This is a genomic window from Leptospira bourretii, assembly GCF_004770145.1.
Taxonomy (GTDB): domain Bacteria; phylum Spirochaetota; class Leptospiria; order Leptospirales; family Leptospiraceae; genus Leptospira_A; species Leptospira_A bourretii.
Genome location: NZ_RQFW01000010.1, coordinates 62,672 through 120,342, shown reverse-complemented (window position 1 = coordinate 120,342; position 57,671 = coordinate 62,672). Strand labels below are relative to the sequence as shown.

The following is a 57,671-nucleotide window of genomic DNA, read 5'->3' as shown; positions in this document are numbered from 1 at the left end:
CCAAATTGTTATTTTGGATGGCCACTGCCGCTTGCCCTGCCACAGCCATCACCAATTCTTCGGAGTACTTATCATATTCCAAAATGGAATTGGTTTTCATTTCCTCTAAAGTGAGTTTAGTTTGAAAATTTTTCTTTCTGTTGATGAGTTGGATGACTCCCACCACTTCATCATGGTGGTCTTTCATCGGAACCACGAGCATTGATTTTGAATAATAATTACTCATTTTATCAAAATCACTATTAAACTTATACTCTTCTTTTCCGGACAATTCGTACACATTTGGAATATTGAGCTGTTTTCCGGTAAAAGCTACGTAACCTGCAATGCTCTTTTTGTTGATAGGTAAAATAAATTCATCGGAATTCAAATCTAATGCAGAAATTTTGAATCTTAGATTGCGAGGATTTCCCCTTTCATCTTTTTCCACAAGATACAAAGAACCAGAATCAGAATTGGAAATTTCCCGAGCAGAATTCAAAATATCACGAAGAAGTTTTGTAAAATCTTTTTCGTTCGCAAGACTGATCCCAATTTTTGTTAGTTTAGAAATTTCATTTGTGGAAACATTAATTCGTTTTTGAAGTTCGAATTTATCCACAACCATCTGGAGACTAGTAAAAGCGTTCGCTAGTGCCTTCACTAAAAAGATAAGGGGGGCATCATCGGGGACGTTGGTAAAAAACAAATCCTCTTCTATATTTAGGGCGATGTATCCTGTATAATCGATGGGAGCTCGCACTATGAAGTTCGACATGATGGTCGGATGGTTCTTTAAAAATTGATGGATCTCATGGTGTTTGGTTTCCAACTCATACCTTGAGATATAAAACAATACTTTGGCGATGCGACCGTTTGAGTCAGATTCAATTTGATCCAATTCATTTAAGGTCAAAACCTTGGCTTTGATTTTTTTGGAATAATCGGCAATTTTGCCTTCAAAAAAAGGATCGTCCGTGATGATGAATTTCGAATCCGAAGATTTAGTCACAGGCATACTATCGACATGAAAAAATCGACTGTCGATTGTTTTTTCGAAAAATAATCTTACTTTTGTTTGAAGAAGAGGATGATCCCGAAACTAAAACAAGCGACCAAATAAAAACTCAAAAAATAGAGAACTTGAACCCCTAACAATACATAGGGTGAATGCACCCAGAGATTCGGTTCAGCCAATAAAAAAGGGAGGAAAACTCCCAGTATGGCCGGGTAGAGAAAAGACAAAACACCCCGAATTCCCGGCTCAGACCAACGAAGGGAAGCCAAATAAGAATACAACAAACGGCCAAAAATTCCGGAGAGAAACGCTAAGGGGAGAACCACTAAAATTTCCGTTCCCAAACAAGAAGAAAATGCCAAGGTTCCCATCCAAATCCCAATCTCTGATGCAGATGAAACTTCTTCTTTTTTCCATTTCGAAACCAAGAAAAAACCTACAGAAGAAGCGATTCCATAAAAAAGAAAGTTAGATACATAGGAATAAAATTGTACATCCGCTTTCCAGGGAGACAAAACGAGAAAGGCAATTGGTAGGAAACTTAAATAAACGAAACGAGAAGAATCATAAGTTAACTCTTGTTTATCGGCCCTTTCAAGAGGCCAAAACATCTCTCTCATCCAAACAAAGGCACCAAGAGAAATCGCAAAAGGCAAAATCAATGTATTGTCTTGGGCAAGGATTGTGGTTTGAAAGAAATGAATTCCAAATAGAACTCCCACCCAAAACAAAAATAAAAAAATCGAAACAAAAAACCTTCTAAATGGTTGGAAAGAAAACCATCTTTCTTCCAATGAGGAATGACAAAGAAATAAAAGCAGATTTGTTTTTGTAATGTAGGCAAATACAGAATCTGTATTCCAAATTTCCGAACGAATTCCCCATTTTTTTATACCTTCAGTGATTAAAAATCCAAAGACAGTAATGAAAATCCAATGGAAAATTAAATCATTACGTTTTCCCTCTTCGGAAATTCTGCTAAGCGTATGGAACAAAAAGAGACCGGACAGGATACAAAAAAGAAATTCTGTTTCAAATAAATTCATTGGTTAACTTCCTCGCTGACAGTAAACGGAAGGATGGAATAAGGAGGTTCTCCATTACGATCCAAACTTTGAAAGTTATGGTGAAATCCTCTAATGGATTGGTTCCCGATGAGAATGAATTTTTCTTTTCCAGCAGGTTTTAAGAGGATACTTCTATTGAAAAAATAAAGGATCGGATTGTCTTTTAGTTCGCTTCCAATGTTTTGAAAATGAGGAAGTATTTTTGTATAAGGCTCATAGATATCAATTGAGTTAGCCGCACGAATGATGATGGTTTTTCCCTTTAGATTGGGAATTGGTCGATTTCTCAAAATCCAATTTTTGGGGTCTGGATATACAGACTGGAACTCACCCACTCCATCAGCAGAAAGAATCCGAATGTTTGGAAAAGCATAAAGCCTATCTTTTAATTCAGGTTTTACTTTCTTTAAAAATAAATCCACTTCCCCAGGTAACTCCCATAATACAACTTCCATTCCAGAAAAATGTTTGGCTACGGCAAGAGAAGTAACACCAGGATATTCGGGATGATTTAAAGCAGGACCAATATCAAAAAATACAATTTGGTTTCCTTTTTCAAATCGTTTCAGATCACCAAACAAGGTTTTGCGAAGGGCTGACATGGGTTTCGATAGAAAGGCCTTTGCATTTAGCAAATCATCTAAAAACAGATTGGTATCTTCTAACCTATTTTCATAAGTCCTTGCTCTGATTTCTTCATCCTGTCCATTGAACAAATAACGGCCAGTATACGACCTAATTGTCCTTTCTTCTAAGTCTGTAAAAGAATTAGGATTTGGTTTATCCCAAGTATAAGGATATATGGTCTTTCCGATTTCAAAACGATCTGCGGAAGGTAAGTCCACAATTTGTCCATAAGGCGAAAGTCTTACATATTGTTTGTAATAAGTTTCTGTTTGTTCTGGATTGTTGCGAAGTTTAGATAGGACTGCCAAGTTAAAAAGTGCAAACCGATGATAAGGTTTTTCTTCAATTCCATAGGTGGATTTGGCATTCACAATGGATTCCCAAACCGATTTTGCGACACTCCATTTTCCAGATTTGTAAAGAGTAGCAGCATATAAATTATAGGAATACAGAGCGATGTCATGATTGGCTAAACTTTCATTCATTATGATTTGCCTTTGGTCTTTTAACAAAGACAAAGCGGCATCATAACGACCTAAATCATAGTATACCTTCGCCAAATTAAAATCCAAATACACCTGATCAGGTCCTTCGAAAACCTCTCCTCGGATGGAGGACAATTCATAAGAAGCAAGTTCTGCTTGAGTCAGATCATAAAGAAGAAGGCCATAAAAATAGGAATTTTCAACGGAACTTGGATCTTTGAGTAATCCCAAGGTTTCATAGAGTTTTCGTGCTGACGTTAAATAATAAACTGCTTCTTCTTTTTTTCCATCAAGGACAAGTGCCTTCCCCAGTAAGGAAATGGTGTCGGCATAATCACTGTGAAATATAGATTTTAGAGATTCTCTCTCTTTTCTAGCAGCAGTTGCATATTCAATGGCTTTGCTAAATTCTTTTTTTGTAAAATAGAACTCTGCAATGTTTTTTGCAACGTAGAACTTCGTATAGGTGGAAAGATTGAAATTCCCATCTACACTGCGCCAAATTTCTTTGAATGAATCCTCCGTCTTTTTTTCTAAACTGAGTCCGATCTTTATGAACTGCAAATACTCAGAAGAAAAATCCAAAGTTTTCAAAAGAGAGTTTTTTTCCTCATAGGATGACTTAGGATCATATTCGGATAACCTAACAAACTCAGACTCTGACAAAAATTCTTCCTCGGAAGGAAATTTCCATTCAGGTGTCCGTTTGATCAAACGGTGCAAACGAATGGTTTCATCGAAAAGATGAGAAAGAGACTGATACATAAGAGAAACTAATTTTCCACGTTCTTCATAAGGGAGAAAAACTGATTTACCAGAGTAAGTGGATTTTTGTTCGACAGAACTTAAGCGGGGAGTGAATTCGATCCCCTTCTCTTTCCACTCAAAAGTCCCAAACAATAAAAAATTGGATCTTTGTTTTTTGGCGGAGGAGAGAGAGTTTTCTTTTCCGAGATAAACTCCCCCTGTAACTTTTTGGAATTCAAAATCAATGAGTTCGGAAAGGATCCTAAGGGTTTTGGGATCGGATTCTTTTCCGGTAACCTCCCAATCTCCTAAACTAAAATAGGAAACTGTTTCGGGGGAATCATAAGTCACCAGCAAGGTTTCTTTTTTGATCGCATTACGAATCGAATAGTATAACGGAGCGTAGGCGACAAACGCCAGAAGAGAAAAGGTAAGGAGGGTATTTTTTTGAAAGCGGGACAAGTTTCGTTAATTCTAAAAAGTTTGGTTTGACCTATTTTTCTTAGAATTTTGCAGAACTCAAGGAAAAAACGGGGTTTCCCCCGTTAGAGAATGGATCTTATCGTTTGAGACCAAGAACTTCCTGGATCATCTGGTCAGATGTCACAATGGTTCGTGAGTTGGCTTGGAATCCCCTTTGGGTTACGATCATATCAGTAAACTGGTCAGAAAGATCCACATTTGACATCTCAAGAAGGCCTGCGTTGATTTTTCCGCGTCCTTGGCTTCCTGCTTCCCCGATGTTTGCATCGCCTGAGTTCAAAGAGTAACTATACATTGTATCCCCTTCTTTATTGAGACCTGCTGGGTTTGTAAAGTTAGCAAGAGCAATCCTTGCAAGTGGCTGGCGCACTCCATTGGAAAAAACTCCTGTCACAGTCCCTGTATTATCAATAGAGAAAGACTCCATATATCCCATTGGGTATCCGTCTTGTTTTACAGCTTTCGTTGTAAAATCAGAAGAGAACTGAGTGATTCCACCCACAAGACCCGCTTCTCCCAAATTCAAACTGAATTTTTGAGCTGTTGGATTTCCAGGAATCCGGAAAGAAATATCCGCCTTTAGTTTTCCAGTGGTTTGGGAATCTACTCCATCAGAGACAGAGATGATTTTTCCATCTGGTGTGAAGGAAACTTCAAGTTCTTGGTTACCAGAAACTTTTGTGTTTTCCCCACCGGTTCCGCTTACATCCACGGAAACTTGGCTGGCATCTTCCAATTTGAAACGCATTTTCCATACGTTCTCTCTCATTTTGTAAAACTCAACACCCATTTGGCGAGTGTTCCCAAGTTCATCATAAACATTAATGGATGTTACATGGCCTCTTCTTTGGCGTGGATCTGGATCATTGATATAACGTTGGATGTCTTCTTCTGTTGCATCTGAAGGAACTGCAGCAACACTAGCATTGAGGTTGGATTGAAAATCTACGTTCTGAGTCGCACGAGCAGGTTCTTTGGAGTAAAGAGGAATCATGATGTCTTCCAAAGATCCAGCGGAGTTGATGTATTTATTTCCACTATCATCCAAACGAGAATTCCAACCTTGGACTTTCAAACCATTAGCAGGGTTTACATAAAATCCGTTTTTATCTACGTTAAAGGCACCGGCACGAGTGTAAAATTGTTTGTCTCCATCTTTCACAACAAAGAAACCTTCACCAGATACCGCAACGTCGGTATTCTTTCCTGTGGTTTGCAAAGCACCTTGGGTCATAATTTTATCGATAGCAGCAATGAGAGAACCAAGACCCACTTGTTTCGGGTTAGTTCCCCCGATCCTTTCGTTTGGTTCTGACGCACCTTGTAACTCTTGCGAGATCATATCTTGGAAGGTAACTCGCTCCGTTTTAAAACCGTGTGTGTTCACGTTGGAGATGTTGTTACCAATAACATCCATTCTTACTTGGTGGTTTTTCAATCCGGAAACTCCGGAGTAAAGTGATCTCATCATAACGTTATATCCTCTCTTTTTTTATCGACCTTTTTGAATTAATCCTGATAAGCTTCTTGTTTTTTTAATGTATTATTCGGAACGTTTGTCGCGTTCTGTGGACGTTGGAATTCTGGTTCAGCTTTCAGAAGGGATGGATCAGAAATCAAATTGATTTTGGCCACATCAAGCATCCTTCCATTCACACGAACGTAAGTTTTTCCTTCATTATCAAAAAGAATGGCACCAGCAAGTCCTGTGACATCTTCTCCCGTAACTAAATCTGGGCCTGAAACGATTTTACCAACTACCGAATAACTTTGTTTAGATTCCATTCTGGCAATTCCAGACGAAATGTTTTTCATCTGCTCGAGAGATGAGAACTGTGCCATTTGTGCGATGAAGTCTTTGTCTTGTACTGGGTTTGTTGGATCTTGGTGAGAGAGTTGCGTGAGAAGGAGTTTTAAAAAATCATCCTTTCCTAGTTCTTTTTGTTTCTCACGAATTTCGATTCCTTTCAGACCACTTGTTTCTTCTTTTTCTAATTGATCCAAATGTTTACGGATATTGAAGGTTCTATCCCCTTCAAAGTATTTGGTTCTAGCTGAATTTTGTGTTGATATATCTTGCATTCCGTCTGGCATGGGATCCTCTATTTTTTCTATATTGATTGGTGTTTATGCGAAAAATTCCAATGCCTTGGTTTCTTCCAAACTTGGCGGAGCAAGTAGATCTGAAGATTCTTCTAAACCTAAACTATTTTCTGCATTCCGAAACCTGGCTGCTTCCACCATGGTTTGGTAGAGTTCATTTTGTTCTTTTCGATCTGTAAGTCCACTTCCATCATCCCATAAATCAATGATGAGCGCTTGTAAGTCGAGACCAGATTCTTTTAGGTTTTCTTTGATGGTTTGGATTTCGTTTTGAAGGGACTTTTGTAGTTCTTCTGATTCGACAAGAATACGACCTTCCACTTTCTCACCATCCACAGTGACTTTTAAAGTCAACCTTCCATATTCTTTTGGATTCATTACGATTTCAGCACTGGACTTTCCATTTTGCACAATATCAAAACGAGCTTGTTTGATCAGTGCATCAATGTTTTGTTTGAGAACTGTTTCTTTTGGTTTTGCCTGTTTTTCTACCGAACGAATCTCTTCTGCTTTCTGCATTGATTTTGTTTCTAAAGAAGAAAATTGAAATCCTTGTTTTGTTCCTCTTTCCTCAGAAGAACGACCACCCTCTTCTCCCGATTTTGCGGAAGAGGAATTTTGAATATTAGAGATAAAAGAAACTTCCGTTTGTTTTTGTTTTTCCGATGAAGTGTGAGTTTTAGAATCTTGTTTTTGAAATTCTTTATCTTTGATTCCAAGAGAACGAATCATCTTATCAGAGTTTAAACTTTGATTTGATTTTTCTTGTTCCGAAGAAACATCCACAGTGTCTCCGTTTTTTGATTGTTTGTTTGATTTTAATTTTCCATCGGTTTTTCGAACAGAATGTTCATTTGGAACGGATGTTCCTTCTACTTTTATTTCTTTGCCCTTAGCAAATACCAAATCAGAAACAACGGAACCCGAATGGATGGATTCTTTTTTCAAACCTAAGGAATCTGGTTTTTCATTTCTTTTTTGATTCTCTAAAGATTTTTTCTCAGCCTTTGGGAAAAGAACCAAATTCGAATCTTTATCCAAAGACAATTGTGATTTAGTGAGTGCGGAATCATTTGATTTTGTATTTTTCTCGTTTAGAAAAAAAGTCTCTGCTAGTTTTTTTGCCTCATCAATAAAGGCATTTCCCTCTTTAGGAGAATAGGCTGTGGATTTTTCGGCTGATTTTTGTAAGGAAAGTAAAACTGTTTTTTCCTTAACTGTCATTTCATTCAATTGGTTGGCAGAAACCATAGAACGATCCCAATCGGCATGAGTTGCCACAAGCCCAAGGCTATATTCCAATGCATCGCGATCCAAATCCTCTTCTTCAGTGGATTCTTCAGATTCTTCCTGAGAAGTAGTTTCTTTGGAAATGGATTTGTCTTTTTGAGATTCCGAAATAGAATTTAATTCTTGTTTTGTGGCATCTTCCGGTTTATGAATTTCCTCTGGACCAGAGGTCTCTTCCTTTTCACGGCCAATGGTTTTGTATTCAGAACCGGGTGTTTTTTTTTCAGAAAACACTTGGAACTCTCGTTCCAAAATTTCCCCAAAACTTTCTCGCACAGCCATCTGGTGGTTTTCAAAACCAGCAGGCCTGGATGCCTTCCCTTCAACTTGTGGGAATGGAATTACGTTTTGGTTTGGGGCTTTTACGTTCATAGGGTGCCTTCTCCCTTAAGGATCGAACTTCCCCAGATTTCCTTGAGAGAATTATCTTCTTCCTTTTCCGGTTTATGTCGGTAAGGCGCAAAAGCAGGATTCTACGAAATAAATTTCGTTTGACAAATATCCGCTAAATTGGAGGATGAGTTTGATTTATTAAACAAAAGGGCGCAAAAAATGAAAATTAACACTCTTATTTCGAAAATAAAACCAGGAATTTCTGCCATATTGTGCATTTTTTTAAGTTTAGGGACTCTCTCTTCCCTCACTGCGGAATCCACTTTCCTCCATGTGTCCTTTGACCCCACAAGAGAATTATATGAAGAAATCAACAAAGCCTTCCTAAAAGAATGGAAGGCCAAAAAAGGAAACGAATTTGCCATCCAACAATCCCATGGCGGATCAGGAAAACAAGCTCGTGCTGTGATTGATGGACTAGATGCTGATGTTGTGAGTCTTGCGCTTTCCTACGATATTGACAGCATCTCCACCAAATCAGGGTTAATTGATGCAAATTGGCAAAAAAAACTCCCAAACAATAGTGTTCCTTATTACTCGACCATTGTATTTTTAGTTCGTAAATCCAATCCGAAAAAAATCAAAGATTGGGATGACATTGTAAAACCTGGAGTTTCGATCATCACTCCCAACCCAAAAACCAGTGGTGGTGCACGTTGGAATTATTTGGCAGCTTATGGATTTGCAAAACGTAAATACAAATCCGATGAAAAAGCAACTGAGTTTGTGAAAGCCCTTTTTAAAAACACATCCGTTCTTGACACGGGTGCTCGCGGCTCAACAACTACCTTTGTCCAAAGAGGAATTGGGGATGTTCTCATCACTTGGGAAAATGAAGCAAAACTTTCCCTTGATGAGGAAAAAAGATCTGGCAAAAACACTTTAGAAGTTGTGTATCCATCTGAATCCATCAAAGCGGAAACGCCTGTTGCTGTTGTTACCAAAACTGCTACCGAAAAAGGCAATTTGGAAAAAGCGACTTCCTACTTAGAATTTCTCTATACAAAAGAAGGACAGTCGATCATCGCAAAACATTTTTTCAGACCAACAGAAGCCACTGTAACAAAGGCTTCAGCGAAAGAATTTCCCAATATTAAATTATTTTCCCTATCCGATTTAGGGGAAACTTGGGATTCTGCTCAGAAAAAACATTTTGCAGATGCTGGTGTCTTTGATGCCATCTACAAAACTAAGTAAAATATGCTTATCGAAACGCGGCCGTATAAAAAAACACATTTAGGAATCAGTTTAGGACTGACCGTTTTTTATTCGTCTGCGGTTGTTGTGATCCCCCTTCTCGGACTCTTTTTCCATTCTCTCGGGATTGGAGTCTCTGGAATTTTAGAAGTATTCTCTGATGAAAGAATTCGCTCGGCACTTTTTTTAAGTTTCAGTGTAGGCTTTTTCTCTGCTCTCATCAATCTCTTTGTAGGATTTCTTTTTGCTTGGGTTTTAGTCCGTTACAACTTTCCTTTTAAAAAATTACTCGATACCTTAATTGATTTGCCCTTTACCTTACCCACTGCTGTGGCTGGGATTGCTCTTACGACCATTTATTCACAAAATGGAATCATTGGATCCTATTTTGATCAGTGGGGAATTAAAATTGCTTACACACCCATTGGAATTGTGATCGCACTTGTTTTTATTGGATTTCCTTTTGTGGTACGAACTGTACAACCTGTGATTGAAGAATTACCCAAAGAATTAGAAGAAAGTGCACGCTGTCTTGGTGCTACTCCCTTCCAAACTTTTTATAAAGTATTACTTCCTGAACTTTGGCCTTCCCTTCTTGCAGGAACAGGAATGGCATTTGCTCGGAGTATCGGAGAATACGGATCTGTTGTTTTTATTTCAGGAAACATTCCCGGAAAAACGGAAATCCTCCCCCTTCTCATTGTCACCAAACTAGAACAATACGAATACGAAAAAGCAACTTCCATTGCTCTTGTGATGTTACTCACATCTTTTGTTTTTATGTTTTTGATTAATTTACTCCAAGAAAGGGCCTCTAAAAAATTATCATGAAAAGTAAGATATTCCCTATTTTTCTTGTGATTTTGGCCTACTTTTTTGCTGGGATCATTCTGATTTTACCCATATATACTGTTTTTTCAGAAGCATTTTCGGAAGGATATACAAAGTATATCGAATCCATCACAGGTGAATATGCTCTTTATGCGATTGGCCTTACAATCAAAGTTTCTGTTGTTTCTGTGATTTTAAATACAATCTTTGGTGTGACAGCGGCATTTACGATCACAAGATTTAGTTTTCCAGGCAAAAATATTTTAGTCACCATCATTGATTCTCCCTTTGCCGTATCTCCTGTAGTATCGGGTCTCATCTTTTTATTGTTATTCGGAAGACAGGGTTATTTTGGAGATTTTCTTTCCACGCATGGAATCAAAATTGTATTTAATACTCCGGGTCTTATCCTTGCGACTGTTTTCATTACTTTCCCATTTGTGGCCCGGGAACTAGTTCCCCTTATGCAAAGCCAAGGAAGAGAAGAAGAAGAAGCAGGATTGTTACTTGGTGCCAGTTTTTTCCAACTCCTCAGACGAGTCATCCTACCCAATATCAAATGGGGTTTGTTATACGGGATCATTCTCTGTAATGCAAGAGCTATGGGTGAGTTTGGAGCGGTATCTGTCTTAAGTGGGCATATCCGTGGAAAAACAACCACTCTTCCTCTCCACATTGAAATGTTATACAATGAGTTTGATTCGGTGGGTGCCTTTTCCTGTGCCACCTTACTTGTGTTTCTCTCTCTTCTCACACTCATCTTTAAATTGATTTTGGAAAAACGAACTGCGAGTAAGAACAATGCCGATTGAAATTAGTAATGTCAATAAAACCTTTGGGTCGTTCACCGCTCTAAAAGATGTTAACCTCTCCATTCCTGATGGTGAACTTGTGGCACTTCTTGGTCCTTCAGGATCTGGAAAAACCACCTTACTTCGCATCATCGCCGGTCTGGAAGAACCATCTTCGGGAAAGGTGGAGTTTGTAGGCGAAAACCTTTCCACATCCAAAATCCAAAATGGGGAAGTGGGATTTGTTTTCCAACACTACGCCCTCTTTCGTCATATGACCATCGCCGAAAACATAGCGTTTGGTTTGGAAGTCAGGCCAAAACATTTAAGACCATCCAAAAAAGAAATCCAGGAAAAAGTTTCCAAACTCCTCACACTCATCCAACTCGAAAAATTTCATAACCGTTATCCTCACGAATTGTCGGGAGGCCAACGCCAACGAGTGGCACTGGCAAGAGCCCTTGCCATCGAACCAAAATTTTTATTACTGGATGAACCCTTTGGTGCTCTTGATGCCAAAGTCAGAAAAGAACTGAGAAACTGGCTCCGTCGTCTCCATGATGAAATCCACATAACAAGCGTTTTTGTCACACATGACCAAGAAGAAGCTTTGGAAGTAAGCGACAGGATTGTGATCTTAAACCAGGGTCAGTTGGAACAAGTAGGAAGCCCGGACGAAGTATACAACAAACCTAAGTCTCCCTTTGTGTTTCATTTCCTAGGGGATGTGAATCTTTTCCATGGACGAATCGAAGAAGGAACCACAAAAATTGGGAATTTAGCCCTCGATAGCACTGAACACCAAGATGTAAAAGAATCGGTGGCTGTAGCCTATGTTCGTCCTTACGATGTGGAAATCGTTCGGGAAGCCGACCAAGGGATTGCTGCCGAAATCCAATACATCCATTCCACCGGAAGGAATGTGCGGGTGGAGCTCAAACGAGTCGACACGGGAACTCTCATTGAATCTGTACTCGAACAGGAAACCTACCGTCTTTTGAACCTTTTGCCTGGAGAGACCGTCTATCTGAGGATTAAAAAAGCAAAAGTTTACGTAGAAGACTTCTCTATCTAATATTTTCCGCTAATATAGTTTACAAATCGTCCAATATACGAAACATTGGACGCTAGGATTGGAAAAAATGGGAAATTTGGAAGTTTTGACAGAAACCTATACCCCCCTCTCCCTGGAACAGGGCTTACGACAACTCAGTTTGGATTTTCCCGGAAAAGTTGTCTTCACCACGAGTTTCGGACTGGAAGACCAGGCGATCACTCATGCGATTCTCGCAAACCAAATCGAAATTCGAATTGCGACTTTAGATACAGGCCGCCTCTTCCAAGAAACCTATGATGTTTGGCAAAAAACAAACATCCGTTATGGGGCAAAAATTGAAGCCTTTTATCCAAACGAGAAAGAAATCCAACACTTTGTGGAAGAGAATGGCCCTAACGCCTTTTATGATTCCCAAGATTTAAGAAAGGAATGTTGTCGGATTCGTAAACTCGTTCCCCTAGATGCCATTTTGAAAGACACAGAAGTTTGGGTCACAGGACTCCGAAAAGACCAATCAGGATTTCGAACCGAAATGTCAATTTTCGAATCGGATCCCCAAAGAAATTTAATTAAATACCAACCGCTACTATTATGGTCCTTCGAAGATACTTGGAAGTATATTAGAGAACATAACGTACCATACAATATCTTACACGATAAAGGTTATCCAAGTATCGGCTGTGCTCCTTGTACACGAGCCATAGAACCTGGAGAAGACTTTCGTGCTGGAAGGTGGTGGTGGGAACAAGAATCAAAAAAAGAGTGCGGCTTACACTGGGTAGACGGCAAACTCACACCGAAAAAAGGATAATACCAATATGACCGATTTACATCGACTTTCCCATTTAGACCAACTAGAATCGGAAGCCATTTATATTTTACGAGAAGTTGCAGCACAATTCGAAAGACCGGCCCTGCTTTTTTCAGGAGGAAAGGATTCAATTTGTTTAGTGCATTTAGCACTCAAAGCCTTTCGACCTGGAAAATTTCCATTTCCCTTAGTTCACATCGACACAGGGCATAACTTTGATGAGGCGCTAAAATTTAGAGATGATTTAGCGGAACGAACTGGAGAAAAACTAATTGTTCGTTATGTACAAGATTCCATCGACCAAGGGAAAGCCGTCGAAGAAAAAGGAAAGTTCCCTAGCCGAAATGCCATCCAAGCAGTGACACTCCTTGATACTATCGCTGAATTTAAGTTCGATGCATGTATCGGTGGAGCTCGTCGGGATGAAGAAAAAGCCCGTGCCAAAGAAAGAATTTTTTCTGTGAGAGATGAATTTGGATCTTGGGATCCCAAACTCCAACGCCCTGAACTTTGGAATATTTATAATGGAAAAATCCACGTGGGTGAAAACGTTCGAGTTTTCCCGATTAGCAACTGGACAGAACTTGATGTTTGGGAATACATCCGAAAAGAAAACATTGAACTCCCTTCCCTTTATTTTTCACACCAAAGAGAAATCGTATGGCGAGAAGACCTAGTGTTTCCGGTATCAAAGTTCATCTCCTTAGACAATTCAGACAAAGTAGAAACAAGAACTGTTCGTTTCCGAACTGTGGGTGATATGACTTGCACAGCGGCCGTAGAATCAGAAGCCAATACAATTGATGATATCATTCGTGAAATTCAAATTTCGAGAACAACAGAAAGAGGATCTCGATTGGATGACAAACGTTCCGAAGCAGCGATGGAAGATAGAAAAAAAGGCGGATACTTTTAATGGATATTTTACGTTTTATTACAGCAGGAAGTGTGGATGATGGGAAATCAACTCTCATTGGACGATTGTTATACGATAGTAAATCTATTTTCCAAGACCAATTGGAAGCCATCGAAAAAGCAGGACAAGTCAATGGCCAAATCAATCTAGCGCTTCTTACCGATGGATTAAAAGCAGAAAGAGAACAAGGGATCACCATCGACGTTGCTTATAAATATTTTTCGACACCGAAAAGAAAGTTTATCATTGCCGATGCTCCGGGCCATGTCCAATACACAAGAAACATGGTGACAGGTGCTTCTAACTCTGATCTTGCCATCATTTTAATTGATGCAAGAAAAGGAGTCATTGAACAAACATACCGCCACTCTTATATTGTTTCTCTACTCCGAATTCCTTATGTTGTAGTTTGTATCAACAAAATGGACTTAGTGGATTTTTCTGAAGAAGTGTTTTTAAACATCCAAAAACAATATTTAGAATTTGCAAAAGACCTGGATTTAAAATCCATCCACTTCCTTCCTATCTCAGCACTGAACGGAGACAATGTGGTAGATCTATCGACTTCCATGCCTTGGTGGAAAGGGAACTCCCTTCTTGGATTTTTAGAAGGAATTGAAATTCATACAGAAGAAGAATCACCTGCTCCAAGATTTCCTGTGCAAAATGTAATCCGTCCTCAAACCACTGAATACCATGATTACAGAGGTTATGCGGGTCAAATCCGTAGTGGCCATTTCACTGTAGGTGATTCTATCACTGTTTTGCCTAGCGGACTCAAATCAAAAATCAAAGCCATCGATACCTTTGCCGGCTCGATCCAAACTGCCTACGCACCTATGTCAGTTTGCATTCGATTGGAAGATGAAATTGATGTGAGCCGTGGAGATATGCTCGTAGTGAGCGGTCAAGAACCGACGACTTCTCAAGATTTAGAAGCTCATATTTGTTGGATGGACCAAAAGGCAATGACACCGGGATCCAAGTATCTCCTCCGACAAACCACGAATGCAGTCAAAGCATCCATTCGCTCTTTGGAATACCGAGTGGAAACAAGCACCCATGAAAAGAAAGAACAGACAAGCCTGGCCTTAAATGAAATTGGGAAAGTGACCATCCGAACGGCAAAACCCGTGGCCTATGACCCTTATTCCAAAATCCGTGGGACGGGGAGCTTCGTTTTAGTGGATGAAGGTACCAACCAAACTGTGGCGGCCGGAATGTTATTGTAGAAATTTAGTTCAATATAACAGATTTTTTCTTGATTTAATACTGCCAGTTTCGCTAAGCTGGCAGTATTATGACTCAGTCCACCGCTACCCAAACAAAATGGATCCGTAAATCTTTTATCGGGGAGACCAAACTTCCCCTTGTCTACGAGCCCTCTGAAGAAAAGGAATTGTTAGACCTTACAAAGTGGATTCAGAAAAACCAAAAAGAATGGAGAGAGGATCTAGAGACCTATGGGGCCATTCTTTTTCGTGGTTTTCCTGTTCATGAAGCAACGGACTTCCAATCCATCCTCTTTGCGACAGAGGAAAAAAAGTTGGGTGAGTTTTATTTAGGAACATCGCCAAGAGACCAGGTCGTCAAACATGTGTTTACTGCAAGTGAACTTCCACCCCATTACCCGATTATGCAACATGCAGAAATGAGTTTTCTCGACAACCCACCGAAACTATTATTTTTTTATGCAGAAAAAGCTTCGGAAACAGGCGGTGAAACTCCTCTCACTGATCTTAGAGAAATTTATAAAGATATAAACCCAAAGATTAAAGAAAAAATAGAAAACTACGGAATTCGTTATCGAAGGCGGTATGATGGTCCATCAAAAAAAGCAAGGTTCTCTTTATGGAAGACAAAACGTTGGGACGAAATGTTTGGAACGACAAACCTAGAAGAAGTAAAAAAGATCTCAAAACAAAATAGATTTCACCTAGATTGGTTTGGAAAGGATTCCTTAACCATCACCAATGAACAATCGGGATTTCGAGTTCATCCGGAAGCAAAGACAATCGCTTGGCACAATCATTCCCAAACGTTTCACTACCAAGCAGCCGTGAGTGAAGTATGGAAAATTTTTAAAAAACAAAAAACAATTCGTTCTTTTGCTGTAGCACTTCTACTCACGCTTCTAACAACCATGAAACGAATCTCAGGATCAGAGTCGCATGATGTACATGTTACCTATGGAAATGGAGAAGAAATTTCTGCAAAAGAAATGAAATCCATCTCTGATGTTTTTTGGAAACATTTAGTCGCAATTCCTTGGCAAACAGGAGATGTCCTCATCATTGACAATTTATCAGTTTCTCATGGTAGGCTTCCCTTTACTGGTCCACGCCGAATTCTCGTAGGATGGTCTGATTAAATGGATATCAATTCAGTTCGTCTCAATTTTAACAAAGACTCAGTGTATTTAATCAATGCACTGGTTGGATTTATCATGTTTGGTATTGCTTTGGAATTAAAACTCCAAGATTTCAAACATCTTTTGCGTTATCCTAAACCAGCGTTTGTTGGTCTCTTTAGCCAATATATATTGTTACCATTAGCCACCCTTCTGATCATTTGGGTGGTGAACCCGCACCCAGGCCTTGCATTAGGAATGGTGCTTGTGGCAGCATGTCCTGGTGGGAATATGTCCAACTTTTTTACTCATTTGGCAAAAGGGAATTTAGCACTTTCTGTGAGTCTCACTACCTTTTCATCTGCTTTTGCTTTTCTCTTAACTCCAATTGGATTTTTCTTTTGGGGGAATTTACTTCCGGTCACTCGTGAATATCTCAAATCCATTTCGGTAAGTCCTTATGAGATTTTGGTTTCCATCACTGTCCTACTCGTTGTTCCTCTGATTCTCGGAATTCTCTTTCAAAAATTATTCCCCAAACTCACTCATACAGTGAAACGAGCCGTACAAAGAATCTCCATTTTATTACTCGCTTTCTTTATTGTGGGAGCACTTGTTACCAATTTGAAATTCTTTAAAGAATACATCCACCTTCTCTTTGGACTTGTATTTCTTATGAACTTGGCCGGGCTTTCTCTTGGGTATTATTTTGGGAAACTATTCAAATTGCCACTTAGCGATAGAAAAACAATCGCCATTGAAACGGGAATTCAAAACTCAAGCCTCGGCCTTGCGATCGTTTTTAGTTTCTTTGATGGCCTTGGTGGAATGGCGATGATTTGTGCTTGGTGGGGAATCTGGCACCTGTTAGCCGGTGCCGCAATTGCTACTTATTGGAATAAAACTGCTCCGAAAGGATTGGAATCTTAGTTTAAGATTCCAATTCGATTGATATAGTCTCCAAAAGATTCTTTTGTATTTCTTTCTTTTGCAAACTTTCCAAAGAGTCCATCCAATTCGGATAGAATTGCCGCCTCATCTAAATCTTCTTTGTATTTACGATTGAGTCGGTATCCTTCGGCATCTGCACCTAAGTGTAAATTGTATTTTCCATACGAGGTTCCCACAAGGCCAATTTCCGAAATATAAGGCCTTGCACATCCATTCGGACAACCTGTCATTCGGATAGACACTGGTTCTTCTGCAAGTCCATGTTTTCCAAGGATGGGTTCAATTTTATCAATCAGGCTTGGAAGGTATCGTTGTCCCTCTGCAAGTGCCAAAGAACAAGTGTTTAATGCCACACAAGCAATGGAGTTTTTACGAATTGGTGAAATTTCACTTGTTTTTCTGTGAACACCAAACTTTACAAGAATGGACTCAATGAGATCCTTATCTTTTGGAAAAATATCGGAAAGGATTAGGTTTTGGTTACAAGTAAATCGGAATGTGGCACGTCTGGTTTTAGAAACTTCCAGAAGTGCTGTTTTTAGATTATAACCATGTTCATCACAAACACGACCATTCTCGACAAAAACCGTATAATGCCAGTTACCCGCCACATCTTGTTTCCAACCAAAATCATCCGATCTTTGTGTGAACTGGTAATCTTTTGCTGGTTCGAAACTAATCCCCACTCGTTTTTCCACTTCTCGTTTGTAGAATTCAACACCCAAACGGTCCAAAGTATATTTTAAACGAGAAAGTTTTCGATCTTCTCTATTTCCAAAGTCCCTTTGCACAGTAACGATTTCATAAACAACTTTTAGGATATCTTTTTTAGGAATAAATCCAAATACAGTTCCCACTCTTGGGTATGTGTCTGGATTTCCATGAGTGGTTCCAAGTCCACCACCCACTGCTACGTTAAAACCGATTAGTTGTCCATTTTCAATGATAGCAATGAGACCAATATCATTTGTGAAAAGATCCACATCGTTGTAAGGAGGGATTGCAATCGCAATTTTAAACTTACGAGGAAGGTATACATCTTTATATAAAGGATCTTCTGGTTCTTCTTTTTCTGCTAAAAGGTTTTCATCGAGCCAAATTTCGTAATAGGCTCTTGTTTTTGGCAACAAAGATCTGCTGATTTCGCCTGCATATCCGAACACTTCTTTGTGTAAGGGGCTAGTGGCAGGATTTGATGTACAAGTTACGTTACGATTTACGTCCCCACAAGCAGCAATCGAATCTAAAAATACAGAATCAAAGGCTTTGATGGTTGGTTTGATTTTTGATTTTAATATACCATGAAGTTGGACAGTTTGGCGAGTGGTGATTTTGATGGTGCCAGTAGAGTTTTCCCCAGCCACATTGTGTAAGGCTTCCCAATGTACAGGCCCAATCATTCCACCTGGAATTCGTAAACGAATCATAAAGGAATACAAACGTTCTAATTTTTTCGCAGCACGTTCTTCTCTTCGGTCCCTGTCATCTTGTTGGTACATTCCATGAAACTTAAGTAAGAGTTGGTCATCAGAACGTAAAGAGCCTGTATGTTCATCTTTCAAACTCAAAGAAAGAGTTCCTCTTAGACCCCGACTCAGACGTTTTACTTTTTCTGCTAATGTTTCTTTTTTTTGTTCTGCCATGATTCCCTCAGTAAACGTCCTTAATGTAGCGACCAGCTTCTTCTAATTCTTTTAAGTAATCGGAAGCATCTTTTCCAGTATCAAATGTTCTTTCGGATAAAATTTCAATGAGTTTGCGATCGACATCCTTACTCATAGGATCTTTTGACCCACAAAGATAAATCACTGCACCATTTTCAATCCACTTCAAAAGTTCTGATGCATTTTCGCTCATTCGGTCCTGCACATAAACTTTTTGTTTTGTATCACGAGAAAAAGCAGTATTTAACTTATGTAATACGCCAGTGTCCATAAGTTCTAAAAGTTCTGTTTGGTAATAAAAATCAGAGACAAAATTTCTTTCTCCAAATATTAACCAATTTTTTCCGTTCCCTGAGTTTTGTTCTCTTTCAAATAAAAAACTTCGAAAGGGAGCAATCCCTGTTCCTGGTCCAATCATGATAATATCTGTATCGGGACTTGGCAATCGGAAGGAATTGTTTCTTTGGATAAAGAAAGGAACCACATCCCCTTCTTTTAATTCAGACAAATAACCAGAACAAAAACCAGTTTTGATTCCAGTAAATGTTTCGATCTCCACTTCTGCAACAGTGAGGTGAACTTCATCTTCTCCATGAGCCGAAGGACTGGAAGCGATCGAATAGTATCTGGGAACAATCGGTTCCAAAATATCTACTAAAGTTTGCAGTTCGATTTTTTTTTCAGAAGGATTTAAGGTTAATAAAACATCCAAATCCAATTTTCCGGATGGGATTTCTTTTCCGATTAGTCCTGCATATTTTTGAATGACTCTGTCGGGCAAAAAACGAACTGATACTTTTTTACGAAATAAATCGTAAGCCATCCATGTTTCGCCTTTATAAGTAACACGAGTTTCACGATCGGTTTTTAATAACGACAAAATACGATTTACTTCATCATCACGATTGTAAGCTAAAAATCCTGCACTGTCTCCAGGAAGATAGTCAATTGGTACTGCGGTTTTAATTTCAATATGTCTTGTGGATTTAGTAGCACCAATATCATTTAGAACAATATTCGTAATTACAGAACCTTCATAAACAACCTTTCCGCCAGAGGTTGGTTTTGCCGCCTGGCTTTGGGATTGTTTTGGACTTTGTGTTGTTGCGGTTTTGGAATGAGCATTCAGTTTTGCAATGAGTTCACTCATCCATGGTTTTGCTACCAAATCAAAATCCACATCACATTTGCCTAATGGTTGGATGCGTTCTGCACCTAATTTTGCAAGCATTGAGTCAACATCTTCACCCGTTTGACAAAAAAGAGGATAACTTGTATCACCTAACCCAAGCACTGCGAACTTTACTTTAGATAAGGATTCTTTAGTATCTGCCAAAATTTGAATGAAAGGTTTCGCTGCTTGTGGTGGTTCTCCATCACCGTGAGTGGATACTACGACAAATAAATATTCTTCTTCTTTTAGGTCTTTGGCTTTATACGTATCTGTACTTTTTAATTTAGCAGAGACACCTAGTTCTTTTAATTTTTTAACAAGTTCTGTTCCTAATTTCTTAGAATTTCCAGTTTCTGTACCGTAAACCACGCTGCATTGGATCGGCTGCGCTTTTAAATTTCCGTGTAAAGGGTCACCACCTGAATCAATGCTCACAGGAGGGGTGAGAGAAACATCGACACTCCCGCCGATGCTTGCCTGCGTAAGGGCAGACAAATACCCAGACATCCACACCCATTCGTCTTTTGTGGATTCCTTCAGTAACTGTAAAAATCGATTGCGTTTCTCATCGGATAGCATAAAAACCTATTTTTGATTTGGATTCCAGTAAAACATCCAAAAAGTCTGATAAATTGAATCTTTCCGCAGAGATACACCCCAAGTAAACCAAAAAAATGGAGATTTTGTAGAAATAATTAGCCAATCACTTGACTATTTCTAGCAATATCGCAAGATATAACAGATATGTCCTCCAATAAGACAGAACAGGGATTTGTTAGTTTTGTGAGCGGTGGCCCGGGCCCCGTTGACCTTTTGACCCTCCGTGGTCGTGGCCGCATCGAATCCGCTGATGTCATCCTCTACGATGCACTCCTCGATCCCGAATTCTTAGACTTATTTCCTGAAGAGGCCCAAATCCTTTATGTAGGAAAAAGGGCGAGTGAACATGTCCGCACCCAAACTGAAATCAATTCCCTACTTGTGGAATTTGCTAGCGCAGGAAAACAAGTGGTTCGCCTAAAAGGGGGTGATGCTTCCATTTTTGGCAGACTCGCAGAAGAAATTCAAAGTTTAGAAGAAGCAGAGATACCATTTGAAGTGATCCCTGGAGTAAGTTCCGTGACAACGGGTGTGGCTGAATTAGGTGTGTCACTTACCGTTCGAGGTGTCTCAAGGCAGATCATCATTTTGGATGGTCACACCATTTTAGAAGATGAACGCAGTTGGATGGGAATGGAGAATTTCCTCGGAACCATTGCCATTCTCATGGGAAGCAAAAAGACAAAGGAACTAGCAAAACGATTGATCCAAAAAGGAATCGCAGGTAAGACCCCAATTGTTCTTGCCGAGAATGTAGGAAGAGGAAATCCAATTTATAAAACATCGACTCTCGCAGAAACTGCGTTAGATGGTATTCCAAAAGAATCCAATGGTCCTGGAATTCTTTATGTGGGTGAAGCCATACGACCTTTACTCAATCGAAAACAAAAATTAAATTCCCATACACTTCAGAGATTGTTTGCAGAATGAAATTTAAAAAATATCCCATTTTTTTAAATTTAGAAAACAAAAACATCCTTATTGTTGGAGGTGGTAATGCTTGTCTTGAAAAACTATATGGCCTTGAACATACAGGTGCCAAAATTCAAGTGATCTCCATTGAGTTTAGTGATGAAGTAAGATCCTTTTTAACAAAATACCCCGAAATCAAAACAGAAGAACGACCAGTTAAAGAAGAAGACTTAAACCATAGAGATATTATTTTTTTAGGAACAAGTGATCCAGAAACTAACCAAAAGTTTAGAGCCTTAGCAAAAGAAAAAGGCACCTGGGTAAACTCTGTCGACGATCCCAAAAATTGTGATTTTTATTCTTCTTCAACTGTATCTGTTGGCCCTATTCAATTTGCAATTTCTACCGATGGAAAATTTGCAGGAGTATCCTCAACACTGCGAAAACTTTTTGAAGAAGTTCTTCCAGAAGAAGATCATGAACTAATGGAAACTCTTTTTGAAATGAGAAGGAAACTAAAGGATATCCTTCCTGACCATCAGGAAAGAAGACTTGCCTTAAAAGAAATCATTCAAAATTTAAACTCGAAATACTTTCACAAATCTTAGTTGGACTCGGGATAAATCTGAATGGTCGTAAGCGGATGTTCGTTAGACCAAACAGAATGTAAGGGAATATTCACAATCATCTTTTCACTGCTATCAAGCCTTGCTGTCCACTCCCCCGGAGTTCTTGGTTCTGAAAATTTTACTTTTTTAATTGGGAATGGAAACTGAATTTCGATCTGTATAAATTCCACCAGTGTATTAAAACGAAGTAAGTCATCTCGGAGTTTAGCTTCGTTTAAAATAGAATTAATTTCATCTCGATTGATTTCTAGTGCAGACAAAAGAGGAGAAGTTTTACTCGTATCAACAACAAGTTGGATTTCATGGATTTGTTCTTCCGTAAACTCAATCAATCGAAATCCCGGCGGAAGAATATTTGTATAATCTTTGAAACGATAAGCCCTTTCTTTGATACTAATCTCAAGTTCCCCTGTCGCCACAAGCCCCGTTCCGAAAGGCAATCCAGAAGTTTTTTTTGTGATTTTTTTCTGATACAAAACCAAGTCACCGGAACGATCAGGTTTGATCTTTATTTTAATATTCCCACCGGCGCAGGCACAAAACAATAGGCAGAATAATAAGGTTGGTGGTATCAGTTTCATATCACCAATGGAAACACTGGCACTCAGTTTACAGAACTAAAAAATGATCTATCCAAAACAGTTTCACGGAAAAGCGAAAGATATTTCGCTAGAATCCCATTTTTATAACCGTTTTTCCAAAGAAATTCGCTTAAATTGTAGTATTTATTATTCCATTACCCTCATCACTCCAGATATTCCAATGCGGGAAATTGACTTCCTAGTGATCTCACCGTACGGAGTGATTACGATTGAACTAAAAAATGGGAAGTGGAGACAAAAAAAAGGTGAATGGGAATTTTATAACGTAAGAGAGAGAGAATGGAAACCGGTTGAAGGGAAGTCATATTCAAATCCAATTGAACAAGTCCAAACCCAAAGGGATCTAATCCGCGAATTTTTTAAAAACCACAACCAACTTACCGATTTATTTCCAGTAGATTATTATGATAGTGCCATATTCTTTTTAAAAAACGAAAGAAAAGAATTTCATTTACCGAACGATATGCACCTGTATGTGTTTGGTGGAAAAGAAGTAGAGGATGACATCGATTTAAATTCTGTTTTAGAATCCATCCTCTTTCGATACAACAGAGAACCTTTACCAGAATCTGTTTTAGTGAAGGCTCACGAGATTATTAAAAAAAACCTAAACTTCTTTCAAACTTTCCGATCTCAAAAAGAAAAAGAAGAGGAAAATTTATTATTTTTTACAAAAGAACAGTTTCAACTTGTTGAAGGTATCAACAATTATTCTCATAATATAGTTTTTGGTAGCACTGGTTCTGGAAAATCAATTCTTGCTGGTGAATTGGCATTACAAAATGCACGGGCAGGGAAAAAAGTATTATTATGGCAAGGTGCAAAAGCACTTTACGAAATTTGGAAAGATGAGTTAGCCAATATTCCAGAACAAAACAATATTGAACTTATAACAAATATTAACGAAATCAATCACAACAATATCGATCTTTTGATTGCGGATGGAATTGAAGATATTTTAGATCAAAAACCAGAAACGGAAGTTTTATTATTTTTATCAAAATATTTTTGGGAGCATAAAAATTGGATCCTTTTTATATCCCGTCAATTTAAGTATATGACTTCGCCAATGTTAGATTACTGGAATTCCCTTCCTGTTCATATATGGGATATCAAACGAAACATCAGAAATTCGCCAGAAATCGTCAACTTTGCCAATGCCTTACTCAATGATTTTTCTGAATCTCCAATTCAAAACCATCTTTCAGATATCCAATTTATAAAAAATGACGAGGACCTCTCTGACCAAATTAGATGGTGCTTTGGATATGCAAAAAAAGTTTTAGAAGTAGAAAACGATGAAATCGTAGTCATCTACAAATCAGAAGAATACATTAAAGAGACCGGATTAAAACAATTTCTAAATGAAAATGGTATGCGTCACTATTCTGCAAAGGAATTTGTTGGAATGGAAGAAACCTGTGGGATTCTCATCGGTTTTGAAAATTGGAACCAAACAGAAACAAGAACAACTCTCGCAGAAACCATTTTGAAAATCAGAAGTTTAGTTTGTGTTTTTTATCCACCTAACGAAGAAGAAGTGATACAATCCATTTTAAAAAAAGGTGACTCTGGCCCATAAGCCGGATTCTGTTTTATGCGATCATTTATCTGATGCTCTCTACCCACAACCTGGCGGGACATGCTCGTAGCGGTTGATTACTTGAGATTGCACATCGGAGGGTTTACCCGCCTCTATTCTCACAAATAGAGCGGTGGGCTCTTACCCCACCATTTCACCCTTACCTACCAAAGATAGGCGGTTTACTTTCTGTTGCACTTTCCGTCCCTTGGATTCCATTTCTAGAACCCAAAAGCCCAAGTGTTACTCGGTCCGATTGTCCCCTAGTGTCCGGACTTTCCTCCCCTTTCCTCCCGGAAGAAAGAAAAAAGGCGATCGCTCGGCCAGAGTCAGTTTCATTGGAAACTCAGGTTCGATATCGTCTATGAGTATTTATTCCAATTGGCACAAATTATGCACACTAGAGTTTATAGGGAGTCAGTGAGGCACCAATTGTATGATCAAACACCAAATTGCTATACTATTCATCATTTCTTTTGGTTTGCATGCAAATCCCCTCCTGGATGAATCCGCAGAAGACATCCTCCGCAGTGCGAGGCTTTCTCGCATCCCTTCCGTCATCCTGAGTCTGGAAGAAAGAGCGATTGTCAAAATGGAAAGTAACGACTTACTTTCTGCCAGAGAAGACCTAAAAAAAGCCATTCAACTCAAACATGCGATTGGAATGAAAGAGTCAGAAGGAAACGCAAGCCTTCTCTTGCAGATTTCCAAATTGGAATCCCGGTTAGGAAATCGATGCGAGGCCAACCAATACTCTCATTTAGCAAAACGAATTGCCCTCCGTATCGGCGTAAACCTTGGAGCGGTTGCTTTTGACCGAGCAGTTATGCCCGACAACAGAAAACCTGATGGTTGTGTCGAAGTATCCTGGTTAAAAGAGTAAGTCACTTACCAAAGAAAGTAAGTATCCAAAGTAACTGACTTTCTTTAGTAACTCAATTTCGAAAGTAACCGACTTTCTAAAGAAAATCCATAACCTAAAAAATCAATCAGATCAATCCTACATTTACTACTTATTCTTTTTGGAATTTTAAAGAAGCTGAGTTTACACAGTATCGCAAACCAGTTGGCTTTGGCCCATCGGGGAAAACATGTCCAAGATGCGCACCACAGTTTTGGCAGTGGATCTCGGTTCTCACCATCCCATGGCTTTGGTCTGACTCGGTTGCCACTGCTTCCTTACGAACCGGTTCATAGTAACTAGGCCAACCACTACCAGAATCATATTTTGCATTAGAAGAAAACAATGCTTCACCACAACAAACACAAAGATATGTACCTTGTTCTTTATGTTCATAATACTCACCAGTAAACGGGCGTTCGGTGCCTTTTTCCCTAGTGACTTGGTATTGTAAGGGAGTGAGTTTTTCTTTCCAATTTTCTTCGTGCTTCATAAACCAATCCTTATTAATTGAGACTAAGTTTCAATATCATATTTTATTTTTTTAGAGACTGACAATCTTGTGACAGTTGGAACTTTGTATTTGATAGAATAAAATTATGTGGTCGAACCTGATTCTATTACATTCAAATGATCCAGTAGGCAACCCTTTAGACGATGATGGTTTAGAGGTTTGGCAAACATGCCAAAGAAATATTGCATTCGGAGATCGTCGCCTATTTCCCATTGCAGAGACCGAACGTTTTTACAAAGGTTACGAAGTTTTTCACGGATTTGAAGCTTACCGATTTTTACTCGAAGTTGTTTCCGGCTTACGATCAAAATTATTTGGAGAATCTGAAATCCAAGCACAGTTTCGCGATCGTTTCCGGGAAGAAAAAGTAACTGAGTCTACATTTGCACTTTCTCTCTTACGATTACGAGACCAAATATTAGAACACACAAAACAAATCCGTTCCAAATACCTAACGGGACTTGGAAGACAAACCTATGGAAGTATAGCTGAGTCATATTTACAAAAACACAATTCCGTTACCTTACTTGGAACTGGAAAACTTGCGACTTCCATTCTTCCTTATCTTATTTCAAAAGGCAAAGATGTCCGACTCATTGGTCGAAACCAAACAAAATTAAACGAGTTACAAAAAGAATTTCCAATTACAACTCATCACTGGGAAGATTACCAGCCGGGAGATGAAGCAATCGTCATTGCTTCAAGTTTTTTACCGTTTAACTGGGATTTCATGATAGAAAGTTCCTCTTTCATTTTAGATTTTAGAGAGACAACAATCAAAAACCATAATTATAAAAACTACATTCCTCTATCACAAATTTTAAGTGATCTCCAGGAAACGGACGAACAAATCCAATCAGTTAAAATGGATTTACAGTTTTTTCTAACGGAACTCACAAGGGAACGGGAGGAAGAACAAATACATATTATGAATGGATGGGAAGATTTACTTGTCTGATATCATCAAAATAGGAGGAAGGTCCTCCCTTCTTTCTCGAATTCAAATTCTATCTGTAACCAAAGCACTCCGACAAAAAAACAAAACGAAAGAATTCCAAACTGTTTTTAGAGAATCTGCAGGTGATAAAGATCTCAAAACTCCTCTTTGGCAATTTGCCGGACAGGGAATTTTCACAAAAGACCTTCAAGAAGATTTACTAAATCATAAAATAGATATCGTCATTCATTCTTGGAAAGATATGGATTTAAGAGAACGTAAAGATACTCTTTTAGTTCCCATCTTACCAAGAGAAGATGTTCGGGATGTTTTGTTATTCAAAAGAAACAAATGGATCTCAGCACCAACAGAAATCACAATCCTTACTTCTTCACCGCGGAGAGAACATCACATCCGTGATTTTGTTAAATCTTACTTCCCAACTCCGATTAATACATTCCAAGTCAAAATCGAATCTGTCAGAGGAAATATCCAAACAAGACTTCGAAAATATATGGAACATGAAAATGGAGGAATCCTCGTTGCAAAAGCGGCTTTAGATAGAATCCTTAGTTTCAATGATGAAGAAAATCAAATCCCTGAACTTGGTGAAGTAAAACAACTAATCAGAGAAACAATCAACCTTTCACTATTTATGGTGATGCCTTCTTCCATTTTCCCTAGTGCCCCCGCACAAGGAGCTCTTTGTGCCGAAATTAGAAAAGAAGATAAACATTTGGAAGCGATCCTAAGAGAAATTTCAAATGCCGACGCCGAATTAACTGCAAACGAAGAAAGAAAAATTTTATCTCAGTATGGTGGTGGTTGCCATCAAAAAATTGGAGTTTCTGTTTTAACGAGAGAATATGGAAAAATAACTTTTGTTAGAGGAGAAACTGAAGATGGAAAAACATTATTCACAAAAGAATTGTCAGATAGTCCCGATCTAAGTTATCACCGAAATGAGGTTTGGCCTCCGAACGCAAAGATGGCTGCAAGACAAAGGGAACGTCTAACATATGCGCTACCAAAAGATGTAGATGTTTTTGTATCCAGAGGTTATGCATTTCCACTGGATTTGTCAGTCAACCCAACAAATCAAATCCTTTGGTCTGCTGGTCTTTCAACTTGGAAAGACTTAGCTCTTAGAGGATTTTGGGTAAACGGGACCTGTGATGGATTAGGTGAAAGCGAGCCACCAAACATTGAACTTCTTTTAGGAAGAAGTCCGAAATTTGTAAAACTGACTCATGTTGACTCGGACAAACATAATAGCATTTATCCGGTTGTCCCTACCTACTTTGTTTCAGCACCGGAAATTCCTGTTCCTTTTGATATTTCCAAAATCAAAGCAGCTTACTGGCGGAGTGGTTCGGAATTTGATATCATTACAAAAAGATTCCCAGAATTATTAAATGTCATTCATTTTGTAGGTCCAGGATCAACGTTCAAAAAAATCAAACAGACAATAGGTGAAACCGCAGCATCGACTAGAGTTTTTGTATCTTTATCATTTGATTCTTGGGTAGAAAGGTATATAAAACCATGAAAAAACAAACACTTCGATTACGTTCCAGCCAGTACTTAAGAAACTTAGGTGAAACGGGGTCATTAAATGTAAACAAAATGATCCAACCTCTTTTCCTTGCGGAAGGTCTATTCGAAAAGGAACCGATCAAAGGATTACCAGGTGTTTATCGTGATACAAACCAATCCATCTTAACACAAATCGAATCCGATTTAAAAACAGGAGTATCTCAGTTTTTATTATTTATGGTGCCAAAAGATAAATCAGACACCAGTTTTCCAAAAGACTTCTATCATTCCAACATCAGTCTCATTAAAAAAACTTTTCCAAATATGTTTCTCTGGTTGGACACTTGTATCTGTTCTGTGACAACCACGGGGCATTGTTGCCACTTCCACAAATCAGGAACTATCGATCTCGATTTAACTTTAAAACGGTTATCCGATCTTGCATTGATTTATGCTGATGCAGGAGCAGATGGAATTGCACCGAGTGATATGATGGATGGTAGAGTGGGATCACATAGAAGGATTTTGGATGCAAATGGACATACGATGGTACCGATCATGAGTTACTCCACAAAATTCAAAAGTAACTTTTACGGACCATTCCGTGGAGCAGCCGATTCTTCTCCACAATTTGGAGATCGAAGCGGATACCAACTGGACGTTCGTGATCGTGATACTGCGATCCACACATCCATTCGCGATAAAGAAGAAGGTGCGGATTTACTTATGGTGAAACCAGGAATGACAGCCATTGATCTCATTGGACCAATCAAAGAAAAAACAGGTCTTCCTACAGGTGCTTATCAAGTCAGTGGCGAATATGCAAGTTTAGTATATTTAGCCAACGAAGGATTTTTAAATTTTGAAGATGGATTAAAAGAAACTTGGGATGTCTTTAGAAGAGCCGGGTCTTCTTATTTAATTACATATGGTGCAAGAATTGCACAAAGGTTGTATTCATGAATTCAGAAGAACTCTTTCTTCGTTCCAAAAATGTTGTTCCCGGTGGCGTACATAGTCCTGTTCGTTCCTTTGCCTCTGTTGGTGGTACACCTATTTTTTTCACTGAAGCAAATGGCGCCTATTTAAAGTCAGTCGAAGGAAAACAATACATAGACTATTGTTTGAGTTTTGGTCCACTACTCTTCGGACATAGACATCCAGAAATCCAAGAAGTGGTGGAAGATACAGTAAAAAAAGCATGGTCATTTGGTGCCTGCGAACCTTATTCCTTAGAACTAGCTGAGTTCATCACAAGCCGTATTCCTTGGGCAGAAAAAATTCGTTTCGTCAACTCAGGAACGGAAGCGGTGATGAGTGCTCTCCGAGTGGCAAGGGCAGCCACTGGTAGAAGTAAAATTTTAAAATTTGACGGATGTTATCATGGACACCTCGACCAATTACTTGTAAAGGCAGGTTCCGGTCTTGCCGGCCTAGGTTCCAGTGATAGCAAAGGGATTGGTCCTGAAATCATTCAAAACACCCTTGTACTACCGTTAGATGACGAAAATGCGTTAGAAAAACTGTTTCAAGAACAAGGAAAAGACATTGCCTGCCTCGCCATTGAACCGATTCCTGCAAACTATGGACTTCTTCCACAACGTACAGAATTCTTAAAAAAATGCAGAGAACTTACCAGTAAATATGGAACCTTACTTTTGTTTGATGAAGTGATCTCAGGCTTTCGAGTATCATTTCAAGGTATGGCAGGTCTTACAGGAATTGTTCCTGACTTAGTTTGTTACGGTAAAATCATCGGTGGTGGTTTTCCTGTCGGCGCATATGCAGGTAAAAAAGATCTTATGGACTTAGTCGCACCCAGTGGACCTGTTTACCAAGCAGGAACCTTATCGGCAAATCCTATTGGTATGCGGGCTGGTCTTAAAACTTTAACAAAAGCCTGGAATGAAAATCCTTACCCTGAATTAGAATCAAAAACAAAAAAACTCACTTCTGGAATCTTAAAATTATTAGAAGAGTCAGGGGAAAAAGACTGGGAAGCTGTTACATTTGGAAGCCTATTCTGGTTAAAAGGAAAAACTAAAGATCCTGTTCGAACCATATCCAACATCCCAAGCGACCATAAAACAAAGTTCGCAGTTTTTTTTCATAAACTTCTAAATGCTGGTGTGTATCTCGCGCCAAGCGGATATGAAGTTGGATTTTTGTCTACTGTCCACAGTGACGAAGTAATAGAAGAAACGTTAAATAAAACCAAACAGGCGCTACAGGAAAAAAAATGATTACTACTTCATTCAGAAATGAAAAATTTGAAAATGCTTTAAACTTAATTCCTCAAGCAGTCCCACCGATATGGTTTATGCGCCAGGCAGGTAGATACCACTCTCATTATCGTAAACTCAAAGAAACTTATAGTTTTATGGATTTATGCAAACAACCTGAACTCGCTGCAGAGGTAGCGCTTGGTCCTGTTAAAGAATTTGGTTTTGATGTTAGTATTCTTTTTTCTGATCTTCTTTTTCCTCTAGAAGCACTCGGTATGGGTTTAACGTATGACCCAGGCCCTAAACTTTCGTTTTCTCTCACTTCGGAAAATGATTTAAAACGTTTAAAATCTCCAGAAGAGGCAATCGAAGGATTAAAATTTCAAAAAGAAGCAGTCATTCGAACAAGAGAAGTTTTACCAAAAGACGTATCTCTCATTGGATTTGTAGGTGGACCCTTCACTCTAATGACATATGCAAGTATAGGCAAACATGATGGGAACCTATCTTTTATCAAAACAAACCAAAACTTTGTAGATAAATTTTATGCTACACTTCTTCCTCTCTTGAAACAAAATATCGAATTACAATTGCAAGGCGGAGCCGAAGTTGTAATGATTTTTGATACTGCTGCTGGAATGTTAGATCCTTATAACTTCAATCGTTACGTTACAGAACCGATTTCTGAGTTTGCAAAAATGTTTCCAAAACAAATTGGTTATTATGCAAAAAATTCTACAGAAGAACATGCAAAACAAATTCATGAAATCAATAACTTAGCAGGTTTTGGTGTGGATCATCGTTTTTCTATCCAAGACACTTTAAAAACTTTTGGCGGCAAAGGATTTATCCAAGGGAACTTTGACCAAGAACTTCTTTTTGCCGATCCTACCACCCTCAAACAAAAAATTAGAGAGTATCTTCTACCCATCAAAGACCTAGATTCAGAAGAAAGAAAAGGATGGGTGGCAGGCCTTGGCCATGGAGTTTTACAATTTACGCCAGAAACTTCGATTCATCTCCTCATTGACGAAACAAGAAAGGTATTTAGCGAATGAAACACCTACTCGAAAAATATGATACACCTGCACCAAGATACACGAGTTATCCGACAGTTCCTTATTGGACGGATTCTCCAACTCTAGATGAATGCATTCAATCATTGGATACATATTTATCTCCCAAAGATTCAAAATTGGCAATTTACCTCCACATTCCGTTTTGCGAAACATTATGCACTTTTTGCGGATGTAATACTTCAATCACAAAAAATCATACGGTGGAAGAACCCTATGTCACTGCGCTAAAAAATGAATTACAACTTTATACATATAGAGTTTCAAGTTTAAACGGAAAGAACCTAAGCGAACTTCATTTAGGTGGAGGAAGTCCCACTTATCTTTCCGATTACAACTTACAATCTACAATCGAATTTATATTAACTAAATTAAATCCAGCAGAAGATCCACAATATTCCATTGAAGTAGATCCAAGGAGAACAAGGATTTCCCAACTCAAACTTTTGCAAAAGTTGGGATTCCGAAGAATTAGTTTGGGTGTTCAGGATTTTGATCCAGAAGTCCAAAGATTAGTTAACAGAATCCAACCCTTTGAACTCACAGAGAACATCACTCTAGAAGCTAGAGCCCTTGGATTTGATTCTATCAACTTTGACCTAATTTATGGGTTACCAAAACAAACTCTGAGTTCCATGCAATATTCGATAGAAAAAACTTTGGAACTAAAACCCGACAGAATCGCCTTTTATTCCTATGCCCATGTTCCTTGGATAAAAGCCTCACAAAGATTATTCACAGAAAAAGATCTTCCGGAACCCACTTTAAAACGTGATCTTTATGAAATGGGAAGATCGTTATTAGAAAAAGAAGGTTACAGAGAAATCGGAATGGATCACTTTGCATTACCTCATGATAAATTGTGGAAAGCATTCAATGCAAACAAACTCCATAGAAATTTTATGGGTTATAGTGATTCAAAAACAGATGTTATGTTAGGATTAGGTTCATCTTCAATTTCTGAAACTCCAAATCTTTTTTTCCAAAACCAGAAACTAGAAATGAAGTATCGCAAATCTATTTTAGATGGAATCATCCCCATCCTTCGTGGACATAAATTAACCCAATCGGATCAAACCAGGAAACAGTTAATTCTAGATTTAATGACCTCATGGCAAGTGAAAGTTCCGAATGAAATAAAATCCCACGTGTTTCACTTTTTACAAGAAATGGAATCAGACCATTTGGTTCATTGGCAAGGAGAAACACTTACAGTGACCGAGAAAGGCAAACCATTTTTAAGAATTGTTGCTATGGCTTTTGATGAAAAATTGCAACTGAGCCAACCGACAAAACCTGTGTTCTCAAAAGCAATATGAATGAAAAAATTCATATCATAGGTGGAGGAATTACTGGACTATTCCTTGCTTACCATCATACAAAACGTGGCGACTCTGTAACCTTATATGAACAGTCCGAAAAATTAGGCGGAGTGATCGGAACAAAAACGGTAGAAGAAGGTTTAGTTGAACTTGCTGCCAATGGGGTTTTATTCACAGACCAAATCAAACTCATGTTAGATGACATTGGTCTTACTCCACTTTTCCCGAACAAAGCTGCAAAAAGAAGATACTTCTGGGTAAGGGGAAAACTTTCCAGGTTACCTATTTCAATTTTAGCAGGACTTAAACTAGTTTATACAATCGGATTCAAAAAGATAAAGTTTAACGATACGCAAAACTTCGAATCATGGGCCAGTCAAATGTTCGGAATTTCAGTGACAAAAAACATCATTGAACCAGCAATTGGAGGAGTTTACGGAACAAGACTGGATGCATTGCAAGCAGAATCAATTTTTTCCAGTTGGGATGGTTCGGGGAAAAATACGATCTTACAGGAAATCAAAAAGAAAAAAGGGAAATCTCTCGGAACTGTATCCTTTCCCCAAGGGATGGGAGATCTCGTTTCCCATTTGGTTCGATACTTAGAACCTAAAATCGAAATCAAAACCAATTACCAAATGCCGACTTTGGATGAAGTTTTAAAATGGAAAGGTAAAATTCGATTTTGTATTTCCTTAAAAAGTTTAATCTCCGTACTGGGAAATCGAATCCAAGAAAACGAACAACCAAACTTACTTTCCATTACAACCATTACTAGGTTTGGCACATCCCACCTAACAAAGAAATCTTGTTTTGGGGTTTTATTTGCAAAAAACGAAGGAATCCGTGCACTCGGTGTATTATCTAATTCTGACATTTTTCCTGGTCGAGCAAAACATGGACTCCACTCAGAAACATGGATCTATCCGGAATCGGCCAAACAATTAGAAAATGAAACTTGGGAATCCATTCTCGAAAAAGACCGAGAACATATCACAAATAAAGCTGATTCACCAAAAGCAGTTTATATTACTTCATGGAACGCTGTATTCCCCGCCTATGATAGAAAACTATATGAATTTAACCGATTTATAGATGTTCTGGAATCCGATTGGATTTCGAAAGGAATCGACATTCGTTTTTTCGGAAACTATAGAAAAGGGATAGGACTTAGATCACTATTTGAATCGACAGGTAGTGAGTGACTCTCCTCCCATTTTTTTACATAAACATTCATTGACCGAACCATCGGCTAACAATACTTTTTCTGCAAGGTATTCCATAAATGGCCGATACGTACCAAATGCAGGAATACGAATAAAAGATTTTGCCCCTGAATCCAAAGCAAGATCTTTAAACTGTTCTCCAATCTCTTCCAGGGTTTCTAAATGATCACTGACAAAACTAATCGGAAACACAGCGATAAACTTTCCTTCTTTCGCAAGAGACTCAATCATACTTAAAGAACTTGGGGTGGTCCATTCTGCAGGTCCTACCTTACTTTGATAAGAAATATGTGATCTCCCTTTGAAACCATAAGATTTTAATTCTTCTGTGATCCCTTGAACAGAAGATTCAATTTCCTGCATATATAAATCTCCTTTCCGAATCAATCGCATAGGAACACCATGAGCAGAAAAAACCAAATCCAAATTCTTCCAATCGGTAGTTAGTTTGTCTTTTGGAAAATGCAAAAATTCCGCTTCATTTAAAGTTCCAGAAAAAAAATCAAAAATAAACCTAGCTGATATTTGGTGGAATTTAGAATCGCGAGCAAACGTTGGAACATATCCCCCACTCCCAACTGGACATTCATGAAACTTTTTTTCTAAATGACTTAGCGTAGAAAGTACGGTCGAACGGGAATATTGAGGGTATAATGGAAGATAGATGGTATTTGAGTTTGGTCTTTCAAATTCTGGATCTCTAATATGAGGATACCCACAAGTCATAGCCACTTTGACTGTCCAATCGATTGTTGTTTTTTCGTTTAAGATTTTTTCCAGAACCTTGGCTTGTTTTTCTGTTTCCGAAACCAAAGGAGAACCACCGCCAAATCCCATGGATTCATATGTTCTTTTCACTTTAGGGGTTCTTTTTTTGGCAATAAAACGTGCCAGTGGCAATCGCAAAAATTCAGGTAAAGGTAAATCGAAAACAAAAGGATCAGTGAATAAATCCGTCAAAAAAACTTCAATTTCATCAGATGTCCGTGGACCACCCAAATTCACTAGAATGAGTGTTTTCTTTTGTTTATGATTCATAAGTGATGTAGTCACAATGCGGGTAACGCGAGCAGAAATAAATAGTTTTTCCTTTTTTGCCAAGTTTGGTTTTGATGAAACCTTCTTTGCAAACGGGACAAGGTTTTGCATTCGTCTGCTCTTTGGAGATGGAAATTCTCGTTGTAGAGGCTTTTATCTTTGCGGAACGATTTGGGTTGGGTTTTGCGTAAGAACCAGGAAGAGTTTCTTCATTATTTTTGGGATATCTTCTTACCGTACTCGTATATTTTTTTCTCGGTGTACGCAACAAACCAAGCAAAGTATCATAAAAATTTTGGATCAGATTGATACGTGAGGATTTATCTTCGGTGATTTGGTCTAACTTGTTTTCCAAGTCTTTGGTGAATGATTCACCAATCATCTCTTGAAAATTAAGAAAAAGATAATCATCCACTATCATTCCAAGGGATGTTGGTCCAATGGACTTATGATATTCTACGATGTATTTTCTTGTTCTTAAGGTTTCAATGATACTGCCATAAGTGGATGGCCGCCCCACTCCTGTATCCTCCATCTTTTGGACTAGTTTGCCTTGTGTGTAACGAACGGGTGGTTCCGTTTGTTTTTCCTCAATAGAGTGTGACTCATAAAAAAAACGGTCTCCTATCTTCCAATCAAACTTCTTCGAGTTTTTCTTCTGATCCCTTTTTCCAAAAGCCTTAAATCCAGAATCTGTTATGAACTCATTTTTATAAATAAAAACTTGATTGTTTTTATGAAATTCATATATAGTCTCTTCACCTAACTCTGGCTTCATCAAAGAAGTTAGAAAACGTTCCCAAATCAAGGTATACAAACTTCTTTCTTCATTTGATAAATAAGAACCAATTGTCTCTGGACTATAATCTGGACGAATGGGAATTACGGCTTCATGAGCATCTTGAGAGTATTTTTTTTGTTTTTTGGGCGTGATGGATCCTTCCAAAACCAAACCAGGAAAATGTTTTTTTAAGTAATTCACTCCTAATTCGCGTTTCAAATCGGACACACGAGTACTATCCGTACGCATATAGGTGATAAGTCCAATTCGTTCTCCAGAACCAATGGATTTTCCCTCAAAGAGAGTTTGGGCTATTTTCATTGTTTTTTTGGAATCAAAACCTAAAACACGAAAACTGGTTTCGAGTAAACTTGCTGTAGAGAATGCCGGTGGTGAATTTCGTTTGATATTTTTCTTTTTGATTTCGGACAATAGAATTTCTTTTAGTCGATTTGGTTCCGGTAAAATTTCTATATCCGTAAGGACTTTTTGGATCGATTTAGAATCCAATTTATCTTTTGTTTGGTGGTCTAAAATAACAGACTCACCAGAAACAGAACCTTGTAATTTTAATTGGTAGTAAATTTCTTTGGAAAAATTTTGAATTTCTTTTTCTCTTTCGCAGATCCAATGTAAGACGGTTGATTGCACACGTCCTGCTGATAAGGAAGAATTTTTTAATTGTCTCCATAAATCAGGTGATACCTCAAATCCAAAAATGCGATCCACAATTCTTCTCGCAATTTGTGATTCAATTTCTGCAAAATCTAAACCAGATTTTAGTTTGATCTGACGGTTAACTTCCTCTTTCGAAATCTCTTTTAAACGAAGTCGAAACATTGGTTTTTTGAGTTTCACCAATTCGTCAAAACAATGTTTGGCGATGATTTCCCCTTCTCGGTCTGGGTCACTGGCAATATAAATGACAGATGCTAGTTTAGCCTGTGTTTTGATTGCGGAAAAAATAGTTTTTTTTCCTTTTAACCATTCATATTCCGGTTCAAATGAATTTTGAAAATCGATCCCATAGGATTTGGCAGGGAGGTCTTTGATATGACCTTTGGTTGCAACAACAACCCAATCCTTGTCTAAATAGGATGCGATTGTTGTTGCTTTTGTCGGCGATTCGACTATTAAAAGTTTGGTGATAGTTAGAACCTATTAAACAAACAATCCTTCAACAGATAAGTATCTTTCTCCTGTATCATAACAGAAAGTAAGAACTTTTGAACCTGCAGGAATTTCTTTTAATTTTTTGGAAACTGCCGCAAGGCTTGCACCAGAAGAGGTTCCAATAAAAATTCCTTCTTTTTTGGCAGCAAGAACAGCCATCGTAAAGGCTTCATCTTTACCAACTGTAATGATTCCATCCAAAAGTTCTGTTTTACAGTTTTTAGGAATGAATCCAGCACCAATCCCTTGCAGAGGGTGTGGACCAGGTTTACCACCACTGAGAACAGGAGAACCTTCTGGTTCCACAGCAAATACTTTGAGTTTAGGAAATCTCTTTTTTAAATTTTCAGCACAACCAGTGATATGACCACCAGTACCCACACCGGTAATGATATAATCCAAACCATCTGGGAAATCCTTTGCAATTTCTTCTGCTGTTTTTTCTCTGTGAACTTGGATATTGGCTTCGTTTTCAAACTGTTGTGGCATCCAAGCATTTGGATTGGCAGCCACAATTTCCTGTGCCTTTGCAATCGCACCAGGCATCCCTTTTTCCCGAGGTGTTAGTTCAAACTTTGCACCATAAGCTGCCATAATTCTTCTTCGTTCCACAGACATATGTTCTGGCATTACGAGAGTGATCGCATAACCTTTAACAGCTGCTACCATAGCAAGACCGATACCAGTGTTTCCAGAGGTAGGTTCCACAATAAAAGAATCTTTTTTTAATTTTCCGGATTTCTCGGCTTCTTCGATCATAGCGAGAGCAATTCGATCTTTGATCGATCCACCAGGATTTTGTCTTTCGAGTTTCATATAAACTTCATGGTCCGTTCCAAAAAGTCGTGACAATCTTACGTGAGGTGTATTTCCGATGGCTTCTAGAATGCTATTTAACTTCATAATTTCTCCGCTCTGTCACATTTTAGGAGAAAAAGCGGATTTGTCCACAATGAAAAATAGAAAACTTAAGGAGTACGAAAGGAAACGAGAAATTGGTAATCAGATTTCATTTGTTTTAAAACCTTTGAGTGATTCTCGGTTTGGATCACCTTTTCTAAGTAAGGTGCTGAGGTTCGAAAATCCAAGCGCTTCAGTGCATCTGATGCCTTTGCTCGGACTTCCGGATCTTTGTCTGTCAGAGATTCTAAAACGGATTTATAATTTTGGTTTGGTAATCGTTCCAATCCTACCACGGCAGAGAGAATCGAAATTTTGGCATATGGGATGGATTCTTTTCCCAATGCATCTTGCAAGACAGACAATGATTCTTTTTTGCCAGAAAAATACATTGCATCGGCTGCTGAACTGCGAAGATAAAAATTAGGACTCGTGAGAGCAGATTTGATTGTCGATTCTGACTCAGGCGTCAGAGGCAAAGAACCCAAAGCCCGTAAAATTTCACCACAGGCCAAGGTGATGGGAATATCACCATCCTCGTAAAAATATGGACTGGAGGGAGATTGACCATCGGCAACACCATCTTTTAAAGTTCTACGTTTCGGTGGGATATGTTCAGGAATATTTGCAGATTCTTTTTGGTAAGTTTTGATTAAATACGATATAGCGATTTTGTCCCCTTTTTTACCGAGTGCTTGTGCTGCATAAAATTTGACAGCAGGAGCGTTTCCAGGGCTTGAAGGAAAATGGGGAGAACCTTCCATCGCAGAAATAATATCTCGAATTCCTTGGCCTGATTTAACAAAGGTAAGTTTGTCAATGGCATCACGAATTTCAAATACATCGGAAGAAGAAAGTCTGGCACGTTGGATTTCAAAAAAACGTTCGTCTGTTTCTGCCAATAAACTGACAGATACAAAGAGAAAACAAAGTAACAAAAAAACCTTTCGAATCATTCTAAACCGCCTCTAAGTAGGGACGGAAATTCTTTTCGTTTTTCGTTAATTTTCCTTCAATTTTTCTGCGACTTCCTTTAATTTTTCGGAAAGATCGCCAAGGGTAGCTTTGTCTTCTTCCAAAATAGATTGGCTGAATTTTTCCAAATCCCTTTGGATTTGTTCCTTCTTTTCGCTGGCCCGAGAGGCCATTTTTCGCAAAAGATCTTCGCGGTAGTGGCTAAAGTCTGCTTCTTTGAGTTCGCCAAGTTCCACCATGGAATTAACAATTTTTTCCAGACGTTCCGAAGTGAGGTAGTTGGCTCCAATTCCCCCAAGGATCAAACGCTCAAAGAGACCAGAAACATCTCGTCCCGTTTCCCGAATGAGAGAGGTCAACATAAAGTTAGAAAAGTCTTCATTCCTTTGTCCGAGACTCACCTTCAGAAAGGTTTGTCCCAAAATTTTAGGAGTGATGTCCTCTCCTGTCATATTGTCTTGGACTTTGATTTCTTCTCCTCCGATGATCATCTTCGCCACATCTTCTAGTGTGATGGTGGAGCTAGTTTCTGGATCATAAAGTCTTCGGTTTGCGTATCGCTTAAGGAGCTTCATCGGAGATGCTTTTTAAAATGACTTTCAAGCCTAGGGGGTCAACTAAAATACAATCGTAATGGACACTCTATTCGGTGCTGTTTTGACACAACTTCCCGACGCAGAAAAAAACCTGATCGTAACATGGTTACAAGTACAAGGGTTCGTCATAAAAGAATGTACACAGAAAACTTGGAAAGACCATCCAGACTCCATTCGCCTTTTTTCAAAACCAAGTCCCGAAATTGCAAAAGAATTATTGGATTGGAGCATCGAACCAATATTATGTGGTAGTTTTACAAAAGAAGAAAAGGAAAATTATAAAAACAACGGAGTTTCTTTGTTATGGGAAAAACCCTTCACAGAAATCCATACTTTACCATGTAAAACCTTACCTATGTCAAAATTGACTTGGGTCATTTACACCAAAGACCAAAATCTAGACAAACATCTGTCAGTATTTTTAAAAACCTTGGGCCAAACGGTTTATGCAGAAGGAAATCTAGAATTTCTTCTCAAAAGGATCCAAACAGGGCCTTGCCATTTTCTAATTTTGGATTGGGATGTGATTGATCCACACATCACAGTTCCAGGTCTTACTAAACTCAAAAGAGAAAAACAGTTTTTATCCATCGGGATCAAAGACTTTATGAAGGAACATCTTTACAGAGATCTAAAAACAGGAATCGGAAATATTTCAGAAGTTTTGGTTTCCAAATCTGATTTTTGGAATGTCCTGATCCATAGTTTTCCTTTGGCTGAAGAATCCAAAATCCAAACCAATTGGAAAGAAACAACAAAATCAGTATCGAGATTAAGTTTTACATTCCAAGAAAAAAAAATTCCGATTACCATGCAACTCACAGAAACTAACATCATCAAAAATAAAGTTTCATCCCCAGAAGTAGAGAATCTTTTAGATTTGTTTCATTGGTTTTTATAAAGAAGTTTAAAACTCTTCATTCAAAAAGTAACATATCGTCACTGGAGAGTTCACCCGCACCACGATTAGGGAAAGCTTGTTCAAAAAAAAGAGCAGCAAGTAAATCGAAGTCTTCATCTTCTTCACGATTTTCCAATTCCCAAAGTTCATTCCTACGTTTGATGAGTAGAGAAACTGTGGCATCTTCCAAAGCAAATTCTATCTTCAATCGATTCAGAGTGCGAATGAAAAAATTTAAATTATAAATTACATAGTCTCTGAAATAGGTAAGACCGGCGATGGTGGGTTCATATTTCAAAAGTGCTTCTGTTAAATAGCAGGCAGTTTTTAAATCTTCCGTAGCTCCCGTTTCTTTATAGGCCTTAAAGATATGGTGTACTGTTTCATGCATAGAAATCGTAGAGTGATAAGAATCTTCGATGAGCCTTATGGCTTCCGGATGAGATTCCATATAAGCAAATACATCCACAATTTCGCGATTGGCGGCGGCCCGTTTTCTTTCTGCATCACAAGGGTCATCTGTGATTTTTGGATCCACAAGAAGGATGAATAGGTATTTGGTTTCGAAAGCAAATCTAGATTCTTTTGGAATGTAGTATTCGATCCATATGGGTTCTTTGTAGTAATCGAGTGATTCTTGGAAACTGAGCTCAGGTGTGACCTTGAGTGATTTGAGTTTTTTTACGTCATCAGTGATGACCTTTTTTCCTTCTACCCTAGTTTTACTGCGTTTGATTTGTCGGAGTTCCGACTTATTCAAAAGCGGTTTGGGTTTGAAGGAAGAGTCCATGTTATATCATCGACAAATTAGAAAAAGCGCAAAAGAAAAGAACGGAGCCAAAATCCAATTGGGCTTAAGATTCCTGTATCTGAAAACACAACCTGCCCTTCTTCATTCAAAAAAACAGTCGTAGGATAGGCAGAAATCCTCCATTCCTTTAACATTCTGTAGTCGGCAGCATAAATGGGATGTTTTGCATCAGGAGTAAGTTTTGTCATGATGTCTTTGGTTTCTTCGGAATCTTCTGCTTCTAGAACAGAGAGGAAGATTGTGGATTTTGGTAAAAACTTCAAATTGGCTTCTAAAAGGGGGGCGTAGGCTTTGCAGATGGTGCACCAAGTCGCCCAAAAATACACTACCTTGGGATGCCCCTTCCACGAATTGGCTTCTGTGGGAGTGGTGGCAAGTATTTCGATGGGCACACCGGGATGGGTGTCCCTTCCCTTAAAGTACGCAAAACAAAGGGTGGTCGAAAAAAAGAAAACAAAGGCGGAGACCACCTTCCATCCATACGGCAACTGCTTCCAAATTTTCATAGTCTCTATTGTAAGACTGGGGTTTGGCCCGATATGTTCCCAAACATTAAAAATAAGATGAGGAGTAACCAAATAAACCCAGAAACAAGAACACTGACATCTGTGAGGATGGCTTTGGTTGGGTTATGACCCATGTTCTTTATATAAATGATATAGAGGGAACGGAAGATTGCATACACAACAATAGGAACTGTATACACCATATAAGGTGTTCCTAAACTTTTGGCAGTTTCGGGACTTACCGAATACATCACATAACTCACAAGAGTTAAGGTGGCAACCACAGCCATCATCAAATCCAGAAACTCAATGGAATACTCTTCCAAAATTTTTCTATGTTTCCCTGCGTCAGTTTTTAGGATATTGATCTCGCCCCTACGTTTGGAAAAACCCCAGAAGAGTGCTAACATAAATGTACAAAGTAACAACCAATGAGAAAACTCGACTCCAATGACAACCGCACCCGCAATGGCACGTAACACAAATCCGATGGAGATACTCATCACATCCAAAATCACAATGTGTTTCAAAACCTTACTATATAACATATTAAAGATTAAATAGAAGATTGTGAGATAAAAGAAAACAGGAGAAAGTTTATAAGCACCGATGAGGGCTACTGGTAAAATGACTCCAGTGATTGCTAATGCTATTCCTGAGTCCAATTCTCCACTAGCAAGTGGTCTATGTTTTTTCTCTGGATGAGTAGCATCTTCTTTTTGATCTAAAAAATCGTTAAAGACATATTGGCAACTTGCTACGAGGGAAAAACAAAAAAAGGCCAAACAAACCTTTGTGAATGAAGGGAGTTCAAAGATTTTTTTAGAAAAAATCAATCCGGCAAATAGGATAATATTTTTTACCCACTGAGGGACACGCATCAATTTGAGGTATAGGTAGATCATTTTTTCTTCACTTTATGGGCTTCAATGTATTTCATTTTTAATTTGATAGTTTTTACATCCGAAAGGATTGGAAAGACCAAATGAATTTGCGGATCCCTTCCGGTGGTGATCATCTCCACTAGTTCACCTGGCATTTGTTTTCCAGCAGTTTTGATATCAGAGATCTGTAAAAAATCTTGGTAATCTTCTGGTAACAAACTTTCACTTACCACAAACTTTTTATGATACAGTTCTTTGCCTTTCGAATCCAAAATTGAAAATTGGTCGAGAGAAAACCTAATCCCTCTTTGTTCCAGAGGATCAATGCGAAGGCCACCAAACATAGACATTGAATCAGGTAAGGTCCATTCATAATCTACCCAATTTCCAATGTCTTTTTTCAAAACAGGTTGCGATACCATCAATGACTCAGAAGTTTCTGGTTTATCTTTACCGATGAAACTATACAACTTGATGGATTGGTCTTTCATCTGGGGGTATTTGTATTGGTAGTAAACCAATCCAAAAATAGAAAAAGAAAGAACAACACTCATTAAAAAAAATCGAATCTGTTTGATGAATCGAAACTGATCCAAAACAGTTTGGTATCGTGTTTTAAATTCCTTTTTAGATTCATACAAAAGGTATTCATAGGTATCAACGGCTGAGGACAAAACCTCATCCATCTCCTTTTCATTAAAACGATTGACTTGGTCCAAAGATTTGATGAATCCAAACGGTTTTAGTTTTCTATCGGTTTCAGGGAGAACAAAACTACTTAGGTTTCCGCCGATCGGGATTTCCTTTTGGTTGGTTCTTTGTAATTGAAAGTTTACTAAATCGAAAGCCAAAACCTGAAACAGAAGTTTTGCATCTTCTAATTTTTCATTAGTCAAAAGAAACTCAACCGATTCCAAACGAGACTCTAGTTTGGCCAAAACTTCCTTCTGTGATTCCTTTTGTTTCTCAAACGTTTGTTCCTGGGGTCCCAAAATAGGAGCCTTCCAAGGCGAAAACAAGAGATCTCGAATACTTAATTTCACAAATACCAAGTCTTGCCCATCCTCAAAATACTAAAACTGATTTTTATGTCCATTCTAACCGACTTGGATTTTCACACCGTCATCAACTGTTCCCATTTTTGGAACTCCGGAGTGTCCGGTGGCGGCAATGAGGACAGTAAAAATGCCCACTCGACCCACATACATGACGGCTGCATAAAATAACTTTTCGATGTCACCGAGTTGGGATGTTAAGTTCAAACTAAAACCAACAGTGGAAAAAGAAGAGATGAGTTCGAAAAAAATGACATGGAGTGAGTGTTGGTTTTGATCCAAAATTCCAAGAAAAATAAAGACAAATGCCAAAGCAATGGTGGCAAGAAAGTAAACACGAATGGCAACTGCCACAGAGTTTTTGGAAACTGTCTCCCCAAACAACATCACCGGTTTGGAAGGTTGGATTACATTTTTTAAATAGGCAAGTAACAGAACAAAGGTGGTAATTTTAATACCACCGGCGGTTCCTTGGGGGCCACCACCAATAAACATAAGAACTGTAATGATGATGACTGTGGCGTCATTTAAATGACCAAGATCCATTGTCGAAAATCCAGCCGTACGGGAACAGACAGACATAAAAAATGCATTGGAGATTTTATCCACAAGCGCTAATCCATGGAAGGTATGTGGGTTTGATTTTTCTAAAAAATAAATTCCAACAAAACCAAACAAAAGTAAAGTGAAAGATCCATACACCAAAAGTTTGGATTGGATTCTTGTGGTTTCGCCCCGTAAATGTTTGTTATAGTCTTCAATCCTGTTTTCTAAAAATGCAGAGAACTGAGCCGGAAGTAACAAAAACCTAGGAACATTTCCTGTTTTTAACGCCTTCTCCATCATCAGAGTTTCTGCCATCACTTCAATACGATATACAATCCGCACAAACACAGTGAGAAGGAATTTTTCCAAAAGAATGATCACTGGAAATCCAATCCCTCCAAAAATCACAAGGCCTGAAACAATGTACAATGAAAATGGATCCAGGCGCAAAGCACTGAGATCATCTGTAATCGAAAAACCAGCGTTATTGAAGGAAGAAATAGCAGTGAACAAAGAGAAAAACCAACGAGTGTTTCCCCCTTCCACCCCATCTGGCATATGCAGATATAGTCCAATGGCTCCTAAAATTTCTAAGGAAAAAGAAATATTGATGATGGAGAGTAACATCCGATTGACTTCATTTGTGGCAAGGGATTCCGTTTCGGCTTGGGTATCGATAGCCGCTCCCACAAAGGCATTGAAACGGGCATTTCTAGAAATTCCTTGGGTGATGAGAAACCCAACAATCACGGTAAAACTAATGATCCCAAGTCCTCCCAATTGGATGAGAAAGAGCATGATCCAATGGGTAGAATGTTCTAATCCGGAAAGTGGGACGGGAGAAAGTCCCGTCACACAAATGGAAGATGCCGAAAGATAAAAACTGTCTACGTAGGAAAGTTCCCCAAGTTCGGAAATATAAAGGGCAAAGGAACCAAGGAGGATGGCGGCAAAAAACCCCAAACAAACCACTCGGGCAAAAGACAGTGTTCGAAAAAATCGATTGAAGTGCGCTAGTGGCATATACCCAGAATCTCTAATTTCTCCAGGATTTTCCCTTTGACCAAAAATCCCAAGTACTTTACAAACGCAGTCCATTTCAGATTTTGGTAGAATCAATTCAACTTTAACCTTATTTTTGAGGAAAATATGACCTCTGCGACAGAAACCAAACGCGACCCTAAATTGGAAAGAATCCGTAACATCGGAATTTCCGCGCACATTGACTCGGGTAAAACAACCCTTACTGAACGTATTTTATTTTATACGAACAAAATCCACGCCATCCACGAAGTACGTGGTAAAGACGGTGTGGGTGCGACTATGGACAGTATGGATCTCGAAAGAGAAAGAGGGATCACAATCCAATCAGCGGCAACCTACGCCACTTGGAAAGACATTACCATCAACATCATCGACACTCCGGGCCACGTTGACTTTACCATCGAAGTAGAACGTTCCCTTCGTGTACTTGACTCTGCGATTATGGTTCTTTGTGGGGTTGCAGGCGTTCAGTCTCAGTCCATTACGGTTGACCGTCAGATGAAACGTTATAGCGTTCCGCGTGTTGCTTTTATCAACAAACTTGATAGAACTGGTGCAAACCCATGGCGTGTGATCGAACAACTTCGTGAAAAACTCCATCTCAATGCACACGCTGTACAACTTCCAATCGGACTCGAAAACGACCTGAAAGGGATTGTCGACTTAGTCGAGATGAAAGCGTATTATTTCGAAGGTCCAAACGGACAAGATATCAAAATCACTGATATCCCTGACGAGTTAAAAGACCAAGCAAACGAAAAACGCGAGGCTCTTCTTGATGCAGTTTCTCTTTTCAGTGATGAACTCACAGAAGAGATGTTAGAAGGTGCACCAACAGAAGCACGAATCAGAGAAGCGATTCGTCGTGGGGTTCTTGCACTTAAATTTGTTCCTGTATTTATGGGTTCTGCCTTTAAAAACAAAGGAGTTCAAAGACTTCTTGATGGAGTTGCGGATTATCTTGCATCTCCTTACGATGTAGAGAACAAAGCAAAAGAAATCGGAAACGAAGAAAACGAATTCAACTTAGAATCAGATCCAGAAAAACCATTGGTTTGTCTTGCATTCAAACTAGAAGACGGTCGTTACGGTCAGTTAACTTATGTTCGCGTTTACCAAGGTAGACTCGAAAAAGGGATGACGATCTATAACTCATCTAACAACAAACGCCACAATATTGGTCGTCTTGTCCGTATGCACTCTAACGATATGGAAGATATTTCTAAAGCAGAAGCAGGAGATATCGTAGCTCTATTTGGTATTGATTGTGCCTCTGGGGATACTTTCACAGATGGAAAAGCAAAAGTGACTATGGAGTCCATGTTTGTTCCAAACCCGGTGATCTCTCTTACTATTGAATGTAAAGAATCAAAACAACTTCCAAACCTTGCGAAAGCTCTGAACCGATTCACGAAGGAAGATCCTACCTTCCAAACAGAAATTGATAAAGAGTCTGGACAAACCATCATCAAAGGGATGGGAGAACTCCACCTCGAAGTTTATATCGAACGTATGAAACGTGAATACGGAGTGGATCTAGTCACAGGTGCACCACAGGTTGCTTACCGTGAAACCATCACTAAGTCTGCAGAATTTGATTACACTCACAAAAAACAAACGGGTGGTCAAGGTCAGTTCTCTCGTGTGGCTGGTTACATCGAACCAATCCCACAAGAAGAAGGAAAAGACTACGAATTCGTAGATAAAATCGTGGGTGGTTCCATCCCTCGTGAATACATCGGCTCTTGTGATAAAGGTTTCCGTTCTTGTTTAGAAAGAGGATCCCTCATTGGATTCCCTATCATCGGAGTTCGTTGTGTGATCAATGACGGTGCTTACCATGATGTGGATTCATCAGATATGGCATTCCAAATTGGTGCTCGTTACGGGTTCCGCCAAGGATTTGGAAAAGCAGCTCCTATCATTCTCGAGCCAATCATGAGAGTGGAAGTAGAAGGCCCAACTGAATTCCAAGGAGCTATCCTTGCTTCGGTAAACCAAAGACGTGGTATGATCTTAAACACAACCGAAGAAAACGGCTATGCTAAAATCGAAGCGGAAGTGCCTCTTGCAGACATGTTTGGTTACTCCACAGTGCTTCGTTCCTCTACCCAAGGAAAAGCAGAGTTTGCTATGGAATTTTCCAAGTATGCTCCAGTTCCAAGAAACGTAGCGGACGAGCTTATGAAAAAATACAAGGTCAACAACAAAGAAGAAGAATAAACCCTTCTCCCTTTGGTTTGATTTTGGAAAAGGCGGGCACTCCCCGCCTTTTTTATTGCCCTCTCTCTTTTAGCTGTCGATACATTTAGAAGGGACAGCGGATGCGAAAACTTCGATACTTTCTAATTTTTTTAGGGTTCTTTCTTTTATTCCCAATTTCCGCCAAACAAAGTCCAAAACCAGAGCAGGCTTCCAATTACCGTGTGGTCAAAGGGGATTCCTGGTTTGGGATCGCTCGAAAATTCAAAGTTTCAGCTGAAACCTTAGCCAAGTTAAATGGTCGTACCACAAGTGAAAATCTCTATGAAAGAGAATTGCTGAGGATTCCTAATGGAAACGAAAAGATTTCTCTTTCCTCCCCCGAATCACTCATCAAAGAAAAACCTTCCTACCCTTTGGAAAGGAAAGAACGAGTCGTAAAAAAATATTCTGAACTCACCTATGACCCTTACAAAGGAATCCAATTTGTTAGAGGGAACTCTTCTCTTGTACGGGCGAGTTTACCCGGAAAAGTGGTCCATGTCGATTATATGGACGGGTATGAAAACTTTGTCATCCTAGAACACCAAAATGGACTCTATTCCATTTACGGAAACTTGGAACGAATTCAGGTTACTGAAGGCCAACAAGTGAAATCCAAAGACCGACTCGGAATTTTATCCAAAGACAAAGGCCTCTACTTCCAAGTGAACAAACAAAAAAAGAGTTTAAATCCCGAACGAATTTTGGAGGGAGGAATTTAATGGTGAACTCGATCCTTTTCCAATCGGCTTCTGTTCATCGGAATGGAAAATTAGAAACGAATGACCTCTTTGTTGAAGGTGAAAAAATTTCTAAAATCGATACAAATTTATCACCAAACAATGATTCTATTACAATTTCATTAAAAGGAAAAAAAGTTTATCCCGGTTTTATCAATTCCCATGACCACCTACTGGCAAGTTACCTTCCGAAAGTGGGAGGAAATGAAAAACACAAATCCTGGTTGTCCTATGACAATTTATATAAAAGTTCCGGTGTCTTTGCAGAACGACAACAAATAGATCCGGAAATTTTGTATTATCTTGGTGCTTATAAAAATCTTTTTGCCGGTGTCACTACTGTCTTTGATCATATCCCACATTACATTCAAAATCCATTTCGGGGAATTTTACCTGTTAAACTTATCTCCGATTACACTTTAGCACATTCCGTTGGAACTTATAGTTTGGGTTGGGGAGAGGGTCCAGCTCTGGAATATAGAATGGCAGAACATGCAGGCCTGCCCTTTGTCACACACTTAGCAGAAGGATTAGATGATGATTCCAAACAATCCCTTCGTCTTTTAGAAAAAATGGATGCCCTTGGCGGACATTCTGTACTCGTACATTGTTTGCCTTTTGGACCAAAAGAAGTGGAAAAAATTCTAGAAAAAGGTGCCTCCGTTGTTTGGTGTCCAACATCAAACCTTCATATCTTTGGAAAAACAACCAATATCAAACTCTTTTTGGATATGGGAGTTAACGTTTGTTTGGGGACTGATTATTCACCAAGTGGATCCGTAAATCTTTTAGAAGAATTAAAAACAGCAAAATCGATTTATTTCGGGTTGTATGGAGAAGAATTGCCCGAAACTACATTATTAAAAATGGTGACAGAAAACCCAAGGAAAGCGTTTCGATTAGGAAATCCTGATGCACTGATGCCTGGTCTATCTGCCGATTTACTCATAATAAACGATGATAAAAAAGCAACTGAGGTCAATCTGTCCGATCTTTCTTTCCAACAAATCGATTTAGTTGTGGTTGATGGATATCCAATTTATGGTTCAGAAGAATACCGATCTCTCTTTTTACATTTTGGTTTAGAAACGGAAGAATTATCCTTTGGTGGTAAAAAGAAATTGGTTGCTGGTTCTCCAAAAAAACTCTTGAAACAAGTTTCTGACAGTGTCGGTTATAAAAAGAGTTTGGCTTTTTTACCTAATTTTTGAAAATGAAGCGCAAGCGAGGCATGAGTTGTCAGGTCCCATAGTACGTAATTACAAAGGAGGTTCCATCGTCTACTTCGAGAAAGACAAGGCGGAGGATATCTTTGTACTACAAAAAGGTCGTGTTGTACTAACTTACACGAATATCAACGGTGTGGAACTGAAAGAAGATGTAAAACTCGGTGAGTTTTTCGGAGTGAAGAGTGCCATCGGTCGTTATCCTAGAGAAGAGACGGCACAAGTCATAGGAGCCGCTACAGTTCTTGTCTTCAAAGTCCCCGAATTCGAGAAATTTGTCTCAGACAAAACCCATCTCATCATCAAAATGCTCAAAGTGTTCTCAAGCCAACTCCGCCAGGTCCACCGCCAGGTTAGGGAAATCCTCGGACAAGGAGAAGCCAAGAACCCCGCTTTTGAACTGATGAACGTTGCGGAAGTTTTTTATAAAAATGGAAACTTTGAACACGCAGCCTACGCTTTCGAAAAATACTTACAACATTATCCGGACGGAATGTACGTAGACCGGGCCCGCCAACTCGTTGATTTAGCTCGTAAAAAAACTCCTTTCCCTCTCACCATACAAGAGTTAGTTTATAAACCGGAACCGGGAGCCCAAGCGGGCAAACTCCAAGAAATGTTAAAAACGATGGCAGTCCCATCCCAAAACTCTGGTTCGAGTATTGATCCCAATTCCATTCTTTCCCAATATGATAAGGCCTCGACTCTTATGAATGCAGGGAAATATGCAGAATCCATCGATCTATTCAAAACTGTATCTGAGAGGACAGATTCTGTTACCCAAGAAGAAGAACAGTTTGTCGAAAACTCCTTATTTTATATGGGTAAGTCTAGTTTCAAAGCCAAGGACTATCCCGGTGCGATAACCCATTTTTCTAGTTTTATTAAAAAATACCCCAAAGGTCTTTTACTCAAAGAAAACCTCTACCACCTAGCACTTGCAACAGAAGCTTCGGGGGAAAAAGAAAAAGCCAAACAGTTATTCCAAAAGGTAACTCAAATGCCACCTTTGGATGATAGTATCTCGGAAGATGCTAAATCCAAACTCAAAGGAGGCAAATAGTGAACGACCAAATGTTAGAAGCCATGTTTGGAAAGTTTGGAAAGGTATTCCAACCGAACGAAGTATTGTTTTGTGAATATGAACCAGGAAATGACTTTTATCTCATCAAAGAAGGAAAAGTCAAAATCACAAAAACCATTGGAACCAGTATCAAAACCTTGGATGTTTTGGAAGCTGGGGATATTTTGGGAGAGATGGCCATTTTAGAGGAACAACCTCGTTCTGCCACTGCCATTGCCGTCACAGAAGTGAAAGCCCTGAACTTCAACCGTGCGAATTTCGAAATGTTAATGACGAAAAATCCGGCGCTTGCGATGAAACTCCTTCATATTTTTTCCTTTCGAATTTATGACCAAAAACGCCGCCTCATGATTCTTCTTATGGATGATATCATCGGGAAAGTATGCGACGTCTTTGTGATGTTATACGAAAAGCAGTATAACAATGATGTTTACAACGAAATCATCCTTTCTGCCACTGTGGATGACATTGCCAATTGGTGTGCCCAACCTGTAGGCGAAGTCCAAAAGGTCCTCATGCAGTATGTAAAAACAGGCAAACTAGATCTCTATCCGGATAAAATTGTTATTCACAATATCTCCGATTTCCAAAGGATAGTGAATCAGAAACGTAAACCTACGTAAAAGCTCCCATAGCTCAGGTGGATAGAGCACTAGTTTCCTAAACTGGGGACACAGGTTCGAATCCTGTTGGGGGCAAAAGATCATGGCGGAACAACCAGGAACTCTTCTTTATTATCTGAAACGATCCGCAGAATTTCTGGAGAAAAAAGAAATTCCAAATCCCCGTGTGGACGCAGAATGGATCCTTTCCGATCTTTTGAATCTTCCTCGCATCAAATTGTATTCCCAGTTTGAAATGCCACTGGGCCAAAAAGAAATCGACACTTACCGCGAACGAATAGTCGATCGAAGCAAAAGAAAACCTGTCGCCTACATCACTGGCAAAAAAGGATTTCATAAATTTGAATACTTGGTAACAGAAGATGTCCTCATCCCAAGGCCCGAAACAGAAGAACTTGTGGATTACCTTTGGAAAAAAAAAGAAGAACTATCTTTCACTGAACCGAGTCCTTTACAAATTTGGGACCTTTGTTCGGGGAGTGGATGTATTGGCCTTAGCCTAACACAGCTTCTACCGTCAAGTGTTGTGACTCTCTCCGACCTTTCAGAAAAAGCAATTGATGTGAGCCGGCGTAATGCGGAAAAATACAACTTAAACGACAGAACCAATTTTTATGTTTCTGATTTGGATTTAGCACTCCCAAAAGATTTACAATTTGATTTGATTGTCTCCAACCCCCCTTATATTCCAGAATCAGAAAAACCAGAGATTATGCCGGATGTTCTCGACTATGAACCACATATGGCACTTTTTGTTTCTGATTTTAAAGAATTCCACAAACGATTGTTATCTGTAGTATTGAGTCGACTAAAACCAGGTGGGAAACTAATGATAGAAACCCATCCTTTGTATATCAAAGAACTAGAGGAGATGGCAAAAAGTTTGGGTTTTGTAGGGTTGAAAATCATCTTAGACAGTTCTAAAAAAGAAAGGTTTTTATTTGCTGAGATGCCGTCCAAATCCTAGGAACTTTATTTCTCATTACAAGCAAGTTGGACTGAAGATTGGATTTTGAAAAGTAGTAGATAAAGCTCTTTTTCGTCTGCCTCTGTTAGGTCCTTTCGAAAAACAAGGTCAGCCGATGAGATGATGGGAAGTCCCTTTTCCCAAACTTCTTTTCCTTTTTTGGTAAACCGTAGATTGTATTGGCGTTTGTCAGATTCCGAGATTTCTCGTTTCACCCAATTTTTTTTGACCCAACCATCCACAAGTCTCGAAATAGTAGTTTTGTCTTTTACCAACCGTTCACTCAATTCCTTTTGGTTTAAACTTTCCGATTCTGCCAAAGGAAGAAGCGACATCCATTCTTCAAACCGCATCCCGATTCTTTTATTTTCAAATTCGTCAGAGAGAAACCTACGCATCAGAAGCAAAGTTTCGCTCATATAAATCCCGAGATAACTTGCGATGTTTTTCCCTTTCACGATCCCAGTCCAAACATTTTTGATATATTAACAACTCTTTTATAGTTGCAATTTACAACTATATAGTTGTAAATTGCAACTATACTCAAACCACAAAAAAATAGAAAATATCAGAAACCTTAAGGAAATGTTATGGAATGGAAATACCAAACGATTGAAAGAGAGGGATTTGCCCTCCAAGTGGCAAAAAACAATACAGACGGCCCGCCCCTATTTTGGATTGGGAGTGCCTTGTACTACCCAAGAGTCATCCCAAGCGAGATAGCCGAAAAATACGAAATCACCGTGGTGGACCAACGAGGATTTGCCAAACGAACCAGTTCAAAACCGGAATCAAGGGAAGATTATGCTTTGGAGAAACTCTTAGATGATTTTGCCTTGGTCCAAACAGAATTAAAGATCCCAACCTGTCCTGTTGTGGGCCATTCGGGACATGGGTATATGGCACTAAGTTATGCCAGAGAATTTCCGAAACTTGTATCTCACCTTGTTATGATCTCGACTGGCCCAAGCCATGGAGCGCCGATCTTGGAAGCAGAGGTTTATTTTCAAAAAGAAGCCTCAGATCTTCGTAAGGCTGCACACCTGCAAAACCAAATTCAGTTTCAAAAAAATTTAGAAAGAACCCCGGAGGATTTTTTTATCCATTACTGTGTGAGTTTGGAAGCCAAAGGGTTTTACCAAGTTCCTTTTCCTTCTCGAAAGTTTTGGGAAGGAATCCATACCAACAAACTGGCCTTTGATTATCTATTTGGTGAAGTCTTTCGAGACATTGTTGTGGAAGATTTTTTTAAAGGACTTTCTGTTCCCACTTGGATTTGTATGGGAAAAGAAGACTATCAGGTGGCACCTTATTACACTTGGAATTCAATCTTAAAAGAATTTCCTAAGATCAAAATGACGGTGATGGAAAAATCTAGTCATTTACCTTTTTTAGAAAGGCCGAATGAATTTTTAAACGAATTTCAAAATGCAGTCCTCACCTCGTAGGTAATAAAAAAGCCCGCAACCCTTTAGGGAGCGAGCCTTCCTGAATTCAGAAATTTTAGTCTTTCGGGAATTACTTCTTTAAAGACTAAAAAGGTTTTAACCTAACATGTCTTTTACTTCGTTTCTTTCTTCTTTCAACTCGTTGTGAGTGATGTCAAATTTTTCCTTACCGAAAGCATTGATTTCAAGACCAGTGACGATCTCTACTTTTTTACCATCAGACTTGAGTGGGTATCCAAAGATAAGACCTTTGTCCACGCCATACTCACCATTAGAGTGGCAAGCAGCACTGAACCAATCACCAGCTTTAGTCGGAGTGACAATGTTATGCACTGTATCAACTACTGCATTTGCTGCAGAAGCCGCAGAAGATGCTCCGCGCGCTGCAATGATCGCTGCTCCCCGTTTTTGAACAGTAGAGATAAAATCACCTTTTAACCATTCTGTATCGGAAATCAAATCTGTTGCTGGTTTTCCTTTGATTTTTGCATTGTAAAAGTCAGGGTATTGAGTTGCCGAGTGGTTTCCCCAAATCGCAACATTGGATACGTCTTTGACAAGAACTCCCGCTTTTTGCGCAAGTTGAGTTTTTGCACGATTTTCATCAAGTCCTGTCATCGCAAACCATCTGTCAGACGGAACACCTTTTGCATTGTTCATGGCAATGAGAGCATTTGTATTACATGGGTTACCAACCACAAGAACTCTTACGTCACTTGCAGCATTCTTTTCGATTGCCTTTCCTTGTGTTGTAAAAATTCCACCGTTGATTTTAAGTAGGTCTCCCCTTTCCATTCCCGCTTTTCTTGGAACAGAACCAACAAGAAGTGCCCAGTTGATATCACGGAACGCCTCATCAATGTTAGAAGAAACTGATACTTTTTCGAGTAACGGGAAAGCACAGTCGTCCAATTCCATAATGACACCTTTAGCAGCAGGAAGGGCTTGTTCTAATTCCAACAATTGGAGTTCTACTGCAGTGTCAGGTCCAAACATTTGTCCTGAAGCGATACGAAATAATAGTGCGTATCCGATTTGTCCGGCAGCACCTGTAACAGCAACTTTTACTTTTTTGCTCATATAATTTTCCTTTAATTTTATAATTTATGATTATTGTTTTAGTTCTTTTTGGATGATCTCATCGAAGTTTTCGAAAGGAAGTGCTCCCGAAACAAAGATTCCATTGATAAAAAATGCAGGAGTTCCACTCACACCCACTTTTTGTCCATCTTGGATGTCTGCATCGATTTCTGCTTTCAAATTAGATGCATCTTTCATACAAGATTGGTATTTGTCTTTCGAAACACCAGCTTTCACTACCAACGCATCTACATTGGCTTTCCCTAAGTTTCCACTGTTTTCAAAAAACAAGTTAAACACATCCCAATACTTTCCTTCTGATACAGAACAGTTAGCAGCCATATGTGCATACATTGCATCTTGGTGGAATGGAAGAGGAAAATCACGGAAGACCCAACGAATTTGACCTTTATACTTTTCACGAAGTTTTTGGTTCACGTCTTGGCTTCTTTTACAGAATGGACATTCAAAGTCAGAAAATTCAATGACCGTAATTTTTGCATCTTTTGGTCCGATGGAAGGGTTATTTTTTTCCTCTACTGTCACTCTCACTGCGGCAGGTTCTTTGATCAAAAACTCAACAGGATATTTGGTGACAATGTCGCGGTAAACGGCGCGGCTATGTTCTTGTTCTTGTTGGCTCTTAAGGAAACCAACAATTTTGTCTTTTGTTTCGCTCAAAGACTTTCCACCTAACTGAGCTTTATTGGACATATATACATTTAAGATTTCTTCTTCTGATGGTTCTGTTGGAGTGAAACCTTGGTTTAACACTTCAGAAGGTTTGATGTTTTTATCTTTTGCAACAAGTTCGAATAATTTGTCCTGTGCAAACTCACCAAGTGTGTTTTTGATCAGGCTTTTGTATTCCGATTGGAATTTGGAATAAGCAATCGGAGAAGTTTCTTTCACATCACTCAGGTCATATTTTTTTCCGCCGATACTGACCGCATCTTGGGTAATGTATTCCCGAACAAAGGAAGGAACACTGACGATAAAGAGAAGGGCGAAAACGAAATTGGTCGCTAGGACGATTTTGGAGATGGGATTTTCCATCCACTTTTTAAAAATATTTTCCATCCCTGCCAGCTTCCCGCCCATAAAGCGGACAATCAAACGGAAAAAAGCTAAAAAAATGTTCGATTTTCGCTAAAGCCCCCAGGCAAATGTCCGAAAATCTGAGGGAGGGAAAAGACAATTTTTTCTCAAAAGAGCTGATCCTGAACACGGAGGTTTGGGAAAAATGAACACGATTAACATTCAAGGAAATTCGCACCTAACGGTTCCTCCCCCGCTCCCAACCCAAACGGGGAAACAATCAGAGGATGGAAAAGAATCCTTACCTGAAAAATTCCAAGTGGCGCGAGCAAACAAAAATGTGGAGAAAGAGCAGGAGACAAAAGTGAAACCAGAAGATTTGGTTTTGAAACCTACGCCTGCCTCTTTGGAAGAGAAACTAAACCAAATCATTTCGCCGGAAGAAGTGAAAGACTTACTTTCTTTAGTCACACGTACCCCACTACCATCTCCCAAAAATCATAAGGTAGATACAAAAAGGTAAGTTTGTTTCTTAGTATTGCCATTCTCGACAGTTTCATCCTAGTTCTTAGCGGAGTGTTGACCGTTGCCGTTTTGGGACTAGGACTTGTTGTGTACAACCAGTTTATCCACCCCGTCATTTCCAGAAAAGAATCGGACCGATTCATTCCCGTGCAAACCGGAGACAAATACGATCTTGTGGTCGACGAACTCAGCCGATTTGCCAGTTTTCATATCGGAAGTAAAACTGGAAACCTCGCCACCCGTTGTAATGCGATCTCAGAGGACCACCTCATCTTTCAGTTCAAAAAAAGTCGTGATAGCGAAGATTATACCATTACCGTTTTAAAAAATGGACCAACTTTCTACAAACCACCTCGTATGGAACATTATGGCAAAATGGAATCCAAGGAAAGTTTTGAATCTTATGAAATCATTGGCCACCCCGTAGAATTTCGTATCTCAGATAAAATTGCCAAGGAACGGATGGTAAACTTTATTGAAATTTCCCTGACCTCTTCTTTTTATTTCAACAGATCCGGAAAAGAAAGAATGAAGTTTACCTTTGAAGTGGGAAAAATCCAACCAGGGATCAATAGAAAAGTTAGGTTTCGTGGAGATGTTTACGGATTTGGAAAAGAAGAAGGAGCCGAGGAAGACTAAATTTATTTGAATTGGATTCGAACACCGAGTCCATCCGGTTTCACTCGTTTGAATGAATAAGGAATCTTTGCCTCACCCATCACCGTAGAAATTGTTTTTTCTAATTCCGCCAGTTTGGTTTTCACTGATTTTCGTTCTAAAAATACAAGTAAACTTGGTCCGGATCCAGACAAACAATATCCAATCCCAGCTTGTGTTAAGGTGTCTGCCAAAGGAAATAAGGGAGAAGTTTTAGGAATTCGGTATGGTGTGTGCATCTTATCTTCCAAACCAACAAGAAGATCACCAAACTTTCGTTTGTCTAAAAAATGCATCCAAGCACCAATCCTAGACAAATTAAAAATCACATCAGCTGTGGCATAAGATTTGGGAAGTGTTTTCCTAGATTCCTCGGTGGAAACATGGAACTCTGGTGTTAAAACAAAAATGGCAACGGAAGAAGGAAATTTTTTACGAAAGTATCTAAGTTTTTCACCAAACGTCGAATAGGCGAAAACAAATCCACCCAAATAAGCGGGTAATGTATTATCAGGATGACCCTCAAATTCAGCCAAATATTGTGTAAATACAGGTTCCATTGGAAGAGATGTAGGTTCCAATCGTTTATGAACTTCCCTGGCCAAGGATAGGCCCGCGACAATGGCGGAAGCACTAGAACCAAGTCCACCTTTTAAAGGTAATGATAGACTCATTTTACAATGATAAGGTGGAGGTGTTACATTCGGTAAAAATTTTTTAAAATAGGAAAGATAGGACTGATAAACCAAATCTTCTTTTTCTGAGAACGGCAACGGGTTACCGTTTTTTAATTCTGTTTTGGGCTCCGTAATTTCTTTTGAAAAACTAAATTC

Annotated in this window: 52 protein-coding genes, 1 tRNA gene, 1 other RNA gene and 2 pseudogenes (2 of these 56 running past the window's edge); 31 read left to right on the top strand and 25 right to left on the bottom strand. The window is 39.0% G+C overall.

Annotated features, from left to right (window positions below; genetic code table 11):
- The 6 genes and pseudogenes from EHQ47_RS05585 to EHQ47_RS05560 form a co-directional block, all read right to left on the bottom strand.
- Positions 1-997, bottom strand: partial view of an HD family phosphohydrolase gene (locus tag EHQ47_RS05585; protein ID WP_135746831.1) — the 5' portion only. 983 nt of this gene lie to the left of the window's left edge; only the first 997 of its 1,980 coding nucleotides appear in the window; it begins with the start codon at positions 995-997; its stop codon lies off the left edge, out of view.
- 50 nt (positions 998-1,047) lie between these two features.
- Positions 1,048-2,043: a hypothetical protein gene (locus tag EHQ47_RS05580; RefSeq protein WP_135776736.1), complete on the bottom strand. Its 996-nt coding sequence runs from the start codon at positions 2,041-2,043 to the stop codon at positions 1,048-1,050.
- Positions 2,040-4,385, bottom strand: coding sequence for a tetratricopeptide repeat protein (locus tag EHQ47_RS05575; protein WP_135746833.1), 2,346 nt, complete (start codon positions 4,383-4,385; stop codon positions 2,040-2,042). The genes EHQ47_RS05580 and EHQ47_RS05575 overlap by 4 nt, the downstream gene beginning before the upstream one ends.
- A gap of 97 nt (positions 4,386-4,482) precedes the next feature.
- Positions 4,483-5,877 (bottom strand): flagellar hook protein FlgE, encoded by a 1,395-nt coding sequence (gene flgE / locus EHQ47_RS05570; RefSeq protein WP_135746834.1) that lies wholly within the window; start codon positions 5,875-5,877, stop codon positions 4,483-4,485.
- Between the two features lie 68 nt (positions 5,878-5,945).
- Positions 5,946-6,488 (bottom strand): annotated as a pseudogene (locus tag EHQ47_RS05565) (flagellar hook capping FlgD N-terminal domain-containing protein); the annotation flags it as partial.
- Between the two features lie 45 nt (positions 6,489-6,533).
- Entirely contained in the window at positions 6,534-8,171 is a 1,638-nt protein-coding gene (locus tag EHQ47_RS05560; protein WP_135776735.1) for a flagellar hook-length control protein FliK, read from the bottom strand.
- A gap of 180 nt (positions 8,172-8,351) precedes the next feature.
- On the opposite strand from EHQ47_RS05560, the gene EHQ47_RS05555 reads away from it, so the two are divergent.
- The 9 genes from EHQ47_RS05555 to EHQ47_RS05515 all read left to right on the top strand — a co-directional run bounded on the left by EHQ47_RS05555 (position 8,352) and on the right by EHQ47_RS05515 (position 17,075).
- Positions 8,352-9,389 carry a sulfate ABC transporter substrate-binding protein gene (locus tag EHQ47_RS05555; protein WP_135776734.1) on the top strand — a complete coding sequence of 346 codons (1,038 nt, stop codon included), beginning with the start codon at positions 8,352-8,354 and terminating at the stop codon, positions 9,387-9,389.
- Positions 9,390-9,392: 3 nt separating this feature from the next.
- The gene (gene cysT, locus EHQ47_RS05550; protein ID WP_135776733.1) at positions 9,393-10,220 is read left to right on the top strand and encodes a sulfate ABC transporter permease subunit CysT; all 828 of its coding nucleotides are present in this window, start codon (positions 9,393-9,395) and stop codon (positions 10,218-10,220) included.
- On the top strand, positions 10,211-11,032 hold the full coding sequence (gene cysW / locus EHQ47_RS05545; protein ID WP_425269563.1) for a sulfate ABC transporter permease subunit CysW: 822 nt from the start codon (positions 10,211-10,213) through the stop codon (positions 11,030-11,032). Before cysT ends, cysW begins: the two co-directional genes overlap by 10 nt.
- Complete coding sequence (locus EHQ47_RS05540) at positions 11,022-12,086, top strand: sulfate/molybdate ABC transporter ATP-binding protein (RefSeq protein ID WP_135776731.1); 1,065 nt, start codon at positions 11,022-11,024, stop codon at positions 12,084-12,086. The genes cysW and EHQ47_RS05540 overlap by 11 nt, the downstream gene beginning before the upstream one ends.
- A gap of 67 nt (positions 12,087-12,153) precedes the next feature.
- Positions 12,154-12,879, top strand: coding sequence for a phosphoadenylyl-sulfate reductase (locus EHQ47_RS05535; RefSeq protein WP_135776730.1), 726 nt, complete (start codon positions 12,154-12,156; stop codon positions 12,877-12,879).
- A gap of 7 nt (positions 12,880-12,886) precedes the next feature.
- The gene (cysD, locus tag EHQ47_RS05530) at positions 12,887-13,795 is read left to right on the top strand and encodes a sulfate adenylyltransferase subunit CysD (protein ID WP_135692849.1); all 909 of its coding nucleotides are present in this window, start codon (positions 12,887-12,889) and stop codon (positions 13,793-13,795) included.
- Entirely contained in the window at positions 13,795-15,027 is a 1,233-nt protein-coding gene (locus tag EHQ47_RS05525) for a sulfate adenylyltransferase subunit 1 (protein WP_135776729.1), read from the top strand. Before cysD ends, EHQ47_RS05525 begins: the two co-directional genes overlap by 1 nt.
- Before the next feature lie 68 nt (positions 15,028-15,095).
- Complete coding sequence (locus tag EHQ47_RS05520; RefSeq protein ID WP_135776728.1) at positions 15,096-16,166, top strand: TauD/TfdA family dioxygenase; 1,071 nt, start codon at positions 15,096-15,098, stop codon at positions 16,164-16,166.
- Complete coding sequence (locus tag EHQ47_RS05515) at positions 16,167-17,075, top strand: bile acid:sodium symporter family protein (RefSeq protein ID WP_135776727.1); 909 nt, start codon at positions 16,167-16,169, stop codon at positions 17,073-17,075.
- Here the strand turns inward: EHQ47_RS05515 and EHQ47_RS05510 are convergent.
- Together EHQ47_RS05510 and EHQ47_RS05505 are read right to left on the bottom strand one after the other, a co-directional pair.
- Complete coding sequence (locus EHQ47_RS05510; RefSeq protein WP_135746843.1) at positions 17,072-18,739, bottom strand: NADPH-dependent assimilatory sulfite reductase hemoprotein subunit; 1,668 nt, start codon at positions 18,737-18,739, stop codon at positions 17,072-17,074. The genes EHQ47_RS05515 and EHQ47_RS05510 overlap by 4 nt on opposite strands.
- 7 nt (positions 18,740-18,746) lie before the next feature.
- Complete coding sequence (locus tag EHQ47_RS05505; protein WP_135776726.1) at positions 18,747-20,513, bottom strand: diflavin oxidoreductase; 1,767 nt, start codon at positions 20,511-20,513, stop codon at positions 18,747-18,749.
- A gap of 165 nt (positions 20,514-20,678) precedes the next feature.
- On the opposite strand from EHQ47_RS05505, the gene cobA reads away from it, so the two are divergent.
- Together cobA and EHQ47_RS05495 are read left to right on the top strand one after the other, a co-directional pair.
- Positions 20,679-21,464, top strand: coding sequence for a uroporphyrinogen-III C-methyltransferase (gene cobA / locus EHQ47_RS05500; RefSeq protein ID WP_135746845.1), 786 nt, complete (start codon positions 20,679-20,681; stop codon positions 21,462-21,464).
- Positions 21,461-22,054: a precorrin-2 dehydrogenase/sirohydrochlorin ferrochelatase family protein gene (locus EHQ47_RS05495; protein WP_135746846.1), complete on the top strand. Its 594-nt coding sequence runs from the start codon at positions 21,461-21,463 to the stop codon at positions 22,052-22,054. Before cobA ends, EHQ47_RS05495 begins: the two co-directional genes overlap by 4 nt.
- Here EHQ47_RS05495 and EHQ47_RS05490 read toward each other — a convergent pair.
- The gene (locus tag EHQ47_RS05490; protein ID WP_208727397.1) at positions 22,051-22,656 is read right to left on the bottom strand and encodes an LBF_1134 family protein; all 606 of its coding nucleotides are present in this window, start codon (positions 22,654-22,656) and stop codon (positions 22,051-22,053) included. The two genes, EHQ47_RS05495 and EHQ47_RS05490, sit on opposite strands and share 4 nt — an antisense overlap.
- A gap of 43 nt (positions 22,657-22,699) precedes the next feature.
- Here EHQ47_RS05490 and EHQ47_RS19950 point away from each other — a divergent pair.
- Positions 22,700-23,041 (top strand): annotated as a pseudogene (locus tag EHQ47_RS19950) (nuclease-related domain-containing protein); the annotation flags it as partial.
- A 1,199-nt stretch (positions 23,042-24,240) separates the two neighbouring features.
- Here EHQ47_RS19950 and rnpB read toward each other — a convergent pair.
- An RNA gene (gene rnpB / locus EHQ47_RS05480) (RNase P RNA component class A) lies at positions 24,241-24,590 on the bottom strand.
- A 105-nt stretch (positions 24,591-24,695) separates the two neighbouring features.
- Here rnpB and EHQ47_RS05475 point away from each other — a divergent pair.
- A complete protein-coding gene (locus EHQ47_RS05475) occupies positions 24,696-25,142 on the top strand; it encodes an LEPBI_I1174 family sigma 54-regulated protein (RefSeq protein ID WP_135748635.1) in 447 nt (148 codons plus the stop codon).
- Positions 25,143-25,272: 130 nt separating this feature from the next.
- Here EHQ47_RS05475 and msrB read toward each other — a convergent pair whose 3' ends face one another.
- Positions 25,273-25,653 (bottom strand): peptide-methionine (R)-S-oxide reductase MsrB, encoded by a 381-nt coding sequence (msrB, locus tag EHQ47_RS05470; RefSeq protein WP_135748634.1) that lies wholly within the window; start codon positions 25,651-25,653, stop codon positions 25,273-25,275.
- A gap of 106 nt (positions 25,654-25,759) precedes the next feature.
- Here msrB and EHQ47_RS05465 point away from each other — a divergent pair, with 106 nt between their 5' ends.
- From EHQ47_RS05465 to EHQ47_RS05435, 7 genes are read left to right on the top strand one after another with little or no spacing between them, the layout of a single operon-like run.
- Positions 25,760-26,632, top strand: coding sequence for an NAD(P)-binding domain-containing protein (locus EHQ47_RS05465; protein WP_135748633.1), 873 nt, complete (start codon positions 25,760-25,762; stop codon positions 26,630-26,632).
- Positions 26,625-28,160 carry a hydroxymethylbilane synthase gene (gene hemC, locus EHQ47_RS05460; RefSeq protein ID WP_135748632.1) on the top strand — a complete coding sequence of 512 codons (1,536 nt, stop codon included), beginning with the start codon at positions 26,625-26,627 and terminating at the stop codon, positions 28,158-28,160. Before EHQ47_RS05465 ends, hemC begins: the two co-directional genes overlap by 8 nt.
- Positions 28,157-29,110, top strand: a complete 954-nt coding sequence (gene hemB / locus EHQ47_RS05455; RefSeq protein WP_135748631.1) for a porphobilinogen synthase — start codon at positions 28,157-28,159, stop codon at positions 29,108-29,110. The genes hemC and hemB overlap by 4 nt, the downstream gene beginning before the upstream one ends.
- Positions 29,107-30,390 carry a glutamate-1-semialdehyde 2,1-aminomutase gene (gene hemL / locus EHQ47_RS05450; RefSeq protein WP_135748630.1) on the top strand — a complete coding sequence of 428 codons (1,284 nt, stop codon included), beginning with the start codon at positions 29,107-29,109 and terminating at the stop codon, positions 30,388-30,390. Before hemB ends, hemL begins: the two co-directional genes overlap by 4 nt.
- Positions 30,387-31,430, top strand: a complete 1,044-nt coding sequence (locus EHQ47_RS05445) for a uroporphyrinogen decarboxylase family protein (RefSeq protein WP_135748629.1) — start codon at positions 30,387-30,389, stop codon at positions 31,428-31,430. Before hemL ends, EHQ47_RS05445 begins: the two co-directional genes overlap by 4 nt.
- The gene (hemN, locus tag EHQ47_RS05440) at positions 31,427-32,767 is read left to right on the top strand and encodes an oxygen-independent coproporphyrinogen III oxidase (protein WP_135776725.1); all 1,341 of its coding nucleotides are present in this window, start codon (positions 31,427-31,429) and stop codon (positions 32,765-32,767) included. The genes EHQ47_RS05445 and hemN overlap by 4 nt, the downstream gene beginning before the upstream one ends.
- Complete coding sequence (locus EHQ47_RS05435; protein ID WP_135776724.1) at positions 32,764-33,975, top strand: FAD-dependent oxidoreductase; 1,212 nt, start codon at positions 32,764-32,766, stop codon at positions 33,973-33,975. Before hemN ends, EHQ47_RS05435 begins: the two co-directional genes overlap by 4 nt.
- On the opposite strand, the gene hemH is transcribed toward EHQ47_RS05435, so the two are convergent.
- The 5 genes from hemH to EHQ47_RS05410 all read right to left on the bottom strand — a co-directional run bounded on the left by hemH (position 33,949) and on the right by EHQ47_RS05410 (position 39,438).
- On the bottom strand, positions 33,949-35,034 hold the full coding sequence (hemH, locus tag EHQ47_RS05430; protein WP_135776723.1) for a ferrochelatase: 1,086 nt from the start codon (positions 35,032-35,034) through the stop codon (positions 33,949-33,951). The two genes, EHQ47_RS05435 and hemH, sit on opposite strands and share 27 nt — an antisense overlap.
- Positions 35,024-36,919: a type I DNA topoisomerase gene (topA, locus tag EHQ47_RS05425; RefSeq protein ID WP_244290250.1), complete on the bottom strand. Its 1,896-nt coding sequence runs from the start codon at positions 36,917-36,919 to the stop codon at positions 35,024-35,026. Before topA ends, hemH begins: the two co-directional genes overlap by 11 nt.
- Positions 36,920-36,976: 57 nt before the next feature.
- A complete protein-coding gene (gene cysK, locus EHQ47_RS05420; protein ID WP_004788535.1) occupies positions 36,977-37,891 on the bottom strand; it encodes a cysteine synthase A in 915 nt (304 codons plus the stop codon).
- A gap of 65 nt (positions 37,892-37,956) precedes the next feature.
- Positions 37,957-38,844, bottom strand: a complete 888-nt coding sequence (locus EHQ47_RS05415; RefSeq protein ID WP_135776721.1) for a HEAT repeat domain-containing protein — start codon at positions 38,842-38,844, stop codon at positions 37,957-37,959.
- 45 nt (positions 38,845-38,889) lie between these two features.
- Positions 38,890-39,438, bottom strand: coding sequence for a polyhydroxyalkanoate synthesis regulator DNA-binding domain-containing protein (locus tag EHQ47_RS05410; RefSeq protein ID WP_004789271.1), 549 nt, complete (start codon positions 39,436-39,438; stop codon positions 38,890-38,892).
- 58 nt (positions 39,439-39,496) lie between these two features.
- Here EHQ47_RS05410 and EHQ47_RS05405 point away from each other — a divergent pair, with 58 nt between their 5' ends.
- On the top strand, positions 39,497-40,360 hold the full coding sequence (locus EHQ47_RS05405) for a hypothetical protein (RefSeq protein WP_135776720.1): 864 nt from the start codon (positions 39,497-39,499) through the stop codon (positions 40,358-40,360).
- Between the two features lie 16 nt (positions 40,361-40,376).
- On the opposite strand, the gene EHQ47_RS05400 is transcribed toward EHQ47_RS05405, so the two are convergent.
- From EHQ47_RS05400 to EHQ47_RS05380, 5 genes are read right to left on the bottom strand one after another with little or no spacing between them, the layout of a single operon-like run.
- Positions 40,377-41,150, bottom strand: coding sequence for a hypothetical protein (locus EHQ47_RS05400; protein ID WP_135748622.1), 774 nt, complete (start codon positions 41,148-41,150; stop codon positions 40,377-40,379).
- A gap of 17 nt (positions 41,151-41,167) precedes the next feature.
- The gene (locus EHQ47_RS05395; RefSeq protein WP_135748621.1) at positions 41,168-41,677 is read right to left on the bottom strand and encodes a TlpA family protein disulfide reductase; all 510 of its coding nucleotides are present in this window, start codon (positions 41,675-41,677) and stop codon (positions 41,168-41,170) included.
- 5 nt (positions 41,678-41,682) lie between these two features.
- Complete coding sequence (locus EHQ47_RS05390; RefSeq protein WP_135776719.1) at positions 41,683-42,582, bottom strand: decaprenyl-phosphate phosphoribosyltransferase; 900 nt, start codon at positions 42,580-42,582, stop codon at positions 41,683-41,685.
- Positions 42,579-43,613 (bottom strand): hypothetical protein, encoded by a 1,035-nt coding sequence (locus EHQ47_RS05385; RefSeq protein ID WP_135748619.1) that lies wholly within the window; start codon positions 43,611-43,613, stop codon positions 42,579-42,581. Before EHQ47_RS05385 ends, EHQ47_RS05390 begins: the two co-directional genes overlap by 4 nt.
- Before the next feature lie 45 nt (positions 43,614-43,658).
- Positions 43,659-45,185, bottom strand: coding sequence for a TrkH family potassium uptake protein (locus tag EHQ47_RS05380; protein WP_135693868.1), 1,527 nt, complete (start codon positions 45,183-45,185; stop codon positions 43,659-43,661).
- Between the two features lie 126 nt (positions 45,186-45,311).
- On the opposite strand from EHQ47_RS05380, the gene fusA reads away from it, so the two are divergent.
- From fusA to prmC, 7 genes are all read left to right on the top strand, one after another.
- Positions 45,312-47,429, top strand: coding sequence for an elongation factor G (gene fusA, locus EHQ47_RS05375; RefSeq protein ID WP_135748618.1), 2,118 nt, complete (start codon positions 45,312-45,314; stop codon positions 47,427-47,429).
- A gap of 101 nt (positions 47,430-47,530) precedes the next feature.
- Positions 47,531-48,172: an LIC_10271 family cell wall hydrolase gene (locus tag EHQ47_RS05370; RefSeq protein ID WP_135776718.1), complete on the top strand. Its 642-nt coding sequence runs from the start codon at positions 47,531-47,533 to the stop codon at positions 48,170-48,172.
- Positions 48,172-49,401 (top strand): amidohydrolase family protein, encoded by a 1,230-nt coding sequence (locus tag EHQ47_RS05365; protein ID WP_135748616.1) that lies wholly within the window; start codon positions 48,172-48,174, stop codon positions 49,399-49,401. Before EHQ47_RS05370 ends, EHQ47_RS05365 begins: the two co-directional genes overlap by 1 nt.
- A gap of 25 nt (positions 49,402-49,426) precedes the next feature.
- A complete protein-coding gene (locus EHQ47_RS05360) occupies positions 49,427-50,479 on the top strand; it encodes a tetratricopeptide repeat protein (protein ID WP_135748615.1) in 1,053 nt (350 codons plus the stop codon).
- Between the two features lie 11 nt (positions 50,480-50,490).
- Positions 50,491-51,123, top strand: a complete 633-nt coding sequence (locus EHQ47_RS05355) for a Crp/Fnr family transcriptional regulator (protein WP_035983956.1) — start codon at positions 50,491-50,493, stop codon at positions 51,121-51,123.
- Between the two features lie 2 nt (positions 51,124-51,125).
- Positions 51,126-51,198: transfer RNA gene (locus EHQ47_RS05350), tRNA-Arg, on the top strand.
- Between the two features lie 7 nt (positions 51,199-51,205).
- Positions 51,206-52,090, top strand: a complete 885-nt coding sequence (gene prmC, locus EHQ47_RS05345; protein WP_135776717.1) for a peptide chain release factor N(5)-glutamine methyltransferase — start codon at positions 51,206-51,208, stop codon at positions 52,088-52,090.
- Between the two features lie 5 nt (positions 52,091-52,095).
- On the opposite strand, the gene EHQ47_RS05340 is transcribed toward prmC, so the two are convergent.
- A complete protein-coding gene (locus EHQ47_RS05340) occupies positions 52,096-52,509 on the bottom strand; it encodes a MarR family winged helix-turn-helix transcriptional regulator (protein WP_135776879.1) in 414 nt (137 codons plus the stop codon).
- 171 nt (positions 52,510-52,680) lie between these two features.
- Here EHQ47_RS05340 and EHQ47_RS05335 point away from each other — a divergent pair, with 171 nt between their 5' ends.
- Positions 52,681-53,538, top strand: coding sequence for an alpha/beta fold hydrolase (locus EHQ47_RS05335; protein ID WP_135776716.1), 858 nt, complete (start codon positions 52,681-52,683; stop codon positions 53,536-53,538).
- Between the two features lie 96 nt (positions 53,539-53,634).
- Here the strand turns inward: EHQ47_RS05335 and EHQ47_RS05330 are convergent, their stop codons facing one another.
- Together EHQ47_RS05330 and EHQ47_RS05325 are read right to left on the bottom strand one after the other, a co-directional pair.
- Positions 53,635-54,618 (bottom strand): malate dehydrogenase, encoded by a 984-nt coding sequence (locus EHQ47_RS05330; RefSeq protein WP_135600831.1) that lies wholly within the window; start codon positions 54,616-54,618, stop codon positions 53,635-53,637.
- Between the two features lie 30 nt (positions 54,619-54,648).
- The gene (locus EHQ47_RS05325) at positions 54,649-55,698 is read right to left on the bottom strand and encodes a DsbA family protein (protein WP_135776715.1); all 1,050 of its coding nucleotides are present in this window, start codon (positions 55,696-55,698) and stop codon (positions 54,649-54,651) included.
- 163 nt (positions 55,699-55,861) lie between these two features.
- Between EHQ47_RS05325 and EHQ47_RS05320 the strand changes: the two genes are divergently transcribed.
- Both EHQ47_RS05320 and EHQ47_RS05315 read left to right on the top strand, forming a co-directional pair.
- A complete protein-coding gene (locus EHQ47_RS05320; protein ID WP_135748611.1) occupies positions 55,862-56,179 on the top strand; it encodes a hypothetical protein in 318 nt (105 codons plus the stop codon).
- Positions 56,180-56,181: 2 nt separating this feature from the next.
- On the top strand, positions 56,182-56,820 hold the full coding sequence (locus EHQ47_RS05315) for a hypothetical protein (RefSeq protein WP_135748610.1): 639 nt from the start codon (positions 56,182-56,184) through the stop codon (positions 56,818-56,820).
- A gap of 2 nt (positions 56,821-56,822) precedes the next feature.
- Here EHQ47_RS05315 and thrB read toward each other — a convergent pair whose 3' ends face one another.
- Positions 56,823-57,671, bottom strand: the 3' portion of a protein-coding gene (gene thrB / locus EHQ47_RS05310; RefSeq protein ID WP_135748609.1) for a homoserine kinase. It continues 105 nt past the right edge of the window; only the last 849 of its 954 coding nucleotides appear in the window; its start codon lies off the right edge, out of view; the stop codon is at positions 56,823-56,825.

Bases quoted from the DNA above. Each gene is read 5' to 3' on its own strand.
- EHQ47_RS05580 (WP_135776736.1), bottom strand. From the start codon at position 2,043: ATGAATTTATTTGAAACAGAATTTCTTTTTTGTATCCTGTCCGGTCTC.
- flgE (WP_135746834.1), bottom strand. From the start codon at position 5,877: ATGATGAGATCACTTTACTCCGGAGTTTCCGGATTGAAAAACCACCAA.
- EHQ47_RS05560 (WP_135776735.1), bottom strand. From the start codon at position 8,171: ATGAACGTAAAAGCCCCAAACCAAAACGTAATTCCATTCCCACAAGTT.
- EHQ47_RS05555 (WP_135776734.1), top strand. From the start codon at position 8,352: ATGAAAATTAACACTCTTATTTCGAAAATAAAACCAGGAATTTCTGCC.
- cysT (WP_135776733.1), top strand. From the start codon at position 9,393: ATGCTTATCGAAACGCGGCCGTATAAAAAAACACATTTAGGAATCAGT.
- EHQ47_RS05540 (WP_135776731.1), top strand. From the start codon at position 11,022: ATGCCGATTGAAATTAGTAATGTCAATAAAACCTTTGGGTCGTTCACC.
- EHQ47_RS05535 (WP_135776730.1), top strand. From the start codon at position 12,154: ATGGGAAATTTGGAAGTTTTGACAGAAACCTATACCCCCCTCTCCCTG.
- cysD (WP_135692849.1), top strand. From the start codon at position 12,887: ATGACCGATTTACATCGACTTTCCCATTTAGACCAACTAGAATCGGAA.
- EHQ47_RS05525 (WP_135776729.1), top strand. From the start codon at position 13,795: ATGGATATTTTACGTTTTATTACAGCAGGAAGTGTGGATGATGGGAAA.
- EHQ47_RS05520 (WP_135776728.1), top strand. From the start codon at position 15,096: ATGACTCAGTCCACCGCTACCCAAACAAAATGGATCCGTAAATCTTTT.
- EHQ47_RS05515 (WP_135776727.1), top strand. From the start codon at position 16,167: ATGGATATCAATTCAGTTCGTCTCAATTTTAACAAAGACTCAGTGTAT.
- EHQ47_RS05510 (WP_135746843.1), bottom strand. From the start codon at position 18,739: ATGGCAGAACAAAAAAAAGAAACATTAGCAGAAAAAGTAAAACGTCTG.
- EHQ47_RS05505 (WP_135776726.1), bottom strand. From the start codon at position 20,513: ATGCTATCCGATGAGAAACGCAATCGATTTTTACAGTTACTGAAGGAA.
- cobA (WP_135746845.1), top strand. From the start codon at position 20,679: ATGTCCTCCAATAAGACAGAACAGGGATTTGTTAGTTTTGTGAGCGGT.
- EHQ47_RS05495 (WP_135746846.1), top strand. From the start codon at position 21,461: ATGAAATTTAAAAAATATCCCATTTTTTTAAATTTAGAAAACAAAAAC.
- EHQ47_RS05490 (WP_208727397.1), bottom strand. From the start codon at position 22,656: ATGAAACTGATACCACCAACCTTATTATTCTGCCTATTGTTTTGTGCC.
- EHQ47_RS05475 (WP_135748635.1), top strand. From the start codon at position 24,696: ATGATCAAACACCAAATTGCTATACTATTCATCATTTCTTTTGGTTTG.
- msrB (WP_135748634.1), bottom strand. From the start codon at position 25,653: ATGAAGCACGAAGAAAATTGGAAAGAAAAACTCACTCCCTTACAATAC.
- EHQ47_RS05465 (WP_135748633.1), top strand. From the start codon at position 25,760: ATGTGGTCGAACCTGATTCTATTACATTCAAATGATCCAGTAGGCAAC.
- hemB (WP_135748631.1), top strand. From the start codon at position 28,157: ATGAAAAAACAAACACTTCGATTACGTTCCAGCCAGTACTTAAGAAAC.
- hemL (WP_135748630.1), top strand. From the start codon at position 29,107: ATGAATTCAGAAGAACTCTTTCTTCGTTCCAAAAATGTTGTTCCCGGT.
- EHQ47_RS05445 (WP_135748629.1), top strand. From the start codon at position 30,387: ATGATTACTACTTCATTCAGAAATGAAAAATTTGAAAATGCTTTAAAC.
- hemN (WP_135776725.1), top strand. From the start codon at position 31,427: ATGAAACACCTACTCGAAAAATATGATACACCTGCACCAAGATACACG.
- EHQ47_RS05435 (WP_135776724.1), top strand. From the start codon at position 32,764: ATGAATGAAAAAATTCATATCATAGGTGGAGGAATTACTGGACTATTC.
- hemH (WP_135776723.1), bottom strand. From the start codon at position 35,034: ATGAATCATAAACAAAAGAAAACACTCATTCTAGTGAATTTGGGTGGT.
- cysK (WP_004788535.1), bottom strand. From the start codon at position 37,891: ATGAAGTTAAATAGCATTCTAGAAGCCATCGGAAATACACCTCACGTA.
- EHQ47_RS05415 (WP_135776721.1), bottom strand. From the start codon at position 38,844: ATGATTCGAAAGGTTTTTTTGTTACTTTGTTTTCTCTTTGTATCTGTC.
- EHQ47_RS05410 (WP_004789271.1), bottom strand. From the start codon at position 39,438: ATGAAGCTCCTTAAGCGATACGCAAACCGAAGACTTTATGATCCAGAA.
- EHQ47_RS05405 (WP_135776720.1), top strand. From the start codon at position 39,497: ATGGACACTCTATTCGGTGCTGTTTTGACACAACTTCCCGACGCAGAA.
- EHQ47_RS05400 (WP_135748622.1), bottom strand. From the start codon at position 41,150: ATGGACTCTTCCTTCAAACCCAAACCGCTTTTGAATAAGTCGGAACTC.
- EHQ47_RS05395 (WP_135748621.1), bottom strand. From the start codon at position 41,677: ATGAAAATTTGGAAGCAGTTGCCGTATGGATGGAAGGTGGTCTCCGCC.
- EHQ47_RS05390 (WP_135776719.1), bottom strand. From the start codon at position 42,582: ATGATCTACCTATACCTCAAATTGATGCGTGTCCCTCAGTGGGTAAAA.
- EHQ47_RS05380 (WP_135693868.1), bottom strand. From the start codon at position 45,185: ATGCCACTAGCGCACTTCAATCGATTTTTTCGAACACTGTCTTTTGCC.
- fusA (WP_135748618.1), top strand. From the start codon at position 45,312: ATGACCTCTGCGACAGAAACCAAACGCGACCCTAAATTGGAAAGAATC.
- EHQ47_RS05370 (WP_135776718.1), top strand. From the start codon at position 47,531: ATGCGAAAACTTCGATACTTTCTAATTTTTTTAGGGTTCTTTCTTTTA.
- EHQ47_RS05365 (WP_135748616.1), top strand. From the start codon at position 48,172: ATGGTGAACTCGATCCTTTTCCAATCGGCTTCTGTTCATCGGAATGGA.
- EHQ47_RS05355 (WP_035983956.1), top strand. From the start codon at position 50,491: ATGTTAGAAGCCATGTTTGGAAAGTTTGGAAAGGTATTCCAACCGAAC.
- prmC (WP_135776717.1), top strand. From the start codon at position 51,206: ATGGCGGAACAACCAGGAACTCTTCTTTATTATCTGAAACGATCCGCA.
- EHQ47_RS05340 (WP_135776879.1), bottom strand. From the start codon at position 52,509: ATGAGCGAAACTTTGCTTCTGATGCGTAGGTTTCTCTCTGACGAATTT.
- EHQ47_RS05335 (WP_135776716.1), top strand. From the start codon at position 52,681: ATGGAATGGAAATACCAAACGATTGAAAGAGAGGGATTTGCCCTCCAA.
- EHQ47_RS05330 (WP_135600831.1), bottom strand. From the start codon at position 54,618: ATGAGCAAAAAAGTAAAAGTTGCTGTTACAGGTGCTGCCGGACAAATC.
- EHQ47_RS05325 (WP_135776715.1), bottom strand. From the start codon at position 55,698: ATGGAAAATATTTTTAAAAAGTGGATGGAAAATCCCATCTCCAAAATC.
- EHQ47_RS05320 (WP_135748611.1), top strand. From the start codon at position 55,862: ATGAACACGATTAACATTCAAGGAAATTCGCACCTAACGGTTCCTCCC.